At 36.0% G+C, this 57,671-nt stretch carries 63 protein-coding genes, 1 pseudogene and 1 riboswitch (1 of these 65 running past the window's edge); of the genes and pseudogenes, 39 read left to right on the top strand and 25 right to left on the bottom strand.

All coding sequences use genetic code 11. The features are described 5' to 3' along the window. Positions 1 to 771, top strand: partial view of a mechanosensitive ion channel family protein gene (locus JOC48_RS13275; protein ID WP_204500466.1) — the 3' portion only. 75 nt of this gene lie to the left of the window's left edge; only the last 771 of its 846 coding nucleotides appear in the window; its start codon lies beyond the left edge, outside the window; its stop codon occupies positions 769 to 771. A 68-nt stretch (positions 772 to 839) separates the two neighbouring features. On the opposite strand, the gene JOC48_RS13270 is transcribed toward JOC48_RS13275, so the two are convergent. From JOC48_RS13270 to cbpB, 4 genes are all read right to left on the bottom strand, one after another. Beyond that, on the bottom strand, positions 840 to 1,082 hold the full coding sequence (locus JOC48_RS13270; RefSeq protein ID WP_204500464.1) for a YkuS family protein: 243 nt from the start codon (positions 1,080 to 1,082) through the stop codon (positions 840 to 842). A 626-nt stretch (positions 1,083 to 1,708) separates the two neighbouring features. After that, on the bottom strand, positions 1,709 to 2,824 hold the full coding sequence (locus tag JOC48_RS13265; RefSeq protein ID WP_204500462.1) for an N-acetyldiaminopimelate deacetylase: 1,116 nt from the start codon (positions 2,822 to 2,824) through the stop codon (positions 1,709 to 1,711). Positions 2,825 to 2,956: 132 nt separating this feature from the next. After that, positions 2,957 to 3,679, bottom strand: coding sequence for a 2,3,4,5-tetrahydropyridine-2,6-dicarboxylate N-acetyltransferase (gene dapD / locus JOC48_RS13260; RefSeq protein WP_204500460.1), 723 nt, complete (start codon positions 3,677 to 3,679; stop codon positions 2,957 to 2,959). Between the two features lie 212 nt (positions 3,680 to 3,891). After that, on the bottom strand, positions 3,892 to 4,353 hold the full coding sequence (gene cbpB / locus JOC48_RS13255; protein WP_204500458.1) for a cyclic-di-AMP-binding protein CbpB: 462 nt from the start codon (positions 4,351 to 4,353) through the stop codon (positions 3,892 to 3,894). Between the two features lie 231 nt (positions 4,354 to 4,584). On the opposite strand from cbpB, the gene trhA reads away from it, so the two are divergent. From trhA to JOC48_RS13235, 4 genes are all read left to right on the top strand, one after another. After that, on the top strand, positions 4,585 to 5,220 hold the full coding sequence (gene trhA / locus JOC48_RS13250; RefSeq protein ID WP_204500457.1) for a PAQR family membrane homeostasis protein TrhA: 636 nt from the start codon (positions 4,585 to 4,587) through the stop codon (positions 5,218 to 5,220). Positions 5,221 to 5,280: 60 nt separating this feature from the next. Beyond that, entirely contained in the window at positions 5,281 to 6,132 is an 852-nt protein-coding gene (locus JOC48_RS13245; protein WP_204500455.1) for a metallophosphoesterase, read from the top strand. A 144-nt stretch (positions 6,133 to 6,276) separates the two neighbouring features. Next, positions 6,277 to 6,840 carry an SCO family protein gene (locus JOC48_RS13240; protein ID WP_204500453.1) on the top strand — a complete coding sequence of 188 codons (564 nt, stop codon included), beginning with the start codon at positions 6,277 to 6,279 and terminating at the stop codon, positions 6,838 to 6,840. Positions 6,841 to 7,065: 225 nt separating this feature from the next. After that, entirely contained in the window at positions 7,066 to 7,545 is a 480-nt protein-coding gene (locus JOC48_RS13235) for a YkyB family protein (protein ID WP_204500452.1), read from the top strand. A 165-nt stretch (positions 7,546 to 7,710) separates the two neighbouring features. Here JOC48_RS13235 and JOC48_RS13230 read toward each other — a convergent pair whose 3' ends face one another. The 3 genes from JOC48_RS13230 to JOC48_RS13220 form a co-directional block, all read right to left on the bottom strand. Next, the gene (locus JOC48_RS13230; RefSeq protein ID WP_204500450.1) at positions 7,711 to 7,914 is read right to left on the bottom strand and encodes a hypothetical protein; all 204 of its coding nucleotides are present in this window, start codon (positions 7,912 to 7,914) and stop codon (positions 7,711 to 7,713) included. Positions 7,915 to 7,989: 75 nt separating this feature from the next. Continuing rightward, entirely contained in the window at positions 7,990 to 8,376 is a 387-nt protein-coding gene (locus tag JOC48_RS13225) for a hypothetical protein (RefSeq protein ID WP_204500449.1), read from the bottom strand. Positions 8,377 to 8,640: 264 nt separating this feature from the next. Continuing rightward, positions 8,641 to 8,781, bottom strand: a complete 141-nt coding sequence (locus JOC48_RS13220) for an FbpB family small basic protein (protein ID WP_204500447.1) — start codon at positions 8,779 to 8,781, stop codon at positions 8,641 to 8,643. A gap of 130 nt (positions 8,782 to 8,911) precedes the next feature. Here JOC48_RS13220 and JOC48_RS13215 point away from each other — a divergent pair, with 130 nt between their 5' ends. Beyond that, positions 8,912 to 10,084, top strand: a complete 1,173-nt coding sequence (locus tag JOC48_RS13215; RefSeq protein ID WP_204500446.1) for an aminotransferase A — start codon at positions 8,912 to 8,914, stop codon at positions 10,082 to 10,084. An 18-nt stretch (positions 10,085 to 10,102) separates the two neighbouring features. Here JOC48_RS13215 and JOC48_RS13210 read toward each other — a convergent pair whose 3' ends face one another. Next, entirely contained in the window at positions 10,103 to 10,297 is a 195-nt protein-coding gene (locus tag JOC48_RS13210) for an aspartyl-phosphate phosphatase Spo0E family protein (protein WP_204500445.1), read from the bottom strand. Between the two features lie 311 nt (positions 10,298 to 10,608). Between JOC48_RS13210 and lepB the strand changes: the two genes are divergently transcribed. The 4 genes and pseudogenes from lepB to JOC48_RS21290 all read left to right on the top strand — a co-directional run. Next, a complete protein-coding gene (lepB, locus tag JOC48_RS13205) occupies positions 10,609 to 11,127 on the top strand; it encodes a signal peptidase I (protein ID WP_204500443.1) in 519 nt (172 codons plus the stop codon). 407 nt (positions 11,128 to 11,534) lie between these two features. Then, a complete protein-coding gene (locus tag JOC48_RS13200) occupies positions 11,535 to 12,695 on the top strand; it encodes a zinc ribbon domain-containing protein (RefSeq protein WP_204500442.1) in 1,161 nt (386 codons plus the stop codon). A 25-nt stretch (positions 12,696 to 12,720) separates the two neighbouring features. Further along, a complete protein-coding gene (locus JOC48_RS13195; protein ID WP_204500441.1) occupies positions 12,721 to 13,854 on the top strand; it encodes a S1C family serine protease in 1,134 nt (377 codons plus the stop codon). Between the two features lie 232 nt (positions 13,855 to 14,086). Beyond that, positions 14,087 to 14,164: pseudogene (locus JOC48_RS21290) on the top strand (YjcZ family sporulation protein); the annotation flags it as partial. Positions 14,165 to 14,216: 52 nt separating this feature from the next. Here the strand turns inward: JOC48_RS21290 and JOC48_RS13185 are convergent. Further along, the gene (locus JOC48_RS13185) at positions 14,217 to 14,636 is read right to left on the bottom strand and encodes a YwpF family protein (RefSeq protein ID WP_338024307.1); all 420 of its coding nucleotides are present in this window, start codon (positions 14,634 to 14,636) and stop codon (positions 14,217 to 14,219) included. Between the two features lie 86 nt (positions 14,637 to 14,722). Further along, positions 14,723 to 14,851, bottom strand: a complete 129-nt coding sequence (locus tag JOC48_RS21545) for a hypothetical protein (RefSeq protein WP_275580742.1) — start codon at positions 14,849 to 14,851, stop codon at positions 14,723 to 14,725. 126 nt (positions 14,852 to 14,977) lie between these two features. Between JOC48_RS21545 and JOC48_RS13180 the strand changes: the two genes are divergently transcribed. The 3 genes from JOC48_RS13180 to nfsA all read left to right on the top strand — a co-directional run bounded on the left by JOC48_RS13180 (position 14,978) and on the right by nfsA (position 16,870). Beyond that, positions 14,978 to 15,160, top strand: a complete 183-nt coding sequence (locus JOC48_RS13180) for a hypothetical protein (RefSeq protein ID WP_204500439.1) — start codon at positions 14,978 to 14,980, stop codon at positions 15,158 to 15,160. Positions 15,161 to 15,317: 157 nt separating this feature from the next. After that, the gene (locus JOC48_RS13175; protein ID WP_204500437.1) at positions 15,318 to 16,127 is read left to right on the top strand and encodes a hypothetical protein; all 810 of its coding nucleotides are present in this window, start codon (positions 15,318 to 15,320) and stop codon (positions 16,125 to 16,127) included. Further along, on the top strand, positions 16,124 to 16,870 hold the full coding sequence (nfsA, locus tag JOC48_RS13170) for an oxygen-insensitive NADPH nitroreductase (protein WP_204500435.1): 747 nt from the start codon (positions 16,124 to 16,126) through the stop codon (positions 16,868 to 16,870). The genes JOC48_RS13175 and nfsA overlap by 4 nt, the downstream gene beginning before the upstream one ends. 67 nt (positions 16,871 to 16,937) lie before the next feature. On the opposite strand, the gene JOC48_RS13165 is transcribed toward nfsA, so the two are convergent. Further along, positions 16,938 to 17,384: a hypothetical protein gene (locus tag JOC48_RS13165; protein WP_204500433.1), complete on the bottom strand. Its 447-nt coding sequence runs from the start codon at positions 17,382 to 17,384 to the stop codon at positions 16,938 to 16,940. Between the two features lie 192 nt (positions 17,385 to 17,576). Between JOC48_RS13165 and JOC48_RS13160 the strand changes: the two genes are divergently transcribed. The 7 genes from JOC48_RS13160 to JOC48_RS13130 all read left to right on the top strand — a co-directional run bounded on the left by JOC48_RS13160 (position 17,577) and on the right by JOC48_RS13130 (position 21,300). Then, positions 17,577 to 17,783, top strand: coding sequence for a DUF1657 domain-containing protein (locus tag JOC48_RS13160; protein WP_204500431.1), 207 nt, complete (start codon positions 17,577 to 17,579; stop codon positions 17,781 to 17,783). A gap of 81 nt (positions 17,784 to 17,864) precedes the next feature. Continuing rightward, positions 17,865 to 18,332, top strand: a complete 468-nt coding sequence (locus JOC48_RS13155) for a YhcN/YlaJ family sporulation lipoprotein (protein WP_204500429.1) — start codon at positions 17,865 to 17,867, stop codon at positions 18,330 to 18,332. Between the two features lie 19 nt (positions 18,333 to 18,351). Further along, entirely contained in the window at positions 18,352 to 18,831 is a 480-nt protein-coding gene (gene spoVAC, locus JOC48_RS13150; protein WP_204500426.1) for a stage V sporulation protein AC, read from the top strand. A gap of 1 nt (position 18,832) precedes the next feature. Next, entirely contained in the window at positions 18,833 to 19,843 is a 1,011-nt protein-coding gene (gene spoVAD / locus JOC48_RS13145; RefSeq protein ID WP_204500424.1) for a stage V sporulation protein AD, read from the top strand. Between the two features lies 1 nt (position 19,844). Next, complete coding sequence (gene spoVAE, locus JOC48_RS13140; protein ID WP_204500422.1) at positions 19,845 to 20,195, top strand: stage V sporulation protein AE; 351 nt, start codon at positions 19,845 to 19,847, stop codon at positions 20,193 to 20,195. Between the two features lie 14 nt (positions 20,196 to 20,209). Next, positions 20,210 to 20,416: a DUF1657 domain-containing protein gene (locus tag JOC48_RS13135; protein ID WP_204500420.1), complete on the top strand. Its 207-nt coding sequence runs from the start codon at positions 20,210 to 20,212 to the stop codon at positions 20,414 to 20,416. Positions 20,417 to 20,442: 26 nt separating this feature from the next. Beyond that, entirely contained in the window at positions 20,443 to 21,300 is an 858-nt protein-coding gene (locus JOC48_RS13130) for a DUF421 domain-containing protein (protein WP_204500418.1), read from the top strand. 1 nt (position 21,301) lies between these two features. Here JOC48_RS13130 and JOC48_RS13125 read toward each other — a convergent pair whose 3' ends face one another. From JOC48_RS13125 to JOC48_RS13095, 7 genes are all read right to left on the bottom strand, one after another. Then, positions 21,302 to 22,279, bottom strand: coding sequence for a zinc-binding dehydrogenase (locus JOC48_RS13125; RefSeq protein WP_204500416.1), 978 nt, complete (start codon positions 22,277 to 22,279; stop codon positions 21,302 to 21,304). Beyond that, complete coding sequence (locus JOC48_RS13120; RefSeq protein WP_204500414.1) at positions 22,279 to 23,214, bottom strand: ArsA family ATPase; 936 nt, start codon at positions 23,212 to 23,214, stop codon at positions 22,279 to 22,281. Before JOC48_RS13120 ends, JOC48_RS13125 begins: the two co-directional genes overlap by 1 nt. 32 nt (positions 23,215 to 23,246) lie before the next feature. Continuing rightward, a complete protein-coding gene (locus JOC48_RS13115) occupies positions 23,247 to 23,525 on the bottom strand; it encodes a cory-CC-star protein (protein WP_476693108.1) in 279 nt (92 codons plus the stop codon). 55 nt (positions 23,526 to 23,580) lie between these two features. Next, the gene (locus JOC48_RS13110; protein ID WP_204500409.1) at positions 23,581 to 25,302 is read right to left on the bottom strand and encodes a carbon starvation CstA family protein; all 1,722 of its coding nucleotides are present in this window, start codon (positions 25,300 to 25,302) and stop codon (positions 23,581 to 23,583) included. A 177-nt stretch (positions 25,303 to 25,479) separates the two neighbouring features. Beyond that, positions 25,480 to 26,907 (bottom strand): hypothetical protein, encoded by a 1,428-nt coding sequence (locus JOC48_RS13105; protein ID WP_204500407.1) that lies wholly within the window; start codon positions 26,905 to 26,907, stop codon positions 25,480 to 25,482. Positions 26,908 to 27,038: 131 nt separating this feature from the next. Beyond that, positions 27,039 to 27,908: a DUF1028 domain-containing protein gene (locus JOC48_RS13100; protein ID WP_204500404.1), complete on the bottom strand. Its 870-nt coding sequence runs from the start codon at positions 27,906 to 27,908 to the stop codon at positions 27,039 to 27,041. 220 nt (positions 27,909 to 28,128) lie between these two features. Then, the gene (locus JOC48_RS13095) at positions 28,129 to 28,554 is read right to left on the bottom strand and encodes a universal stress protein (RefSeq protein WP_204500402.1); all 426 of its coding nucleotides are present in this window, start codon (positions 28,552 to 28,554) and stop codon (positions 28,129 to 28,131) included. Positions 28,555 to 28,788: 234 nt separating this feature from the next. After that, positions 28,789 to 28,894, top strand: a riboswitch (TPP riboswitch). A 149-nt stretch (positions 28,895 to 29,043) separates the two neighbouring features. Between JOC48_RS13095 and JOC48_RS13090 the strand changes: the two genes are divergently transcribed. From JOC48_RS13090 to leuD, 10 genes are all read left to right on the top strand, one after another. Next, on the top strand, positions 29,044 to 29,625 hold the full coding sequence (locus tag JOC48_RS13090) for an ECF transporter S component (protein WP_204500399.1): 582 nt from the start codon (positions 29,044 to 29,046) through the stop codon (positions 29,623 to 29,625). Then, positions 29,622 to 31,295: an ABC transporter ATP-binding protein gene (locus JOC48_RS13085; protein ID WP_204500397.1), complete on the top strand. Its 1,674-nt coding sequence runs from the start codon at positions 29,622 to 29,624 to the stop codon at positions 31,293 to 31,295. The genes JOC48_RS13090 and JOC48_RS13085 overlap by 4 nt, the downstream gene beginning before the upstream one ends. Further along, positions 31,282 to 32,061, top strand: a complete 780-nt coding sequence (locus JOC48_RS13080; RefSeq protein WP_204500394.1) for an energy-coupling factor transporter transmembrane component T family protein — start codon at positions 31,282 to 31,284, stop codon at positions 32,059 to 32,061. The genes JOC48_RS13085 and JOC48_RS13080 overlap by 14 nt, the downstream gene beginning before the upstream one ends. A gap of 1,034 nt (positions 32,062 to 33,095) precedes the next feature. Further along, the gene (gene ilvB, locus JOC48_RS13075) at positions 33,096 to 34,817 is read left to right on the top strand and encodes an acetolactate synthase large subunit (protein ID WP_204500392.1); all 1,722 of its coding nucleotides are present in this window, start codon (positions 33,096 to 33,098) and stop codon (positions 34,815 to 34,817) included. After that, positions 34,814 to 35,335 (top strand): acetolactate synthase small subunit, encoded by a 522-nt coding sequence (ilvN, locus tag JOC48_RS13070; protein ID WP_204500389.1) that lies wholly within the window; start codon positions 34,814 to 34,816, stop codon positions 35,333 to 35,335. Before ilvB ends, ilvN begins: the two co-directional genes overlap by 4 nt. A 69-nt stretch (positions 35,336 to 35,404) precedes the next feature. Further along, a complete protein-coding gene (gene ilvC, locus JOC48_RS13065; RefSeq protein ID WP_204500387.1) occupies positions 35,405 to 36,436 on the top strand; it encodes a ketol-acid reductoisomerase in 1,032 nt (343 codons plus the stop codon). Next, entirely contained in the window at positions 36,423 to 37,976 is a 1,554-nt protein-coding gene (locus tag JOC48_RS13060) for a 2-isopropylmalate synthase (RefSeq protein ID WP_204500385.1), read from the top strand. Before ilvC ends, JOC48_RS13060 begins: the two co-directional genes overlap by 14 nt. An 11-nt stretch (positions 37,977 to 37,987) precedes the next feature. After that, the gene (leuB, locus tag JOC48_RS13055; protein ID WP_204500384.1) at positions 37,988 to 39,079 is read left to right on the top strand and encodes a 3-isopropylmalate dehydrogenase; all 1,092 of its coding nucleotides are present in this window, start codon (positions 37,988 to 37,990) and stop codon (positions 39,077 to 39,079) included. 26 nt (positions 39,080 to 39,105) lie between these two features. After that, positions 39,106 to 40,521, top strand: coding sequence for a 3-isopropylmalate dehydratase large subunit (leuC, locus tag JOC48_RS13050; RefSeq protein WP_204500383.1), 1,416 nt, complete (start codon positions 39,106 to 39,108; stop codon positions 40,519 to 40,521). A gap of 59 nt (positions 40,522 to 40,580) precedes the next feature. Then, the gene (leuD, locus tag JOC48_RS13045; protein ID WP_204500382.1) at positions 40,581 to 41,171 is read left to right on the top strand and encodes a 3-isopropylmalate dehydratase small subunit; all 591 of its coding nucleotides are present in this window, start codon (positions 40,581 to 40,583) and stop codon (positions 41,169 to 41,171) included. A gap of 110 nt (positions 41,172 to 41,281) precedes the next feature. On the opposite strand, the gene JOC48_RS13040 is transcribed toward leuD, so the two are convergent. Next, positions 41,282 to 41,611, bottom strand: coding sequence for a hypothetical protein (locus tag JOC48_RS13040; RefSeq protein ID WP_204500381.1), 330 nt, complete (start codon positions 41,609 to 41,611; stop codon positions 41,282 to 41,284). A gap of 417 nt (positions 41,612 to 42,028) precedes the next feature. On the opposite strand from JOC48_RS13040, the gene JOC48_RS13035 reads away from it, so the two are divergent. The 5 genes from JOC48_RS13035 to JOC48_RS13015 all read left to right on the top strand — a co-directional run bounded on the left by JOC48_RS13035 (position 42,029) and on the right by JOC48_RS13015 (position 47,072). Next, on the top strand, positions 42,029 to 43,168 hold the full coding sequence (locus tag JOC48_RS13035) for an amino acid ABC transporter substrate-binding protein (RefSeq protein WP_204500379.1): 1,140 nt from the start codon (positions 42,029 to 42,031) through the stop codon (positions 43,166 to 43,168). Positions 43,169 to 43,304: 136 nt separating this feature from the next. Next, positions 43,305 to 44,477 (top strand): amino acid ABC transporter permease, encoded by a 1,173-nt coding sequence (locus JOC48_RS13030; protein WP_338024305.1) that lies wholly within the window; start codon positions 43,305 to 43,307, stop codon positions 44,475 to 44,477. A gap of 7 nt (positions 44,478 to 44,484) precedes the next feature. Beyond that, positions 44,485 to 45,690 (top strand): amino acid ABC transporter permease, encoded by a 1,206-nt coding sequence (locus tag JOC48_RS13025; protein ID WP_204500376.1) that lies wholly within the window; start codon positions 44,485 to 44,487, stop codon positions 45,688 to 45,690. 30 nt (positions 45,691 to 45,720) lie between these two features. After that, positions 45,721 to 46,482 (top strand): amino acid ABC transporter ATP-binding protein, encoded by a 762-nt coding sequence (locus tag JOC48_RS13020; protein ID WP_204500375.1) that lies wholly within the window; start codon positions 45,721 to 45,723, stop codon positions 46,480 to 46,482. Between the two features lie 215 nt (positions 46,483 to 46,697). Further along, on the top strand, positions 46,698 to 47,072 hold the full coding sequence (locus JOC48_RS13015; RefSeq protein WP_204500374.1) for a DUF4183 domain-containing protein: 375 nt from the start codon (positions 46,698 to 46,700) through the stop codon (positions 47,070 to 47,072). Positions 47,073 to 47,191: 119 nt separating this feature from the next. On the opposite strand, the gene JOC48_RS13010 is transcribed toward JOC48_RS13015, so the two are convergent. The 5 genes from JOC48_RS13010 to pseG form a co-directional block, all read right to left on the bottom strand. After that, positions 47,192 to 47,575 carry a DUF4183 domain-containing protein gene (locus JOC48_RS13010; RefSeq protein WP_204500373.1) on the bottom strand — a complete coding sequence of 128 codons (384 nt, stop codon included), beginning with the start codon at positions 47,573 to 47,575 and terminating at the stop codon, positions 47,192 to 47,194. A 137-nt stretch (positions 47,576 to 47,712) separates the two neighbouring features. After that, entirely contained in the window at positions 47,713 to 48,915 is a 1,203-nt protein-coding gene (pseC, locus tag JOC48_RS13005) for a UDP-4-amino-4,6-dideoxy-N-acetyl-beta-L-altrosamine transaminase (protein WP_204500372.1), read from the bottom strand. Positions 48,916 to 48,931: 16 nt separating this feature from the next. Beyond that, a complete protein-coding gene (locus JOC48_RS13000) occupies positions 48,932 to 49,876 on the bottom strand; it encodes a dTDP-glucose 4,6-dehydratase (protein WP_420829220.1) in 945 nt (314 codons plus the stop codon). A gap of 70 nt (positions 49,877 to 49,946) precedes the next feature. Then, on the bottom strand, positions 49,947 to 50,996 hold the full coding sequence (pseI, locus tag JOC48_RS12995; RefSeq protein ID WP_204500369.1) for a pseudaminic acid synthase: 1,050 nt from the start codon (positions 50,994 to 50,996) through the stop codon (positions 49,947 to 49,949). A 41-nt stretch (positions 50,997 to 51,037) separates the two neighbouring features. Continuing rightward, a complete protein-coding gene (gene pseG, locus JOC48_RS12990; protein ID WP_204500367.1) occupies positions 51,038 to 52,111 on the bottom strand; it encodes a UDP-2,4-diacetamido-2,4,6-trideoxy-beta-L-altropyranose hydrolase in 1,074 nt (357 codons plus the stop codon). 762 nt (positions 52,112 to 52,873) lie between these two features. Between pseG and JOC48_RS12985 the strand changes: the two genes are divergently transcribed. Genes JOC48_RS12985 through JOC48_RS12970 form a run of 4 tightly spaced genes read left to right on the top strand, consistent with a single transcriptional unit; the run spans position 52,874 to position 56,118 of the window. Further along, positions 52,874 to 53,755: an aldo/keto reductase gene (locus JOC48_RS12985; protein WP_204500364.1), complete on the top strand. Its 882-nt coding sequence runs from the start codon at positions 52,874 to 52,876 to the stop codon at positions 53,753 to 53,755. Position 53,756: 1 nt separating this feature from the next. Then, positions 53,757 to 54,647, top strand: a complete 891-nt coding sequence (locus tag JOC48_RS12980; RefSeq protein ID WP_204500362.1) for a Gfo/Idh/MocA family oxidoreductase — start codon at positions 53,757 to 53,759, stop codon at positions 54,645 to 54,647. Continuing rightward, positions 54,644 to 55,405: an SDR family oxidoreductase gene (locus tag JOC48_RS12975; RefSeq protein WP_204500359.1), complete on the top strand. Its 762-nt coding sequence runs from the start codon at positions 54,644 to 54,646 to the stop codon at positions 55,403 to 55,405. Before JOC48_RS12980 ends, JOC48_RS12975 begins: the two co-directional genes overlap by 4 nt. Next, positions 55,399 to 56,118, top strand: a complete 720-nt coding sequence (locus JOC48_RS12970) for an acylneuraminate cytidylyltransferase family protein (RefSeq protein ID WP_204500357.1) — start codon at positions 55,399 to 55,401, stop codon at positions 56,116 to 56,118. Before JOC48_RS12975 ends, JOC48_RS12970 begins: the two co-directional genes overlap by 7 nt. Positions 56,119 to 56,303: 185 nt before the next feature. On the opposite strand, the gene JOC48_RS12965 is transcribed toward JOC48_RS12970, so the two are convergent. Continuing rightward, entirely contained in the window at positions 56,304 to 57,638 is a 1,335-nt protein-coding gene (locus tag JOC48_RS12965; RefSeq protein ID WP_204500355.1) for a capsular polysaccharide export protein, LipB/KpsS family, read from the bottom strand. Positions 57,639 to 57,671: the final 33 nt, after the last annotated feature.

Below are 57,671 nucleotides of genomic sequence, written 5' to 3'. Positions count from 1 at the left end.
ATTGCAATTTTAATTATCACTTTTATGATAGTATCACCAATTGGTAAAAAATTAATTACTACGTCTTTATCGAAAGCCAGTAATAGAGAAAATATTTCAGCTAACCGTATTAAAACGTTAGAAAAATTGTTACTAAACATCTATTCCTATGTCCTACTGTTTATTTTTATTGTCACATTGTTTGGAATTATTGGACTACCTCTTGGACCTCTCTTAGCTGGGGCAGGAGTACTCGGACTAGCAATTGGCTTTGGTGCTCAAGGATTGGTTAGTGATATTGTCACCGGGTTCTTTATTTTACTAGAGAAGCAAATTGAGGTGGATGAATATGTCACTGCTGGTGGATATAGTGGAATTGTAGAAGAAGTAGGATTACGAACGACAAAAATTAGAGGGTTTGATGGAACACTAAATTTTGTTCCAAATAGAGACATTGCTGGTGTTAGTAACCACTCGCGCGGAACAATGCGTGCTTTAGTTGATATAGGTATTAGTTATTCTGATAATATTGACGAGGCAATGGCTGTTTTACAAAAGGTTTGTGATGAATTTCAAGAAAATGATCATCGATTTGTTGATGGTCCAAATGTTATAGGTGTACAAGCTCTTGGCTCCTCTGACGTGATATTACGTGTATTAGGAAAAACAGAAAATATGGAGCAATGGGGAGTTGAACGTGATATGAGAAAACAAATAAAAGAAGCATTAGATGAAGCAGGAATTGAAATACCTTTTCCACATCAAGTAAATATTAACAAAGAAACAAAATAATAGAAAGGATCTCCAGTGTAATTATGGAGATCCTTTTGTCTTTTACATTTAAGTACGCTTTGATTTGACTATCTAATTTTGCTTTCTACTTGTTGAACAATTTCGTTAGCTGATAAACCGTCTGCATTTATTACAGAGCCACCGAAACTTGCTGTCTGCATTCCCATGACGTCTTTATCTTGGCCAGAAATGACACAGCAGTCACAGTTATTTGCATCGTCCTCTTGTCTAAGGTCAATGGTTTCATATCCTTTTTCTTGAAGTGCACTTTTTACATCCGAAAGCGTTTCTTCAATTCCAATACGAGCCATATCTCACATACCTCCTGAATATTGTTGCTTTATTGAAATCTTTCATAGACTTCCCAAAAATTTTCTATAGTATGCAAGAGTTTTGTCTAAATGATTGTTTCTTTTTTAGAATAAGCCTAATTGCAAAACAATCATGCGCATTATACGATTAATGCGCAATACTTTGAAGTTTATTGACGAACGATAAGAGTGGTTAACCACCGCTGTGGAAAAACACTCGCTTTCCACGGGCAACGCCTCAGCCTCCTCGGAAGCAAAAACCGCTTCCTGCGGGGTCTTCACCTGTTGCTTTTCCCGCAGGAGTCTCGCATTTTTCCACAGCTTGGCTTTGTTTTCTCAAGCAGGTGAGAAAATTGTGCAACTGCATGCGCAGAACGTTGTAAAGAACTTTAATACAAATTGTTTTATCAAGAAATTATAGTTGTGTTGAGAAACTTCCACTATACAGCGGAGGAAATACACGAAGACTCCTGCGGGAGGAATGGCATCGGTGAGACCCCGCAGAGCGAAAGCTCGAGGAGGCTCACCAGCCGCCCGCGGAAAGCGAAGTGTATATCCGGAGCGCGTATCTAAGCTCACCTTTTGTTGCGCATTTTGTGTCTACAGTGTAATAAAGCCTAAAAAAATTACATATTCCTGATTGTCGACTCAACTAGATTTACACCGGTTAATAATGCCTCTTCCTTTGGTTGAAGCTTACTATGATGAAGCCCATATGGTGAATCCACACCCAACCAAAACATAAAACCTGGAATCTCTTTTAACATATAACCAAAATCCTCACCAGTCATTGCTGCTCTAGCTTCCTTCCAAGTAACTCCTGTTTGTTGGACAGTCTCCTTAAATAAATCTACATAGGTTTCATCATTAAAAACTTGATAATAATTCGAACCATAATCAATGGAAATAATGCAGTCATTACTAATCTCATAACCCTTAGCCAAAGTTTCTATTTCTTGTTTTACTTCATCAATAATCATAGGGTTAAGTGTTCGTATCGTCCCCTCTAGCCTTGCCCTTTCAGCAATAACGTTTTGCACAAAACCACCCTCAATTTTACCTATCGTAATAACCGCACTTTCGAGGGGATCGACTCTCCGTGAAACGATTTGCTGAAGTTGCGACACAAAACTACTTGCTGCAACAACCATATCCTTTGTCAGATGCGGATATGCTGCATGCCCGCCTTTACCTCTAAAATCAATAAATAGTTCACTTGTGTTTGCGAACAATAGTCCGGCTTTCGATGATACCGTACCAACTGGAAGTTCTGGTGCAATATGTAAAGCAAAAATTAAATCTGGACGCCACTCCTGGAATAACTTAGATTCAATCAGCGGTAATGCACCACCCGGCCCCTCTTCTGCAGGTTGAAAAATAATGACGACATTATCATTGATAGGATATCTTGCCAACCGCTCAAGAACACCTAGTGCAATTGTCATATGAAAATCATGACCACATGCATGCATTTGACCTTCATGAATGGATTGAAAGGAATAATCCGTCTCTTCAGTAATTGGCAGTCCGTCAATATCTGCTCGATATCCGATTGTCTTTGACGGGTTTTTACCATTAACCTTTACTAAAATCCCTGTCTTCCAAGTTTTCACTGTTAAATTCTCTTGTGGAAGGTCAGCAATGCTTTTTAACAAGTATTGTTGTGTTTTTAATTCGTTAAATCCTAATTCAGGTATTTGATGAAGGTTTCTTCGTGTCTGTATTAGTGCTTCTGCATTCATAGTTTCTCCCCCTGTTTACTCCTTAAAATCATTTTACTACGTCGAATTACTTCTCTGCTAAAATTTTATCCTTTCTAAACGTGTAAAAAAGCAGGAGAAAAAATCCCCTGCTTTTTCTACGCCTATCAACTTTTACTCTTCATCTAACTTTCTTAGGGCATGCATAATTTCAGTTTTAGACTTCGTTTGATCGTCAATTTCCTTGATTACTTTGGCTGGAGTACCAGCAACTACAGTGTTTGGTGGTACATCCTTTGTTACGATAGCGCCTGCAGCAACTACAGCACCCTCTCCTACTCTGACACCTTCAAGAATAACCGCATTCGCCCCTACAACAACGCCATCTTCAATGACTACCGGCTGTGCTGAAGGCGGCTCAATTACCCCTGCAAGGACAGCACCTGCACCAATATGACAATTCTTACCAACTGTTGCACGTCCACCTAAAGTAGCATTCATATCAATCATTGTGCCCTCACCAATTGCAGAGCCAATATTAATCATAGCCCCCATCATGATGACACATCCATCACCAATTTCTACTTGATCACGGATTACTGCTCCAGGCTCGATACGAGCATTAATTTCCTTTAAATCTAGTAAAGGAATGGCAGAGTTTCTGCGATCATTTTCAATCACATAATCCTCTATTTGCGCTTCATATGTAGCTAAAGCATCCTTTATATCTTTCCACTCACCAAAAAGTATTCCAGTTTCTTCATCAACAAAATCCTGTATGCTATCACTAAAATCAATTTGATTTAATTGGTTACCTTTAATATAGACTTTTACTGGTGTTGATTTTGTACTATTTGAGATAAAAGAAATTATCTCGTTTGCATCCATCATTTTCACTTCTACTTCCTCCAATTTGACAATATTTATTTTCTATACTGTACCAAAAAAAATTCCTGTATGACAAGTGAGACAGATTTATTACAAAAAATCTGTCTCACTTACAAGAGGATGTTCAAAAAGTCCGAGAAAAATTGCTTTGCATTTCTTCGTTGTCTCGCTGCTCCGTTTCTCATGTATTTATAATCATACACTGGTAGTGTGCCCTTCTATTATTCAACTTGATATAACTGATTTTTATTTAAGTGAAAATAATTGTTCAGCTGTTTTAAAATTGTTCTTCTTGTAAGAATTCCATCAAAATACCCTTCTTCATCCACAACACAAACAAAAGGATAGTCAATAACAGTTTTTAGACAGGTTAATATGTCATCACTCTTTTTTAGACAAGGTGTTTGGGTGTTCATCACTTCATGAACCTTTGTATTAGAAAGTCTTTCCATTTCAAAGCGCTCTAATCCTAAAACACTATTGAGAATGATTGTTTTACCAATTGTACCTTTATATTTATAAGAGACATCTAATACTGGTACAGCAGAATAACCAGATTTTACAAGTACTAATAGTGCATGCTCTAAAGGATTACCTACTTGTACATGGGCTACCTTTTCGGATGGAATCATCATCGTCTCAGCAGTAATATCAATTAATTGCATAGATTCAGCATTTTTCATTTTATTCACTCCATTTACCTGTAGTTGAAGGAGTAATTCACTTATTCAAATCCCAACAATATTTTATCATACATATTAAAACGAAACCATGCTAGTTGAATGATCAAAAAAATAATACAATACTTACAAATCAAGCTACCGATGTACATCGATAACTGTTATGATGGAATAGTAGTACTTTTTCTTAGAAGATTAAATGAAAAGGAAAGGTAAATAGAAAAGAGGTTTTTCATGACAACCCATACGTTTACTCGAAAAGAAGAAATAGTTAATGCGATAACCCATGCTGTTGGAGCAATTTTAAGTATAGTTGCTCTAGTATTATTGGTTGTCTTTGCAAGTATAAATGGTAATGGATGGCGAATTGTTTCGGTAACAATATTCGGGATAACGATGCTAGTAATGTATCTCGCATCGACGATTTCCCATATACTTCCTGAAGGTAAATGGAAGAATATTTTTCAAATTTTTGATCATTCTTCTATTTTTCTATTTATTGCTGGAACTTACACTCCTATTTTATTAGTTCCATTGCGAAGTGGATTGGGCTGGACTCTATTTGGAATCGTGTGGGGGATTGCTCTGGCAGGGATTATTTTTAAAGTATTTTTTGTGGAAAAGTTTTTAGTATTATCAACGGTTTTTTATGTATTAATGGGATGGTTAATTGTTTTTGCATGGAACCCGTTAACCGACACACTGCCTACTGACGGGATTAATTTTTTAATAGTTGGGGGTTTATGTTACACAATTGGTGCTATCTTTTATGTATGGAGAAAGTTTTATTATCATCACGCCGTATGGCATCTATTTGTTATTGCCGGCTCTACTTTTCATTTTTTCTCCATTTTCCTTTACATTATTTAACAACTAAACACTAAAAACGATTTATTCATTTAGTAATTATATGCTGAAAGGTTATTAACTATGAATCGACGTACTTTCTTAAAAAAATTAGTTTCTAGTGTCATTGGATCACTTGGTCTTGGTGGAGGTATATATTACTATGCAAAACAGATAGAACCAAGCTTGTTAACCGTTCATAGAGAAACAATATCAAAAGCAAATATCCCGAAAGCATTCCATGATTTTAAAATTATTCAATTCAGTGATACTCACTTAGGATTTCATTATACACTCGATCAATTTAAAGACCTGATATCAACGATTAATGAAAATAATCCTGATATTGTTGTATTCACAGGTGATTTAGTAGATATGCCAAACATTTATGCTTGGAGCGATAAGCTTATCGAGTTAATGTCATCCATAAAAGCACCTTCCGGAAAGTTTTGGATTTATGGGAATCATGATCATGGTGGATACGGAACGGATATAATAAAAGAAGCAATGGATAAAGCTAATTTCACTTTACTTCAAAATAGCCATTATACTATAAAAAAGGAAAACCAGTCCTTTGTCATTGCAGGGTTAGATGACGTCATGTTAGGGAAACCTGATATAAAACAAACCATAAATGGCATCACAGAAGAACAATTTACGATTTTACTTGTCCATGAACCAGATTATGCAGATATCGTTAAAGATTATCCAATTGATATTCAGCTTTCTGGCCATAGTCATGGTGGTCAAATTCAAATCCCATTTGTAGGACATGTTTATACCCCTGCATTTGCAGAGAAATATGTGGAAGGAAATTACGAAATTGGCAGCTACCCACTACAATTGTTTGTAAGTAGAGGAATTGGAACAACTCGCTTACCCTACCGTTTTTTGTGTAAACCAGAAATAACTGTTTATCAATTAAGCAACGAATAGATGACCAGATGTTAAATAGTAGATTTTTCCATTATCGCTTGTTCGTAAAATTGTCACTTCTTTCCTCAGTCTTTCCTAGTATTTCATGATTAACAGTGCTAAAATAGTTGTCGAATTCTCGAATGAGGTTAATGGAGGGAAATAATGAGGATACTAGGAATAATAGGCTTACTTACCGTAATACTTTCGGCTTGTGGACCGAAGTATGAAGGTGAATTTTCTTTTGATGTACAACCTTTTGAATTTATAAATCAAGATGAGGAAATGGTGAATAGCGAAGAACTTGAGGGTAAGTTTTGGGTAGCTGATATGATTTTCACTAACTGTGAAACTGTTTGTCCGCCAATGACTGCGAATATGGCGCGGTTACAGGAGATGCTTAAAGAAGAAAACTTAGATGTTGAGCTTGTATCATTTTCTGTTGACCCTGACAACGATACACCTGAAATGCTAAAACAATATGCATTAGACCGAGGTGGAGAACTTGATAATTGGAACCTTTTTACGGGTTATGAGTTTGAAGAAATGAAAGAGTTTGCTGTTAAATCCTTCAAAGCACCAGTAGATAAAATAGCTGATTCAGATCAAATGATTCATACCGTTTACTTTTATCTTGTTTCACCTGAAGGAAATGCAATCAACCGTTATGATGGAAGGAAAATGGACGAAATTGAGAAAATTGTTGATGACATTAAGGATATGATGTAAATAACAAAAGCTCAGAGCGCCCTGGTAGCGACGTATGGACTGAACCGTAATGATTTCCTAGTACTCACCCCCAACAAGTTTAATTCGAGCCTCGAAGTAGTTGAGGATTAACTTAAGACCTCGAGGGGGGGAGGTGCTGGAGCTTGGGAAGCACTAAGTTTTTACAATTTTTAATTCGTTGACTTTGCGAACGAGTAATATAGTAGCTTAGAAAGGAGGATTCCGGTGAATCAAAAGCATAAAGATAATATAAATGAAATAGCACAAGCATTATTCGTTGTTAATCGTCATGCTAAAACTGCTCCAAACCCTCGCTTTTTATATAGCATGAAAAAGCAGACAATCCACAAATTGCTAAAAAACAATCAGGCACTAAAAGTCGGGCTTCACTTTTCGGATCACCCCAAGCTAAGTCACCAGCACTCTACAGTACTTGTGAAAGTTGGTGAATACTTTTTTCATATACCTCCGATGAAACAGGATTTTAAGGATTTAAAACATCTTGGGAATGTCGATAGTAATTATCGTAACCCAAAACCTCAAATGTCCTTGTCACAAGCAAAGAAAATATTAAGTAACTATCTTGATTGGAGTTTAGAAACCAAACAACATCATCAAAAAGAAAGATACCCTTCTTATTTTACTCCATCTTCACTAGGTCAACTAAATGGGTCACCCTTCAAAAAGAAAAAATGGCGGTATTAAAAACGTATAGATTTCTATACGTTTTTCCGTCACATTGGAGAAAATGTAAAGCTTACGTTGGAAATTACAACTGGTTAACTAACAATAAAAACGCATGGATAATCATGAAATCCATGCGTTTTGAATTTAGGTTGGTTAAAGTTAGATCTGTGTTATTTTTTTGACTTATGCACCTTCATCACTTCGGATGATTAAATATACAATTAATCCAAGTATAGGTAAAATAAGTGTACCAATTAAGACGATAATCGCGTACTCCTTACTTTTTCCTTTTTTAAGTGAATCTTTATAAGCCCATATACTCGTTATAACATTTAAAAGAAATAGGATTAGTCCAAAAAACAAAAACAAAAATATTATCGTAGCCATATAACTACCCCCTTCTATTCATATACGAGTATAGGAATCAATTGGTTTCAAAGGGGTAGTTTTTCCTACGATAAATTAAGATTTTATTTGTTTTACATAAGCAATCAGGTTTTGTGCTAAATGAGTAATTAATAATACTACACCAAACAAAGTTATTCCTAATGCTATGTTACCCATTAGTTCTAAGCCACTATCTCCAACAATAAACATTTCCCTAGAAATATAAATTGACCCTAATATAATTAAGAATAAAAAGCTACTCATTAAGTATGTTAGTAACTTACTCCACTGCAGCACTACAATCAGCCTAATAACTGGCTGAAGAAGAATATAGCTGAGAATAGCACCAATTAAACCAATGAAAAAGTAGAGATGCTGATCAGTTATTCCCAACGGTACCAGTTGCGCCTTTTTAATGAATGGGGAAATAGCTAATAGGAAATCATAGAGGACATCTTGCATATTAATTCCAACCTTTCCTTCGCTTTATAAAGGATGTTCAAAAAGTTACTACATGATAAGCGGATCGAATTTTGAACACGCACTTCTAGGAAAAGTATCGTCAAAATAGAAAACTATTATACTTTCAACAGACTCAACTCTGAAAATATGATGATAGTCCTCTTAAGAAAGCTTGGCAAATTCGCTTTTTGCAAGTTCCTATATTTAATGATTGTTAAATTTTTTGTTTCCACTCAATTCACTATGGTATTATCATGATATATGTTAAGGCTTTGAATAAGAGACTTTCCGAACGAGTTTGTTTTCTAGCTGTTCTTCAAGTTGTTTCATCGCTTGCTTATCGTTCATTAATTCTTGTTTATTTTTTGAAACTAGCTCTTCAAAAGAAGCTTTCCTTTGTCTCAATGTATTTCACTCCTTATATAGAGTATTCACGTACTTATCATTAATCGCTTTCATTATACCTTTATTTTAAATGAAAGTAATCAAAATTGTATGAACATTTTGTTAAATTTAGAAAATGGAGGACTAACCCTTGGAACATTTAGTTAATACAAACGTCAAGAATATTGAAATATCTGGTATTCGTAAATTTTTTAATATGGTTGCCAATAACAAGGATATGCTCTCATTAACGATTGGACAGCCCGACTTTCACACACCTGAGCATATAAAAAAAGCTGCACAACATGCAATTGATGCGAACCAAACTACTTACACCCACAATGCTGGTATATTAGCATTAAGAGAGTCCATTGCATCATTTGTTGAAAATAAATACCAACTTACATATGATCCGGTAAAAGAAATCATTGTCACCGTAGGAGCATCTCAAGCAATTGATATTACACTTCGTACAATTATTAATCCTGGGGATGAAGTAATTCTTCCAGGACCAGTCTATCCCGGGTATGAACCATTAATTCGATTGGCTGGAGGAGTTCCAGTTTTTGTAGATACGAGAAATAATAGCTTCAAATTAACGAGTCAACTGATTGAGGAGCATATATCCGACCGAACGAAATGTGTCATACTTCCATATCCATCAAACCCAACCGGCATCACATTGGATAAGGGTGAGTTGTCAGATATTGCAACTACACTGAAAGATAAAGACATGTTTATCCTTGCTGATGAAATTTACAGTGAATTGGTTTATGATCAACCACATGTGTCGATTGGGACATTTGAAGAAGTAAAGGACAAGACAATCATCATAAATGGTGTTTCTAAGTCACATGCCATGACTGGGTGGAGAATCGGATTCTTGCTGGCACCTGCATGGTTAACCAATCATATTTTAAAGGTTCATCAGTATAATGTTTCTTGTGCTTCTTCAATTAGCCAACACGCGGCATTAGAAGCATTAACCACACATGGTATGGAAGATCCACTCATGATGAGGGAAGCGTACAAACAAAGACGTGACTATGTTAATAAACGGCTAAAAGAAATGGGAGTTGAAGTTATATTACCAGATGGTGCCTTCTATTTCTTTCTGGACTTTTCAAAATCAAATTTTCCTTCCTTTGATTTAGCATTAAAAATGGTGGAAGAAGCCAATTTAGCATTGGTGCCTGGTGATGCATTTTCTAACTATGGTGAAGGTTTTTTACGCCTCTCCTATGCATACAGTCAAAAGACATTGGAAGATGGAATGGATCGTCTTGAGGAATTTCTTAGAACAAACGAAGGTCTATTAAAATAATTGGTAGGGGTGGCTATTTTAGCCTCTCCTCTTACCTATTACTTTTTTCTTCTCATTAACCTTTAATTGTTGGTAATGATTCAATAGCTTGTCCAATTCTTGGCTAAGCGCTATCGACTCTGTACTAGTGAAACCTTTTGCCAAGGCAACCTCGGTCATTTGTTTCCTTAAAAATTCTATTCGCTGCAGTAAGATAGATGAAGTATATTTCATTACCGGGTTACCTCCTAATGACATAAGTAAAGAATCTTTAACCGACCTGACAAAATAAATTCTGTCAAATTTTCTACCTTATAAACGCTAATGATTATGCCAAAGCTTTTAAAAGAAGTAAAGCGAATCGCAATATTAGACAAAACTTTCAAGAATTCAGAAAAACAAAAAACCTTTAACAAATTGTCCATCATTAATAGTAAAATAGATATAGTAATATAATTCTTAAAGATAATAATAATTAATATTAATTGCCTTTTTTGAATAAATACTCCTTTTTGTTACTACTAAAAGGAAAGGATGTTTCCCTCATGATAGTTAAAAAAAAGGAATCATTGGGATGGGTCAAAGTAATAGCTATCGCAATCATAGCTGCTTCTCTATTACGTTCTTTTGTTTTTGCAACATCCATCGTACAAGGAGAGAGTATGGATCCAACCATTCAAGATGGAGAAAGACTACTGTTTAACAAAGTTGTCTATTTAGTCGGTGAACCTAATCGTGGAGATATTGTTATTATTAAAAGACCGATAAAAAATTATGTAAAAAGAGTAATCGCATTACCTCACGAAACCATTACAGTAAAAGATAAAGTCCTATATATAAATGGAGAAAGATATACACAAACATTTCTAGACAGTCAAGACTTATCCCAAACAGGCGATTTCGGTCCGGTAGAAGTCCCTGGAAATAGTTATTTTGTTATGGGAGATAACAGGTTAATTAGCAAGGACAGTAGGAACGGATTAGGTTTTGTAACAAAAGAGGAAATAATAGGTCGTTCGGAGTTCGTCATATACCCCTTTTCTGAATGGACTTTCACTCGTTAAGGTCTATCGGTTCTATAAGCTTTCGTATGACAAAGGCTTTTCATTTCATGTAAAAAGACAGTGTTTGTCCACTGTCTTTTAACCTCGATCAAAAATACTAAACCCAATAAATACAACCAGGATTAGTAATGAAACGATGGAAAAAACTACATCAAACATTTTGTTCACTCCTATTATTCATGATACTCCTCAATATATCAGCAAAGAACTTTTAAAGATGAATCTAACTTAACCTTATCCTTCCCAATAGATGGAGAATCTTGCTCTATTTTACCAAAAACAAAATAATTTTTCACTTCTTTTCTTCGTACAGGGACTGTAAAATTGTGATAGACTTGTTTTTACGAATATACCTGTTCTTTAGAATAAGGCGATTTATAAGTGTTTAATGAAAGGTAGGTGTTCTTATGTTTCATTGCCCTTTTTGTGGCAGTAAGGTCAAAGAAAACGAATTTTTCTGTACACAATGTGGAGAAAAGCTCCCGGAAGACATGTATCATCGAATGATTAAGGGCAAAGAAAACACGTTTTGGTGGTATTTACCATTAATTGCATTCATTATTATTCTAATAAGTGTTGGTGCTTATTATTTATTTTTAGAAAAGCAAGTGGATAATGCAAAACAACAATACGATATTGGAGAAAAGAAAGCCCTTTTAGGTGAGTACGAAGATGCTTTACTCGCATTTAAAAGCGCAAATGATTTTAAAGAACAATTTCCTTCTGCAATAGAAAACGAAAAATTTATGAAGGTTGCTATCACCATTAAAGACGAGTTAAAACAAGCGGATAAATTGTTAGAAGATAATCAGTATCAACAGTCTTTACAGTTAATAAGTACGGCTGAGGGTCGATTAAAAGATTATGATGGAGAGTTAGTATCCATTCTCCAGCATGAGATTAATAGAAAACGCCATGATGCACAAATACAACAACTTAATGTTCGCTTGGCTAGTGATCCACCTATTGATGAGTTAAAAACACTATTATGGGAGGCAGAAGCAATTCAAAGTGAAGATGCAGAAGAAATTGCCTCCTCCATCCGAGAACAAATTGTTGCATACGTGTTTTCGACAGCAAGTGAACAATTATCGAATAAGCAATATACAGATGCCCGTAATACAGTGCAAGATGGATTAGAATATGTTCCTAATTCTGAAAAACTCAAAAGCTTTAAAACTACGATAGAAAAAGAGAAAACTGCATTTGAAACAGCTCAACAACAAAGGATTGAGCAAGCAATCATTGCAGCTGAGGAAGAAAGAGAAATAAACAAAAATGACGCTGTAGAACTGTTAGACATTAAAGTGTTACAGGATGAACAAAAAAACCTTGTTGTAACTGGTGATTTAAAAAGCGTTGCAACTGTTCCTATCCATACAGTTTCTGTTGATTATGTATTGTTAGATCCAGATGAAAATGAAATACTTTCAAATGAAGTTTATGTCTATCCAGAGACATTGTACCCTGAAGAAGAAGGTAAATTTGATTATACGCATTTTGATATTGGCAATGAAAATATGAATCTCAAAGTCAAAATAGAAAAGATAAGTTGGTTTCTTGATTAATGAAGAAAAACTACGGAGTGAGAAGATGAAATTTAAGCAAATATATTTACCTGTTCTGCTTTCCGCTTTAATTATAACAACTGGTGTTGGTGCCATGTTCCTGATCCACAATAATTGGGTCGGAAATTCAATAGAAGTAAAAAACACCCTTGCTGCCAAAATCACTAATCAACCGAACACAAAAGATTTAAAAACGATTATTCATGAATCACAAAAAAATGTAGTACAAATTGAAGCAGAAGGAAATTGGAGTGAAAAAACTGGTTCTGGTTTTTTATATAACAACAAAGGAGATATCATTACCAATGCACATGTGGTTAAAGATGCCGATTTTATAACAGTAAAAATGGCAAATGCCCAAACATATCCAGCAGCGATTGTTGGGGTGGGTGACTCGATTGATATTGCTGTTATACGTGTACCACAACTAGCCAGTCAAACTCCATTTGCTATTGATAAACAATACGAGGCAGAAATCGGTAATGAAATTGTTGCACTTGGTAGTCCTCTTGGTTTTCAAAATTCCGTAAGCTTAGGAATCATATCCGGAACAAACCGAACATTTACAATCGATGAGTTCGAGTACGAAAATGTTTATCAAATCTCTGCCCCTATCACACACGGGAACAGTGGTGGCCCGCTTATTGATCAAACGACTGGTAAAGTTGTAGCTATTAATTCTGCCGGTACGGATGACGGAGGAATTGGTTTCAGTATCCCAATTACCCATGTACTTGAATATGTTGAAGAATGGTCAAATGAAGCAGACAACGAGGAACTTGTTTATAAAAGTACAAACTCTCAGGAAATTGATACTGATCAGCTAGAAAAAGATGCAGAATACATTATTCACTACTTTTTTGATAATCTGGCTATACGTGACTATCTAAATGCCTATGCAATGCTTGGAAGTGATTGGCAAACGCGAACAACCTATCAAGCCTTTAGAGAAGATTACTTCTACATTGTTGAATCTGAAATTATTCAAATTACACAAACATTTCTTGAACAACGAAATCAAGTACAGCTAAATGTTGAAGTTGATACTACGATTCGTCAACCGAATCAAGAAACGGAAACAAAAACATATCAATACACTTTTTTTGTCGGGTATGAAAATGATCAATTAAAAATAATTGATGGTGTTCGAGAAGAATGATAAATGAATCCACGGGGCAAGCCCCGTGGATTTCTGGGTTATCTATTTAACTTTCCTGCGCCCAATTTATAAAGAATCTAGGTAAACGTCTATACACATTTTACTCATTCTCCATACAGTATAAGTGTAATCTTTCAGGAGGTGAGATTGTATTATGCCACACATGGACAATATGGGATACCCTCAAGGATATAGTCATCACTGCGGAGGATATGGCTATGGATATGGTACAGGATACGGAAATTCCTTTGCGCTGATCGTTGTACTATTTATATTACTCATCATAGTAGGTGCTGCTTTTTATTACTAATTAGCGAAATTATAAATAGCCAGACTTCCCTGCTTCGGGAGTCTGGTCTTATTTATACTCTATCCTTAAACTCATCCAATAACTCTTCCCCTTGAAATCCTTCATCAATTAGTAATTTTAATGTCCGTTCAATTTGGCCTTTCTTCCGATCAATCAAATTTCCAATAAAAAGAATATTTATGTGATCATCCATTTCATTTATTCCCATAATAGAACACATGAATGTTGCAGGCTGATTACTTTCTTTCGTAATTTTCGCTTGGAGCATTAATTGTTCATTTTTCTTTTTAAATTTTTCAAAATAACGTTGGTATGAACGATCAAGTACGCCTTCCAAAACCCATTGGCTTTTCTCATCCTCTCGATCGATAATTAGACCATCCAATAACGGAATATTCGTTACAACAATTTCTTCATTACCTTCTTCTAACAGATCTAATGAAATAAGCTTGAATGTTTTCAGATACTTCACGCCCTTTTCGACTTCTTAATATTCTAAGTGTATCATTTCCTTTTAAAAAAGTAACTATGAACATCCAAGCTCTTCTTCCCCATCGATTATTTAATTCTTCTGGACTCAACTTCTTTTTCAAGTTCATACACATTAATCGTCATGTCTTTCACCTCTAACCCTTTATTTGTTACTTTTAATTCTAAGAGGCAAAAGATAAAAACGATACGATACATAGATGTAACTTCTATCAGACTTTGGTCCGAAACTTCTTTCCGACTTTTTGAACACACACTTGTAATAAGAAATTCTTTAAAGGACAAACTTTTATTAACTGAATATCCCCTTAAAGGAGTGATTAAATGATATGGATAATTATATTAGGCATTCTGGCAATCATCGTTGTTATAGCTGTTTTTGTTGAAAAAAGAGGGAAAAATAAATTTAATAAAGGTGATCTTACCTTGGAAGAAAAAACAGAGTTAGATGAAGACTATATCAAAAAAGGAAATCACCATGAAACAGATGATCCAAAGAAACTCTAACATGCAGTCAATAAAAATGCATAAATATTAAAATGCCTAATTAACGTTTATTTATTAAATTAGCGTAATAAATCTTGTATAATAGACCTACATGCTAAGGTGTTATTCAAAACAAACATCGGTCATAAAGATTAAGCATAATCAGGGGATGTTAATGATGAGAATTATTGGAGTAATGATTAGTTTTACCATTTTTTTATTAGCCTCATGTTCTAACGATACACCAGCTATAACAAAAATTGACTCTTCGGAGGAAGAGATAGATCAAAATCCAGAATTAGTAGAAAAAGAAGTAGAATCTAAAAACGAAAGCAAAGTGAAAACGACAATTGAATTTTATCTACCAGAAGAAACGGTAGTCATTAATTTAGATGGTGTTAGTATTTTAAAACAATACTTATCAAATGTTGACAACAAAAGATATGTTATTAATAAAATGTTACTTACCCCATTAGAAATACCAGAATATGAATCACTCTATTTGCTTCAATTTTCTTGTGAAAACAATGCGTGCTCCTATTTACTGCTTGATCAAAAGGATGAAGGCCGATCTTACCTTGTAGCTGATTTGGCTAAATTCAGGTCAGCAATACCTTCACAAGATGGCAATAAACTTGTTTTAGTATTTACCAGAAGTGACGATGGGTTAACAACAAATAAAGTCGTTCCTTTAGATATTAATGACTGGGAAACGTTAAAATTGGAACCTTTTGTATCTGATGATCCAGATAAAGAGGCAAAACGAAGAATTGGTGATTCAGAAGATGTAGAAATAAAAGAAGAGCTAGTATTTACCGATTATAGATGGCCGATTAGCCTTGTGAAGTGGAAGGATAATGAAACCTTAGTAGTTACGGTTCCAGATATAGAAAAACCTAACAAAAAATCGTTAAAAGAATGGTCAGAATCTGAAAAATACACAAGAGAAATTGAATTAAAAATAGATAGTAAGGAGTTTTTACAATGAACGAAACGATCGATACCATCTTAAATCATCGATCCATTCGGAAATTTACCAAGCAACCATTGTCTGATGAACAGATTAACACGATTATTGAAGCAGCCCACTCTGCGTCAACCTCAAGTTACATGATGGCATATAGTATCATTGGCGTCACTGATTTAGAAAAAAAAAGCCAGCTGGCTGAAATTACCAATCAACCATATGTAAAAGAAAATGGACACTTGCTTTTATTTTGTGCAGATTTACGCAGAAATACTCTAAGTGCAGACAATCAAGCATACGAACAAATGAAAACAAACTTAGAAAATACTGAGCATTTACTTGTTGCCACTATTGACGCAGCTTTAGCTGCTCAAAACGCAGCGATTGCAGCTGAATCAATGGGGTTAGGAATTTGTTATATTGGAAGTATTAGAAACAATATTCATAAGGTTGACGAATTGTTTCATTTACCAAACCATGTCATTGCATTATTTGGATTAGCTATTGGATTCCCGGCACACGAACCAGACCAAAAACCAAGGCTACCACAAAAGGCGGTTTACTTTAATGATAACTATATGGAAGATGAAGAAATGAAATCCTCTATCCAACAATTTGATCGTACAATTGAAGCATATTATCAACAGCGATCTACGAATCAGCGCTTAGACTCATGGTCAAATCAAATGATTCGTAAATTTTCAACTCCAAAGCGTTTAGATGTGACTGATTACGTTAAGAAAAAAGGATTTAACAAGAAATAATAAATTCGATACTTAGGGTTAGCTCTAGTTTAAGGGCTACCCCCTTTTTTATACCCCTATCTTTTAGTTACTCCATTATGATTTCTTTTTCCGTTGTAATATTTATTGGTTTACCCTTCACAAAAAATTGTGAATGTATGTATAATCTATAAGTACCTTTTCCTAATGACGTGAACGTAACTGGTGGTTGCGGATGGTAAATATCCCCAGGGTCCATCTGTTTTGAAACTGGACTACCCGTAAAATCATTCCTTTCCACATGAAAGGATACTGCGGTTAGTGGCGTTCGGTGATTCAAAGTCACGCTGTCCTTACCACTATATTCAAGAGAACTTAATACCTCCACTCCATTTTCCATATTATCTACACGTACATGCAAAATAAAGTCGCCCTTTTCTTCCTTTACATTAATAGGACCAACTAATTGAGCGCTTGAATATTCCTTCATCCAAAACATGGCGCTAATGCCAATCACAAGTAACAAAAAAGCAATGACAACTATTTGCTTTAGCATGAACTCCCCCCTCTTCTATTTTAATATAGACGTAAATATGAAGACAAATGTTTCAAAAAAATGTAATAAAATGTATTCTCCTTTATAAGTTGCAACGATTTTGTTTGAGTATTATCGGGAATTTTTTCAAAGAATATTTTTCATTGCAAATGTCAAACTAATATCGTAAGTAACTCAAAAGGAGGAAGATTAATGACCGTAGTTACTCAAGTAAAACAAACATTAGCTGGATTAAAAAGTGCACAAGCAAGCTTTGAAACGTTTGCTTTACAAACTCAAAATAAACAAGCAAAAAAATTATACCAAAATGCTGCTCAACAAACCCAAACGATTGTAAACTCACTAGAACCAAGAGTTCAACAAATTCAACAAGAGGAACCTCAATATAAGCAACAATAAATTGTTGTTTATTTTTTAGGAATAAAAGGTTGGTATTTACCAGCCTTTTATTCCAATCCATTTATTATTGGAGTGAGTATCGTGAAAAATTTATTAAATATAATTCTTAGTGTCTTACTGTTACTTACCTTGGTCGCCTGCACTGGAAAAGAAGATGATCATCGAATTACCCAAACTGATCCAAAAAAAGATATTACCAAAATTATTATCCCTACCTCTATCGACCAATCGCTAACAAATAAATTGAAAGAAACTGTAAAAGATAAAGATGAAGTTACCCGTGTAAGAGGGATTAATTCAGGTAGTGATATTCTTCTTGCTATTGAAGTTAAACAAATCAATCAATTTAATGAACAAGAAATTGAAAAAAAAATCAAGAAAGAGCTTGAAAAAAAGTACCCAGAAGCAAATATAGAGGTTTCCTCTGACAAAAAGATATTTATCGAAATTGATGAATTAGAGAAGAAAATTCAAAACAATCGTATAGGCAAAAAAGATTTAGAAAAAAAATATAACGAAATAAAGAAACTAATTAAAGACCAAGCGTAAAGCGAAAGAGGGACTCGTTATGTCAAATAATAGAAAAAAAAATTTAACATCGATACAACAACAATACCAAACATTTGCAAAAGATAGAGAAAAAAAGCGACCAGTTTTCAAAAATTGCATAAAAGCCTTTTTCGTTGGTGGATTTATTTGTACTATTGGTCAAGCTATTACTACTTTTTATATGTATTTTTTTGACTTTACTGAACAAACAGCTGGAAACCCAACAGTAGCAACACTCATATTTATCACCATGTTGTTAACTGGCTTTGGAGTTTATGATCATTTTGCCCAATTTGCAGGAGCTGGCACTGCAGTACCCGTTACAGGATTTGGAAATGCTGTAATTTCGGCAGCAATAGAGCATCGAACAGAAGGATTCGTATTAGGTGTTGGAGGAAACATGTTTAAGCTTGCAGGCTCCGTTATCTTATTTGGTGTGTTTTCTGCTTTTGTGATTGCTTTAATTAAAACAATCCTAATTCAATGGGGTGGGTTGTAAAATGCTAACAGGACATCGTACATGGATATTTGAAAATAAACCAGTAATTGTTTCTACAGGAACCGTTGGAGGTCCCTTTGAAGCAAACGGAAATATTGCAGACGATTTTGATTTACTGCACTCGGATTTGTGGATGCAACAGGACTCTTTTGAAAAGGCGCATAAACTCCTGATGGAAGAAGCTTGTATAAAAGCTATTGAAAAAGCAGGCATTCAAAAGGACCAAGTTCAATTTTTCCTTGGAGGAGATTTAATCAACCAAATTACACCAACGAGCTTTACTGCAAGCACCTTAGGTACACCCTATTTTGGTTTATTTGGAGCATGCTCAACTTCAATGGAAGGGTTAGCATTAGGTGCATTTTTAATTAATGCCAAAGGTGCTAATTATATACTTACAGGAGCAGCAAGTCATAATGCAGCAGTCGAAAAACAATTTCGATACCCTACCGAATATGGCGGTCAAAAACCACCAACGGCTCAATGGACTGTTACTGGTGGAGGGGCTGCATTATTAAGTAACGAAGGCGACGGTCCACGAGTCACTTCAGCGACAATCGGAAAGGTTGTAGACATGGGCATGTCTGACCCATTCAACATGGGTGGGGCAATGGCTCCGGCTGCAGTTGATACAATTGAAGCACACTTAAAGGAGCGAGGTGTTGATTCTTCTTATTATGACCTGATTGTTACCGGAGACCTAGCAACTATAGGAAGAGATATTGCATTAGATCTCTTCAAAAAGCATAACACACCAATAGATGAACAACGCTTTTTAGATTGTGGATTAATAATTTACCGTGAGGGGCAGCCTGTTCAAGCCGGCGGAAGCGGGGCTGGTTGTTCAGCAGTTGTTACTTATGGGCATTTACTAAATCGCATGAAAAGCGGAGAACTTAATCGGATTTTAGTAGTTGCTACAGGAGCTTTATTATCACCGTTAACAACACAGCAAAATCAAAGTATTCCGTGCATTGCACACGCAGTATCGATAGAAAATGGAGGTGCTTGACATGGTATTCCTATGGGCATTCCTAATAGGAGGTCTTATTTGTGTTATTGGTCAGATTATGCTTGATGTTTTCAAGCTAACACCAGGACATACATTAAGTGCATTAGTCGTAGGTGGTGCAGTATTAGGTGGTTTTGGACTCTATGAGAAATTAATTGATTTTGCAGGTGCAGGTGCAACTGTACCAATTACAAGTTTCGGAAATTCGTTAGTTAACGGAGCTATGCAAGAAGCCGATCAACATGGGTTAATTGGCGTTATTACAGGAATGTTTGAAATTACCAGCTCTGGAATTTCCTCAGCAATCATCTTTGGAATGATCGGTGCTATATTATTTAAACCAAAAGGCTAAAAAGGAGAAGGATTATGACAGTTGCTTCACAAGTCAAACAAAGTTTAGCAAGTTTAAAAGGTGTTCAAACTAGTCTATCTAGCCTTTCAACAAGAACACAAAGCGAAGAAGCAAAAAAAACGTTTCAAGAAGGAATAGAATTGATAGATCAAGTAAAAAAAGACTTAATCAATCGCGTAGGAGAACTAGAACGAGAAGAAGAACAATACAAAGGGATTTAAAACTATTGAGATAAGGAGAAATTTATATGCCAGAATGGATAGAAGCTTTTTTAAGATCCATTAGCTTGCTAATCATTATATTCGTTATTGCGAAATTCATCGGAAAAAGACAACTTTCCCAACTGACAGCTTTTGAATTCATGATAGGAATTATCATTGCAGTAATTGCAGCTGAACTTACCCTAGGTGGAGTTAGTTTTGTAAGCGGATTTGTAGGGTTAAGTGTTTGGTTTTTAATCCCTTTCCTCATCACTTGGCTAGCTCTCAAAAGTAAAGCAATTCACGATTTTGTCCGAGGAAAAGGAACTGTTTTTATTAAAGATGGCAAAATAATGGAAGATAATTTAAAAAAAGAAAGCTTCACATCGGATGATTTATTACAAAGATTAAGAAGTAAAAATATCTTTCAAGCTGCTGATGTAGAATTTGCGGTATTAGAACCAGATGGTGAAATAAATGTTTTGCCTAAGCGCGAAAACCAACCAATCACTCCAAAAGATGTTGCCGCAACAGTTGCACCCATTAAAGAGCCACAAACCGTAATCATGGATGGCGACATCATGAAAGAACCGTTAGCAACAGCAGGGTTGAGTGTAAACTGGCTTCATACAGAATTAGAAAAACAAGGAGTCACCATCGAAAATGTCTACCTTGGTCAAGTCGATAATTTTGGACAATTAACGCTTGATTTATTTGACGATAAACTTCAAGTACCGAGTCCTCAAGAAAAACCAGCGCTGCTAGCAACACTCAAAAAATGTCAAGCAGATATGGAAATGTTTGCCTTATCGACAGAAAACCAAGAGGCAAAGCAAATGTACACGAAAAATAGCCAAAAGCTCCAAACAGCTATTGATAAAATGGAGCCTTTGCTAAAATCATGATTTAAACAATAATGGCGACCTTTCCAAATTGCTTCCCGTGTCGTAAATAATCAAATGCTTCTTCCGTATGGCTGAGCGGAAATACATGATCAACCACTGGCTTTATCTTATATTGATTAACGAATTGAAGCATTGCTTGTAGTTCCTCCCTACTTCCCATTGTTGAACCTAATAATTGATATTGACCATAGAAAAACTGTCTGATATTAATCGTTACGTTATCGTCAGTAGTTGCGCCAAATGTTACAATTTTTCCCCCTCGCTTCAATACCGAAAGTGAGCGATTAAACGTAGCATTTCCAACGCTTTCAATAACAAGGTCAATTTGTTCGTCGTTTAATTCTTCTTCCCAATTACTATTGGTTGCAATTGCTTTGTCTGCACCAATATCTAATGCTTTACGGCACTTTTCTTCATCTCTTGATGTAACAATTACTCTAGCACCTGCGGCTTTTGCAAATTGAATGATAAATGTAGCAACACCACTACCTGCACCTGGAATTAAAATGGTCTCCCCCGCTTTTAATTTTGCTTTTGTAAACAAGGCCCGGTAACCTGTTAGTGCAGATAACGCTAAAACCCCTGCTTCCTCCCAATTCATGAAAGCAGGTTTTCTCTCCACATGTTCTGCGTCTATGACAATTTTTTCTGCAAATGTACCGTGGTCAGGCATTCCTAATATTTCAAAACCTTCAGGTGGCGCATCACTGGTATGCTTCCAACCTAGACCTGGATTCACAATTACCTCGTCACCAATGGATAGGTTCGTTACTTCAGGTCCAATTTCTTCAATGACACCTGCCCCATCAGATCCTAAGACAAGAGGTTTCTCATTATCCCCCCTCCGACTAGGTATATTTAAATCACGATGATTTAAACCAGCAGCCTTTAACTTAATTTTTACTTTACCTTTGGTTACTTCAGGTTCAGGAATTTCTTTATAAATAACGTGTTCTCTTTCGTGTACAAATGCGTTCATCATACTTCTTCCTTTCCAATTGATTGACTAAACAATTCAAGTTGATCATTACTAACGATATCTTCAGCTAATAATGGAACATGCACTATTTCTTTATTGTTAAACGTTTCATCAATTAACTGCAAGTACTTTGTTTCCAATTTCTTTCTCTCTTTAAAAAAACCCTCACCAATCTCTTCTGGTAAAACCTTATTAACGATGAGTGTACCCACATTTAAATGATTATTCTCTAATCTATGTACTGCTTTTTTTGTCTCCAATATCGGTAGACGTTCTGGTGTTAAAACGAAAATAAGTCCTGTCACTTCTGGATTTAACAATAAATCCCTGGCTTTAGAAAATCTCTCTTTTCGCCCCATTAAAACTTGATAAATCGGATCGTCCACCGGCTTTCCGTCATTTAACAATTCGGAATAGTTCTTATTCGTCTTCTCTCTTTTTTTAATCATTCCCTCTATCCAAACACCCATCAATTCAGGCAGTGATAATAAACGAATCGTGTGACCAGTAGGTGCTGTATCAAATATAATCGTATCATATACCTCCCGTTCCTCTAAAACAATTGATATGATTCGATCAAATAGTGCAGCTTCTTCAGCACCAGGGGAAACCTTGGCTGCATCAATTTGACGGTGTACCTCTTCAACCAAACTAGACTTAACAAACCCATTTAAATTCTGCTTAACTTGTGATATATACCTGTCCGTTTCTATTTCAGAATCAATCTCTAATATTGATAAATGATTAGCCACCCTAGTAATACTCCCTCTTAGTTCCATGTCAAAAATATCCCCAAGGTTATGTGCTGGATCCGTCGAAACTAACAATGTTTCTCTTCCTTTAGAAGCAGTTTGGTGTGCTATAGCGGCCGATGTAGTTGATTTCCCTACTCCCCCTTTACCCCCAACAAATATAATTGGTTTATTTGTATCCATATCTTAAAGCACTCTCCTTTTAATCTCGTTATTTAACAGCAACGGATACCGTCTAGTGGCGATTTTTCCATTCCCATGCGTAAGTGCCAATCATGAAACTTTTCAATCATATATGGATAAAGCTCTAATGAGTAATAATAAACGGGATTAGGTATGCCAATTAATTCTGAATAGAGTAATAGTAAAAATAAATCATCCTCATCTCTTAATTCTCTTGCAATTTCAGACCGATGAGACAAGCTTAATACTTGATCATACCAATTTATTGCTTGTTTTATTTTTTCTAGCAAATCATTCACCTTCCTAACAATGGAAAGAAAGGAGTAATTTCCTATGACCCCTTTCCCATTCTTTTATCATTTCTGACTATTTATCGAACTGATTATTCGATAAAGCAGAGATTGCTGTTAAAATAATCCATACGGCAAAACCAAAGATTATTGCACCTAAGAAAAACAATAGTGAATTAGAATTTGTTCCAAACCAAGACCATTGAAAGAGAACTTGATTAAACATAGCTATTAATGTCATAAATAATAGAAAAACCATTGGAATTAATGTAAAAATATAGTTTCTTCCTTGTCTTTTAAGCCATATAGAAATTAACAATAAGCTTATCCCTGCCAACAACTGATTGGATGTACCAAACAATGGCCAGAGCAGGTAACCACCAGAACCAAACCCTCTTGATCCCTCAGGTAACAACACAAGTACTGCACTTAATACTACCGCAATAGTTGTTGCAACATGCATTTTTGTTAAACTAGGCATTTTGTATTCCACACCTAGCTCTGAGATAATATATCGCATTAATCTCACGGATGTATCTAATGTCGTTGCAGCGAAGCTAACAACAATAATAGACACAATTGTTGTAGCGATTTCAGGTGGTATTGCTAAACCAGACGCCAATTGACTAGCTCCCTCAATAAATATGCCTAATCCAGCCCCGCCTGCTTCAGTAAAACTACTGTATGTTGCTACGAATTGATCTGTATTTGAAAAGAAGGTGACGACTGCTATAATAGCAATTAACGCTAAAACACCTTCACCTACAGCTCCAAAATAACCAACAAAACGAGCATCTGTTTCTTTGTTCAACTGCTTAGAGGTTGTTCCGGATGAAACCAATCCATGAAAACCTGAAATAGCACCACAAGCGATTGTAATGAACAAAAGCGGAAACCATGACACGTCAGTAACGGTATTTGTTACTGGTGCTGTTACTTCAGGATTGGTAAAAAACAGACCTAAATACAGAATCAGTAAACCTACTACTAATTGATGAGAATTGATATAATCTCTTGGCTGCAACAATTTCCATACAGGTAAAGTGGAAGCAATGTACACATACACCATTAGAATGATGATCCAAATAAGAAATGCACTCGATGTTGCTCCTAAACCAAATAAGCCTGATGCTCCTTCGCCTCCGAAGTAACGAACTACATCAATTTGCAAAATTGGAACTCTACTAGTGATAATCGCAACTCCATACATTACTACTAAAGCAAGTAATGACGGAATAAGCATTCGTGTCTTCCGGCGATACACAGCATAACCAATCCATATCGCCAATGGAATTTGAATAAAGATTGGTAAAACACTCGAAGGATAAGAAACAAATAAACTAGATATGACCCAAGCAAAAACAGCATTAACCATTAACACTAAAATTAGAATAATAAATAAAAATAACAGTTTTGCCCTTTGTCCAATTAAACGATGTGCGAGTGTTCCAATGGATTGTCCCTTATTTCGAACCGAAAGTACTAACGTACCAAAATCATGTACTCCTGCAGCAAACACTGTACCTAACACTACCCATAAAAATGCCGGTAACCAACCCCAGTAAACAGCAATTGCTGGTCCTACTATTGGAGCTGCCCCTGCAACTGAAGTGAAATGATGTCCCCAAAGCACATATTTATTGGTTGGGACATAATCTACGCCATCTTTATATCGATGTGCTGGTGTTACATAATTCGGATCTAACTTATAAATTCGTTCAGCAATAAACTTGGAATAATAACGGTAACCTAAAATAAAAACGATAATGCCGATTATGGCGACCAAACTACCACTCATACTATTACCTCCTTTTAAAAAATACCTCCAATGATGGAAGCGGTTTCCATATACAATTCCAGTATATTGCTTTATTTTCATAATATGACATGTACATAAACGCAATTATATTTATGTAAAAAAGGAAGTGAATAATTGTTATTACAATCACCCACTTCCTTTGCAATTTCATTTTCCTTAAAAGATAAATAAAGCTAACGCTGTCGAAACGATTAATCCTAACATAACAGGAATAAAGTTTTTTCGGACTAAGTCCATTACTGGAACGCCGCAGAAGCCTGCAATAGCCACTAAAGATGACCATGCAATAATCGTTCCTCCACCCGTCCAGATGGAACCCATTTGTCCAATAGCTGCTAATGTCGCAGGATCTAAACCGCCAGAGGCTAATGCTCCAGACAAAGAACCCGTTAACGGTAAACCAGAAAAACCTGACCCATCTAACCCAGTAATGATTCCAATAAGAAGAATACTAAACGCAATTAGGATTGGACTATGTGGCAATACGTCCTGTGTAGACTTAACTAAATCAAACAGTAATTCTGGAGATTCACCATCCCCAATCGATAGGATACTTCCAGAGAAATCAGAGCTTCCTAAAAAGAAGAATCCTGCAATCGGAATGACTGGTCCCATTGCTTTAAAAGCAAAGACAAACCCCTCTGTAATGTGCTCACTAATATAATCTAATGCTTTGTGTTTTCCAAAAGCTAATGTCGATAGAAGGAGCAATACAACTGCTACACCACCAATAAATGCAGCACCATCTCCACCTTCAAAACCACCCATTCGACCTGAATTCAATTTGGTTGATATCATATAAATCATAACGACTAACATCGATACTGGAACTAATACGGCAAAAATTTTACTCCAAAATGGCAAGCTTACATTTTGGGGTTTTTTACCTTCTTCCCCTTCTATCCCCTGCATAACTGCAAGCTCTTGTTCAATTTTTGGGTCATTTTTTGAACGAATGCTCTTTCTGTTTCTTAAATATGCATAGGCAATAGCCACAACACCTGTAATCAAGGATAATATTAATGCTTGATCTACAACAGTTGCAGTATCAACCCCAGCAGCTTTTGCAGATAAGTCAGGGGCAACCTGAATGATATAATCAGATGAAAGTGCCATACCTTGACCTGCCAATGCTACTGCTACAGCTCCCATCATTACTGGTAACCCAGCACGAATAGCAGCAGGAACAAGTAATGCGCAGATTAGCGGGACAGCAGGAGTAGGCCAGAAAAACAAGGAAATAACATAGGTGACAACAACTAAAACGAAAAATGCTATGTGACCATTCACCATCATCTTTTGGATTGGTTGAATCATTCGTTTATCTGCACCTAAATCCTTTAAAGAATGCAATAAAGCCACCATAAAAGTAATGATTAGAAAGATGTTAAACAGTTCTTTGGCAGCGACTAGATTTGCATTAAATACAGCAGTAAAACCATCAATGATACTACCTTGATAAACCCATGCAACTAGAAATGTTCCTAATAATGTAGGAAGTACAACACCTCTTCGGAATACCATCGTTACAATAATCGCTATAGTAAAAAATCCATATATCCAGTGAGAAAATGTCAATTCCACGCTACATCGCCTCCATTCATCCAGTTTTCGTAACTGAACTGTGCTATAGCCTATGCAACGTGGGTTCTTTCGGTGACGGCATCCTTAGAAAAAACGGGTACCCCCGCCCCAATCGCGTAAAAAAACAGCCATTATCGGCTGTTTTTCATGAAATCCAACACTTCCTTATCTATTTTACCTTTTTCCAATTCTCTTTCCTCAAAGTTTTCAGTATGTAAAAACTTCGTAAATTGCTCCAACAACTGATTGTCCTCTACTTCTTTCGTAGAGAGATAACCAAATTTATTTAATCCTTCAACCACTTCATCTCTCGTTTTTCCTTGAATGGATAATATGTTTTCAGGCTTTGTCTCCCCGAAATATAATTGTTGTAAAGCAAATAATCGATGCAGCTCTTTAATTGGTTCAGGATGATCATCCACCCTTAAATCAACAAGGACATCATTAAATCCACCATATCCTCCTTTTTCCTTTACGACATATAGTGCCGCTGATTGTTTCCCCCTACTATCTCCGCCCGCTTCTTGTGCAGCTGATAAGGAAGCTAACAATCGCTCTGCTAAAGTCCCCTCTGTATTCTCAAAGGTTTCCCCCATTGCCGTAACCGTTTCTTTATTTACTAAAATGTTCCCTTGTGCAGCAAAGTTTTTACCAGTTATGCCACCTGCCCAATCGTAGCAATTGCTACCAGTAAAGCTAGCTGTGTTCCCTTTAAAATCTACAATACCAACTTGTCTTTCTTCTCTTTCCGGATCTTTTTCCGTTAGAATCTGAATCGCCTCTTCTGCTGTTTTACCTTCCTCTAATAAAGCTAACCCCTCTGGACCATAAGAAGGATTGGCAAATGCCTGAGTTGCTACAGCACCTACTCCCGCTTTCGCCCAAGGTACCACAGAGCCGACCGCAATAAACTTGGATTGAACAGCTATTCCTAACTCACCCGTAGCTGGATCGAACCCGACAATAGAAAATGTTGCTACAATATCTTTCATTTTTTTCATGATGCTTCCTCCATTTTGTGTTTATTTTAGTACGTTGAATTAATAATATGTACCAGCCAACCTTAGTATATTATATCAAAAAAACCTTTGCCATCACTAAGGACAACAAAGGTTTCCATAACAACTTAACTCACTTTTATTAATAAACAAGCTCTATTCCAATGTTTCTGCCCGTCGTAATATAACCAAATATGATAGAAATGGCAATTGTGCAATCTTATTAAGATACGATCGTTACAGGACAAGGAGCATGTCGAACAACACGATAACAGGTGCTCCCTATTAATCTACCTGTTACTTTTTTCATATTTTTTGTCCCCATTACGATTAAAAATGCTTTTTTATTTTTCGCCTCTTTACAAATTTCGTCAGCTGGTATCCCCTTTTTCCAAATCGTTATGACATTAATGTCTTCACTTATGCTTTCCTTCCCCTTATTCAACAGTTTAGTGGCACATTCCTCTTTATATAATTCCAATTGTTTTTTCCCAATCATTTTGGTTGCGTAATGAGTATTTATTTTAGGTTGAACATGAAATAATTCAATTGTGAATCCTGTTACACGAGCAATTTGCACAGCATAGTCAATAACTTGCTGAGACTGTTCCGAGTCATCATTAATCGGCACCAGTAAGATTTTTTCCATCGGAATCACCTCTTCTACATTCTATTCATTTAAAGAGGAAATGCGCCTATCTATTAATAAATTTGACAAAATAACAATGGAACACGTAATTCATACATAGTCATTTATTATTAACATTCAATGATCGATCGAATAGTGAAACAAAAAGTCTAGTTATGTAACTTCCACCCATTCAACCTTTACTTTAGAATAAGAATCAATTATGATGTAATGGAAACACAAACTTTATAATGAAAAGTGCACTAGGGGTGCTGCATTCATAGCGGCTGAGAGGAAAATATTCCGACCCTTTGAACCCGAACTGGATAATACTAGCGTGGGGAAGTGCGGTCGAACTGGTATATACGTTTATACTTATACATAAGTTGGCTGCATTCCCATGGGAGTGCAGCTTTTTTATTATTGACAAGGAGGATGGCGGTTCTTCTCACAACGTTATGACTGTAACGATGTCAACAAATAGTTTTTCAAAGAAAGGTGGAAATAGTAATGAGTAAATGGAGATTAAAAGAAGTTATTGTAATGGCAGCTTTATCTGTAGTATTTGGTGTTGTTTATTTAGCGTTTTTACCTGTAGGAGGCATATTAGTTGGATTTATGGGACCAATTGGTTATGAACCTATTTTCGGTATTTGGTTTATTGTATCGATTATTGCTGCTTATATTATCCGGAAGCCTGGTGCGGCATTCATATCAGAAACAATCGCAGCTACGATTGAAGTGATGATTGGAAATGCGCTCGGACCAATTTTAATTCTGATTGGAATGATTCAAGGTATTGGTGCAGAAGCCGTCTTTGCAGCAACAAGATGGAAAATCTATTCACTTTGGGTACTCATGTTAGCTGGTATGGGCTCAGCTGTCACTAGCTTTATCTGGGGTATGTTCCAAAATGGTTACCTCGCCTTTGCACCAGGTTATATTTTAACGATGTTTTCAATCCGATTAATAAGTGGTGCACTTATTGCTGGAGTTCTTGGTAAAATACTAAGCGACGCACTAGCTAAAACCGGTGTTCTATCAAGCTTTGCACTTGGTAAAGAGTATAAGAAAAGGAAAAAAGCAGCATGATGGAAGCATCAGCCGTTAAGGTCGACCATTTAACATTATTTTTTGATGATATACCAGAAAAGCCTGTATTAAATGATATCAGCTTTGAAGTAAATGAGATGGAAAACCTGTTGATCCTTGGTCCAAGCGGATGTGGAAAAAGTACTTTAACACATTGTTTAAATGGACTTTTTCCCCGTGAATTAGACGGAAATATGAATGGTGACATTTTTATTAACCAAAAAAATGCGACTGACTATAGGAACGGTGAAATTTCACAGCATCTTGGGGTTGTTTTTCAAGATCCAGAAACACAATTTTGTATGTTCACCGTAGAAGATGAAATTGCTTTTGGACTTGAAAACAAAGGTGTTTCCCCTAATGAGATGGAAGATAAAATCGATGAAGTACTAGGGTTAGTAAAAATGAAGGAATGTAAACACCGAAACATCACTACCCTATCCGGAGGACAAAAACAGAAATTGGCGTTAGCCTGTATTCTAGCAATGGAACCAGAAATACTTGTATTAGATGAGCCAACGGCAAATTTAGACCCAGTTGCAGCAAAAGAATTTATTCATACACTACAACAGTTACAACAACATAAAAAGTTTTCACTTTTAGTCATCGAACATCAATTAGATGGCTGGGTGTCATTAATCGATCGAAGTATCATGATCAATGCAAAAGGAGAAATTTTTTATGATGGCGAACTAAGACACGGTATAAATAAGCACCGAGATACATTGGAACAACTCGGTATTTGGATTCCTAAAGCTACGAAACTAGCATTAGAATTAGAAAAAAAAGAAAACCATACGTTTGAAAACTTGCCATTAACGATTCATGAATTAGCCGCACAGTCAATAGATTTTAAACCTTCACTGAATAAAGGAAATGGGAAGCCTAACCAGCACGATTTAGCTATAAAAGCTAATGAACTGCTGTGGTCAAAAAAAGATACAGATATCATTAATGCAAAGGATATTCACTTGTACAGTGGACAATTTGTCATGATTTTAGGGGCTAATGGAAGTGGAAAATCCTCTCTTTCTAAGCTCCTTGCCGGCATTGAAAAGCCATCTAAAGGTTCCGTTCAACTTTATGACAAACCTTTGCAAGGATGGAGAGAAAGAGAATTAAGAACAAAAATCGGTTACGTTTTCCAAAACCCAGAGCATCAATTTATTTCTGATACTGTATTTGATGAAGTTGCCTTTAGCTTACGATTGCAAGGCTTAACTGAACGGGAAGTTATTAATCGTGTCAAAGCAATTCTCGAACAATGTCAATTAACAAGCTTTACCGATCTTCATCCCTACACACTCAGCCAAGGACAAAAAAGAAGGTTAAGCGTAGCAACGATGATTGTCGATAACCAGTCCCTGCTCTTTCTCGATGAGCCTACTTTTGGCCAAGATGCTAGTTCTACTAATCAGCTATTAAATCTTTTAATGGAACGTCATGCTCAAGGTACTGGAATAGTAATGATTACACACGATATGGAATTAGTTTATCAATATGCAGAGCGAGTATTGGTCATGGAAAATGGACAAATAGCACTTGATACAACTCCTGAACAACTGTGGAGCCTTACTCGTGAACAGTTGAAACAGTGGCAGCTCGAGTTACCTGTCCAAGTAAAATTACAACGATTACTACAGAAGGATGTCGGCTATGTTCATTCATAACGTAAATCCAAGCATAAAAGCTATTACGATTATTGTTAGTGTATTCTTGTTGGCCCTTGTTTTTGATCCAATTACACCGCTATGCTTTGTGATTTGGATCTGGATTCTGACAATTGGTGTGGCCAAAATTCATTGGAAAAAATATTTGGTTTATTTTTCCCCTTTTTTCATTTTTGCATTAGGGATGTTTTGGACGAATGTTATGTTTGCCAATGAACCGAACAATCCAGCAGATGTGATCACCCTGTTTGGTCGTGAGTTTCCAACGGAGGATGTGAACACCGCATTAGCTCTTTCGTTAAGAATATTAAGCTTTACATCCTTGTCCTTATTGTTCCTATTAACAACAAACATTGTTCATTTTATATTAAGTTTAATGCAGCAATGTAAACTTCCGCCAAAGCTCGCCTATGGTATTTTAGCTGGTTACCGGTTTTTACCAATGATGAAAGACGAACTAGTATTAATTCACGCTGCGCATCGCGTACGCGGTGTAAATAGAGCAAAAACAATGAAAGAAGCCTTTCAGCAATATAAACGATTTGCGATACCTCTACTCGCTAGCGCAATTAGAAAAGCAGAACGAACTGCGATAGCCATGGAATCAAAAGGATTTACCGGTAGTCGAGACCGTACCTTTTACAGACAATTTACGATTGGACCAAAAGACTGGTTGTTTTTGGTCATGATGTTGGGTATGCTTCTAATCTTTATTACCGTCTCGTGGCAGCTCGGTTATCTCAAATGGTATAGTGGTGAATTCTAAAGGTTAAATTGTCAATATCCAGCTCAAACGATTGAAGTATTTGGGGCGGACGCCTGTTCCATCATTCGTGACAAAAGCGGCTGTTTTAAGGTGTACACGGACATTTGTTCCGCTATTCATCCCAAAAGCAGCCGTTTCCCCCCACGCATTTCTTTCGTAATTTTTCTCTATCCTAACATCTTAGTGGAAATTAGCTTTTAAAAAAATACCATGCCACCTTCGTTACCATACATCACATTATATGTCATATTTACTGACAATCATTCCAAGAAATGGGCGCGTTTCCTAACAGTTTTGAAAACGCTTCGAAAATGTTCACAATTAACCTAGGTTCTTTGCGCCTCATAACTGTAAACGCTTACCGTCGCTAGGATTTATTTTAAATATCAGAAAATTTTCACTAAACCTGTTGACCTTCTTTTAAAATGGTTGTATTATTGTCGTCAACCAAAGAAATATAAGGGTTTCAGTACTGTTTCTATTTAATAAAAGAAGTTTGCAAAATAGATGGACTTTACTATCAGAAACGTATTACAATAACACATATGAAGTAAAATTAATAAGATGATAAATAAAAAACGCAATTAGTACAAAAGATAACCAAAATAGCCAATTAGGATAGCGTATCCTTTTAAAGAGTTTCACTACGACAGGTTTCAAAGGTTAAAACAGTTAAATCGATGAAGGGAACAAAGGAATAAGATCATGTATTCACAGAGAGCCGGGGTTGCTGGAAGCCCGGAAATACACCTTATTCTGACATCGTCTCTGAGTGTTAAGTTGAACGGTAAATCCAAGTAGGCTTGACCAGGTGCCCAACTTCAGCACCTGTTATCAAAAGGAGCTAAAACTAGTTTTAGCTTCACGAGGCAGTATTCGAGAGGATACTGTAAATCAGGGTGGTACCGTGAAAAGACAAAAGCCTTTTCTCCCCTTTATTCTGCAGATTTGCAGATTATGGGAAGAATTGGCTTTTTTTGTTACTAATTGAGCTGAAAACCTGAAATAAATGTTCATTTAGGAGGGATTACAAAATGAAGGTAGAAGCAAAACCGGGATATCAAACCGGTACAAAACCAAAAACAGGTGCAGATCTTCTTGTTAAAACTCTAATTGAGGAGGGAGTTGAAACGATATTTGGATATCCGGGTGGAGCCGTTTTACCAATATACGACGCACTTTATCGTGCAAAAGACTCCTTTGATCATATTCTTACTCGCCATGAACAAGGTGCCATTCACGCAGCCGAGGGATATGCACGTGTTTCAAGCAAACCTGGTGTAGTAATTGGAACTTCTGGACCAGGAGCAACTAATTTAGTTACAGGTATAGCTGATGCAATGATGGATTCTCTTCCATTAGTTGTTTTCACTGGTCAGGTAGCAAGAAGTGTAATTGGAACAGACGCGTTCCAGGAAGCAGATGTAATTGGAATAACTACCCCAATTACAAAACACAATTACCAAGTTCAATCAATCAGTGATTTACCGCGGATTGTTAAAGAGGCGTTTCATATTGCTACAACTGGACGCCCAGGACCGGTTGTTGTTGATATTCCAAAAGATATATCTGCAAATCCATGTGATGATTCCTATGACGCGAATTTTCACTTACCTGGATATCAACCAACGACAAAACCGAATCCTTTACAAATTAAAAAATTAGCCGATTCACTAGCGAAAGCTGAAAAGCCAGTAATTCTAGCGGGTGCTGGTGTTATTATCAGTAAAGCTTCTAACGAATTAAAGGAGTTTGCTGAAAAGCACGCTTTACCAGTAACAACTACTTTGCTTGGCCTTGGTGGTTTTCCTGGAGATCATGAACTTTCTTTAGGAATGGCCGGAATGCATGGAACGTACACGGCAAACACAGCATTGTACGAATGTGATTTGTTAATTAACATTGGGGCTCGCTTTGATGACAGATTAACTGGTAATTTAGCACATTTTGCCCCTTCAGCAACGGTGGCACATATTGATATTGACCCTGCTGAAATCGGTAAAAACGTTGCAACTCATATTCCGATTGTTTCCGATGCTAAAGAAGCGCTTATCAGTTTACAGCATCATACAAAAAAATCACCACAGCATAGAGACTGGATGGATAAACTATTCCAAAATAAAGTTGATTTTCCATTATGGCATGATGAGAGCACGAACGATATTTTACCGCAATGGTTAACAAAAGAGATTCACAAGTATACAAATGGTAATGCTATTGTTACGACAGATGTAGGACAGCATCAAATGTGGGCTGCTCAATATTATACGTTTAATAAACCTAATCGTTGGGTTACGTCTGGTGGTTTGGGAACTATGGGCTTCGGCTTCCCTGCAGCTATCGGTGCACAACTAGCCAGCCCAGACGAAACAGTAGTTGCAGTTGTTGGTGATGGTGGTTTTCAGATGACATTACAAGAGTTATCCGTTCTACAAGAACGCGGATTACCAGTAAAAGTCATTATTGTAAACAACTCAGCGCTTGGTATGGTTCGTCAATGGCAAGAAGCTTTTTACGAGGAACGCTATTCGGAGTCACTTCTAGATGTGCAACCAGATTTCGTAAAATTGGCTGAAGCATATCAAATTAAGGGATTAAAGATTAATACACAAGAAGAGCTTATAAAAAATCTTCCAGAAATATTTGACTATAATGGCCCAGTAGTTGTTGATTGCCGAGTATTACAACAGGAAAATGTCTATCCAATGATTGCTCCAGGCAAAGGTCTTAATGAAATGATTGGGGTGAAACCATGAAACGAATTATAACAGCGACTGTTCAAAATCGTAGCGGTGTTTTAAATCGTGTAACTGGATTACTGCAAAAACGTCAATTCAACATTGAAAGCATAACGGTTGGACGCACAGAGGCTGAAGGAATTTCAAAAATGACCTTTGTCGTAGATGTAGAAGATAACCAAAAGCTTGAGCAAGTTACCAAGCAATTGAATAAACAAATTGACGTATTAAAGGTTTCTGATATTACAGATAAAGCAATTGTAGCTAGAGAGTTAGCATTAATTAAAGTAGTGAGCAGCGGACAGCTTCGAAGTGAAATACAAGGAATTATCGAGCCATTCCGTGCTTCTATTATTGATGTTAGTAAAGATAGTCTATCTATTCAGGTAACTGGTAAACCAGATAAAATCGAAGCATTAATTGACTTGCTTCGACCTTATGGCATAAAAGAGTTAGCACGAACAGGTTTAACAGCTTTCCTAAGAGGGCAGCAGCCGCAAGTAACAGAGCTAACTTCCTATTCCCTATTAAAATAAGAAAAGCGAACTCAGGTTTAATTACCAAATTAACATATAATAAAACAAAGTTGAGAGGATGTATTAATTATGACAAAAGTACTTTACCACAATGATATTAATGAAGAGGTTTTACAATCAAAAAAAATCGCTATTATTGGTTATGGTTCTCAAGGCCATGCGCATGCCCTTAATTTAAAAGAAAGTGGATTTGATGTTGTCGTTGGTCTTAGAAAAGGAAAATCATGGGATAAAGCTGTTGAAGATGGTGTGGAAGTATTATCTGTTGCAGATGCAACTGCACAAGCAGACGTAGTTATGATCCTACTTCCTGACGAATATCAGCCGAAAATTTATGAAGAAAGCATCAAACCAAACTTACAAGCTGGTAATGCACTTGTATTTGCACACGGCTTTAATATCCATTTTAACCAAGTTGTACCACCAGAAGATGTAGATGTTTTCCTTATTGCACCAAAAGGACCTGGACACCTTGTACGTAGAACATTTGAAGAAGGTGCTGGTGTACCTGCTCTTTACGGTATTTATCAAGATTACACTGGAACAGCTAAAGATGTTGCACTTGCTTATGCAAAAGGAATTGGTGCAGGGCGCGCAGGTATTTTAGAAACTTCTTTCCAAGAAGAAACAGAAACGGACTTATTCGGTGAGCAAGCTGTTTTATGTGGTGGCTTAACCAGCCTTGTAAAAGCAGGATTTGAAACGCTAACAGAAGCAGGTTATCAACCTGAAGTTGCTTATTTTGAGTGTCTCCATGAACTAAAGCTTATCGTTGACTTAATGTATGAGGGTGGCCTAGAAGGAATGCGTTACTCTATTTCTGATACAGCTCAATGGGGAGATTTCGTATCTGGCCCTCGCGTCGTTAACGAAGAAACAAAAGCTCGCATGAAAGAAGTATTAACAGATATCCAAACTGGTGTATTTGCTAAAGGATGGATTCTAGAAAACCAAGCAAATCGTGCTCAGTTTAATGCAACGAACGCGAAAGAAAATAGTCACCAAATTGAAAAAGTAGGAAGAGAACTTCGTGAGTTAATGCCATTTGTAAAGCAAAAGGCAAACGCTAAGAAGGAAGTGGTCTCGAATGGTTCAAATTAAGATTTTTGATACAACGCTAAGGGACGGTGAACAGTCCCCTGGCGTGAATCTAAATCAATTAGAAAAATTGGAAATTGCAAAGCAATTAGAACGCTTTGGTGTTGACATTATGGAAGCAGGATTCCCTGCTTCCTCCCAAGGGGATTTTGAAGCGGTAAAGAAAATTGCTGATACGATTAAAGATGTATCTGTAACTGGATTAGCTAGAGCAAAAAAATCTGACATTGATATTTCTTGGGAGGCATTAAAAGGTGCAGCAGAACCTCGCTTACATTTATTCATCGCTACCTCCCCTATTCACATGGAATATAAATTAAAGAAAACACCAGAAGAAGTTATTGATATTGCTGTAGAGATGGTATCCTATGCAAGACAAAAATTCCCTCAGGTAGAATGGTCAGCTGAAGATGCCTCTCGAACAGATTTGCCTTTCTTGGCTAAAATTATTGAAAAAGTTATTGATGCAGGTGCTACTGTTGTTAACCTACCTGATACGGTTGGATATACAACTCCAAAAGAATATGGAGAAATGTTCCGTTATATTCGTGAAAATGTCCCGAACATTGACAAGGTTTCTCTTTCCGCACACTGTCATGATGACCTAGGTATGGCAGTAGCAAATTCGCTCGCTGCAATTGAGAATGGTGCTACACAAGTAGAGGGCACTATTAATGGAATTGGTGAACGTGCAGGAAATGCTGCATTAGAAGAGTTTGCAGTAGCTCTTAATATTCGCAATGATTTTTATCCTTATCATACAAATCTTGTTTTAAAAGAAACGAAACGTACAAGTGATCTTGTCAGCAAGTTTACTGGAATGGTTGTTCCAGCAAACAAAGCCGTTGTTGGTAGAAACGCATTTGCCCACGAATCAGGGATTCACCAGGACGGTGTCTTAAAAAATGCTTCAACGTATGAAATTATTACTCCGGAGCTTGTTGGCATTCATTCAAACAACCTTGTACTCGGAAAACATTCAGGGCGACATGCCTTTAAAGATAAAATAAAACAGCTTGGGTATGAATTGAGTGAGGAAAAATTATCCGAGGCATTTAAAGCATTCAAGCTGTTAACTGACCGCAAAAAAGAAGTAACGGATGATGACTTATTTGCTATCTTAACCGATGTGCAAACAGACGTTTCCAATGTAAAAAGATATGAATTAAAATCATTCCAGGTACAGTATGGCTCGCACAATTTACCAACTGCCACTGTTCTGTTACAAACTCCAGATGGCAACCAGGTGGAAACCGCACGTACTGGCCAAGGAAGTGTCGAAGCACTTTATAATACAATCGAAGAACTAATTAAAGAAGAAATTCATCTGACGGACTTTAACTTAAGTTCGATCGGTAAAGGGCGTGACGCATTAGCTGAAGTACATGTTAGCATGACTGTTAATGACATTCCTGTAAGTGGACGTGGTTCTTCCCAAGACGTACTTGAAGCTGCTGCTCACGCATTTTTAAATGCTGTTAACCGTGTTTTTTTAAGTAATAAAGCAGACTTAAAACAAAAAGCAAAATTTGATGCAATATAGGAGGACCAACCATGGAAAAGAAAATTGTGCTACTTCCTGGTGATGGCATTGGTGCAGAAGTAATCAATTCATCCAAAGAAGTATTAAATGCGATAGCTAATAAGTTCGGTCATTCCTTTCAATTCGAATCCCATGATATCGGTGGAGTTGCTGTTGATACTCACGGCACTCCCCTACCTGATGAAACGGTCGAAGCATGTAAGGGTGCTGATGCTGTTTTGCTCGGAGCAGTTGGTGGGCCAAAATGGGATCAGCTCCCTTCTCACCTACGACCAGAACGAGGACTGTTGGGAATTCGTAAAGCATTGGACTTATTCGCCAACCTAAGACCTGTAAAAGGATTCGAAAAACTATTACACGCTTCCCCATTAAAAGAAACTGTCATCAATGGCAGTGATTTATTAATCGTACGGGAGTTAACCGGTGGTTTATACTTTGGTGAACCAAGTGAGCGAAGAGACAATGGCAATGCAGTCGTAGACACCCTCTCCTACACTCGGAAAGAAATTGAGCGAATTGTTGACAAAGGGTTTCAAAGTGCTCAACTAAGGAAAAAGAAACTTACTTCTGTTGATAAAGCCAATGTATTAGAATCTAGCAAGCTATGGAGAGAAATTGTTGAAGAGAAAAAAGCTGACTACCCAGATGTGGAAGTTGATCATGTACTCGTTGACGCCGCTGCTATGAAGCTTATTACAAACCCGGATCAATTCGATGTTATCGTCACTGAAAATATGTTTGGTGATATTTTGAGTGACGAAGCTTCTGTATTAACTGGTTCGCTTGGAATGTTACCTTCCGCTAGTTTAGCTGAAAATGGTGTAGGATTGTACGAACCAGCACATGGATCTGCACCTGATATTGCCGGGAAAGGCATTGCAAATCCAATTGCAATGATTCTATCAGCAGCTCTTATGCTTCGCTATTCTTTTGGTTTAGATAAGGAAGCATTACAAATAGAAGCCGCTGTTGAGCACGTTGTCAATGATGGCTATTACACTGCCGACCTACAGGTTGAAAATGGTACGTTACTAAATACGGTAGAAATGACCGAACAAATTGCTAAGTATATAGATAATGGCTACTTTTACGGTAAAGATTAAATTCTCACACGTAAGGAGTGATATAGATGGGTAAACCTAAAACAATTATTGAAAAAATTTGGGACCGCCATGTGGTTCATCAAGAAGAAGCAAAACCAGACCTCCTTTATATCGATTTACACCTGGTTCACGAGGTTACTTCTCCACAAGCGTTTGAAGGTTTAAGAATGAAAGATAGAAAAGTACGACGTCCTGACTTAACGTATGCCACGATGGACCACAATGTGCCTACCATCCATCGTAACGTCATTAAAGACCAGGTTTCCAAAACACAGATGGACACATTAAAGAAAAACTGTGAAGAGTTTAATGTTCCATTAGCTGATATTGACCATCCAGACCAAGGGATTGTCCATGTAATCGGACCAGAGCTTGGGCTTACACAACCTGGAAAAACAATTGTTTGTGGAGATAGCCACACTTCTACTCACGGTGCTTTTGGTGCACTTGCTTTCGGAATCGGTACAAGTGAAGTAGAACATGTCCTTGCAACACAAACGATTTGGCAAGCAAAGCCAAAAACATTAAATGTAAAAGTAAATGGAAAGCTTGGAAAAGGTGTAACAGCGAAAGACTTAATACTAGCGATTATTGGTAAATATGGCGTTAAATTCGGAACTGGACATGTCGTTGAATATACCGGAGAAGCTATTCGCTCTCTTTCTATGGAAGGTAGAATGACCGTTTGTAATATGTCGATTGAAGGTGGTGCTCGTGCAGGGTTAATTAGCCCAGACGACACGACAATCGAATTCCTTCGCGGTAGACGTCATGCTCCTAAAGGAGAAGAATTCGAGAAAGCTGCTGAACAATGGAAATCCTTAGCAACCGATGAAGGAGCCAGCTATGACGCAACACTAGAAATTAATGCAGATGAAGTTGAACCTCAAGTAACTTGGGGAACAAACCCGAGCATGTGTATTCCAGTGAGTGCATCCATCCCTACTCCAGATGATGCAACATCTGCGAATGAAAAAGATGAAATAACTCGTGCACTTAATTATATGGGACTTGAGGCTGGAAAACCAATCTCATCTGTCAACATTGAGCATGTCTTTATTGGATCCTGTACGAACTCAAGATTGAGTGATTTACGTCGAGCTGCTGACATTGTTAAAGGGCAAAAAGTAAATCCATCTGTTCGTGCACTTGTTGTTCCCGGCTCACATAGTGTTAAAATTGCTGCTGAGCAAGAAGGCATTGACGTGATTTTTAAAGAAGCAGGCTTTGAATGGCGAGAAGCTGGATGTAGTATGTGTTTGGCTATGAATGATGATATTGTACCACCAGGTGAACGATGTGCATCTACTTCCAACAGAAACTTTGAAGGCCGACAAGGTACAGATGCCAGAACACACTTAGTTAGTCCAGAGATGGCTGCTGCAGCTGCTATTGAAGGGCATTTCGTAGATGTTCGTAAATTTACTGTTCCAACAGCTTAATTAGAAAAACTTAATACACAACATTTCCTTGAACCTTTTATTGAAGGAGGGTATAAATAATGGAACCTATACGCGTACACGAGGGGCTTGTTTACCCACTAAATAGATCAAATATCGACACAGACCAAATTATCCCTAAACAGTTTCTAAAAAGAATTTCAAGACAGGGATTCGGTCAGTTCTTGTTTTTTAATTGGCGTTTTAATAACGATGGTGAACCACGTGAGGATTTCTCTTTAAACAAACCACAATACAAAGATGCTTCTATTTTGGTTGCCGGCGAGAATTTCGGTTGTGGTTCCTCTCGAGAGCATGCACCATGGGCACTTCAAGACTTCGGTTTTAAAGTAGTGATCGCTCCTAGCTTTGCGGACATCTTTTATAACAACTGTACTAAAAATGGGATATTACCTGTTGTCCTTCCAGAGGAAAAAGTACAGGTTTTAATGGAAAATGCAGAAACATCTGGCTATCGTATTCACGTTGATTTAGAAAACAAACGCGTTTACGATTCCAATGACTTTGAAGCATCCTTTGATCTGCCAGAATATCAAAGAGAAATGCTTCTGAATGGTTGGGATGAAATCGCAGTAACATTAACACATGAAAGTAAAATTGATCAATTTGAAGACCAAAGACAAGTTTTCTAATAAAGAAAAAAACGCACGTGAATTCATCAGTTGAATTCACGTGTTTTGTATTGAGATTTGAGATCAACAATTTATGCGCAAAAAATTCTCCTTCTCCATTCCTTTAACCTTTAAGAATGCTCATGGCTATGAATAGTCTCTTCTAATGAAACCTCGGTTTTTGTATGGTGATGAATTTCACAATACCACACCTCTGTCATAACCTTATACGTAATATCACACTTTCGCTTCTTTTTAATAAAATTGTGCCAAACGGTGTATTCATGCGTATCAGCTGGAATCATCTCGAATTCAGAGCCTGTTTTCTTCCAATTGTGCTGTTTCTCCCCCTCTTCATCTTTCACTTCGTTATTAATACGATCAGATGCACTCACTTCACTATATGTAACATTGCACAAAGCAAACCCGATCACCAAAACCAGTACAAGTAATTTTTTCAACCCTTTCACCTCTATTTTTAACTAGTTTTTCTTATCATTACCAAGACAGTGCTCCTTTATGTAATTTTTCGTTTTTTCTACATGAAAACTTCCACTATATCTAGGAACACTCTTCCTTTGATTTCTACTTCCCTCCACCCTAGTCAGCATTAGAAAAACAATCATCTTCTTGTTAACTAATTTAACAAAATGATAAGTAAAAAAATACGCGAACGTTGGCGAAAATTACACATTTTCCCAAAATAATTTCTAAAATTTGTATAAATGTCTTGAAATATTGCCATGAGTGCGATTATAATAAGTACTATCAAAATTCAAACAATTTTGATTATTCTTTATGTTAGGTTTAGTTACATAATTTCGTTAAGTTCTATTTCATTTACATAGAGCTAAAAAACAAAAGGGGGAGTTACTTTCATGCAAAAGAAAAATTCATTATCTATTTTTCTGGCAAGTCTTTTTCTACTATTCGGTTTACTATTAGCCGGATGTACTTCTGAGGAAGCTGGGTCAGACGATTCAGGTGAAACAGAAGAAGAAAGTTCCACTGATGATGGTGGTAGTGAAGAAACATCATCAGGAGATGAAGGAAGTTCATCAGACTCAGATTCAACCTTAGCTACAGTTCAAGATAGAGGAAATCTTGTTCTTGGCGGTAACAGCCAGTTGCCAGGATTCGGATATGTAAACTCTGATGGGGAATATGAAGGATTTGATATTGATTTTGGTAAAGCTATTGCTGCTGCAATCTTTGACGATCCTGAAGCAATTGAAGTTCGTCCTTTATCTGCGCAAGAGCGTTTTACAGCTCTACAAACAGGTGAAGTTGATGTATTAATTCGTAACACGACATGGACAACCACGCGTGACACTGAATTAGGTACAAACTTCGCTCCTACTACTTTCTACGATGGCCAAGGGATTATGGTACGTAGAGATAGTGGAATTGAAGCGTTAGAAGACTTAGCTGGTGCTCGTATCGGTGTAGAAACTGGTACAACTACAGAGCTTAACCTAGCTGACCAATTCCGTAAACTAGGAATTGAGTACGAACAAGTTGTTTTTGATGACAGTGACGCGCTAGTTGCTGCATATGAAGCTGGTACTGTCGATGCTTGGACAACAGATAAATCAGGTCTAGTATCAAGACAAGCAACTTTGTCTGAACCAGATCAACATAAAATTCTAAACGAAGCTTTATCAAAAGAACCACTTGGACCAACTGTTAGACAAGGGGATGACCAATGGTTCAATATTGTTAAGTGGGTAACTTTCGCAACAATTGAAGCAGAGGAGCTAGGGATTACTTCTGAAAACATTGATGATTTCATGGACAGTGAAGATCCAGTAGTTCGTCGTTTCCTAGGTGTTGAAGGTGAATTAGGATCAATGATGGGATTACCAAACGATTTTGCTTACAGAGTAATTAAGCATGTTGGTAACTATGAAGAGATTTACAACCGTCATTTAGGTCCTAATACAGTATTTGATCTTGAAAGAGGTCTAAATGAAAACTGGACTAACGGAGGACTTTTATATTCTCCACCGTTCCGTTAATGTATAATTCATTGTAATAATATTGAAGGACCTGCTCGTCCTGCTGGTATTGGGCAGGTCCTTTACCTATTTAAAATTCAATCGATTAAAAGTTATGTAGAATTAAGTAGTCGTTTTTAGATGAGAGGTGAGAATAGTGGCTAAGCAAAACAAGGTTTCCACACCATTTTGGAGAGATAATCGCATCATTCCAATTATGTTACAAATAATCTTTGTCCTAATCGTTCTCATTGTAGGTGGATATTTAATCAATAATGCCATTGCTGGATTAGAGAGAATTGGAATTGAGTTAGGATTAGGCTTTTTAGGAAGTACTGCTTCGTTTAATATTTCAGAATCATTAATTGATTATCAACCTACTGATACGTATGGTCGAGCAGTTATGGTTGGTGTACTAAACACAATTAAAGTATCTGTCATAGGTATTATTCTTGCAACGATTATTGGTATCTTTGTTGGTATTGCACGTCTATCCAACAACTGGTTAGTCCAAAAGATTGCAGGACTATATATTGAAATCTTTCGTAATACCCCTTTACTAGTACAAATTTTCATCTGGTACTTTGCTGTATTTTTAAAATTCCCTCAAGTAAAAGAAGCCTTTGAGATTGGACCGATGTACCTAAGCAACCGTGGCGCAGCTATTCCCTGGTTTGAATTACATTCCGGATCTCTTATATGGTCGCTACTTTTTATCATAGGCATTATTGCAGCAATAATCTTTTGGAAGACAAGACTAAATACTCAAGTAAAAACTGGTGAAAGAAAATATCCGTTTGTATGGGCCATTGGATCATTTATTACCGCCTTAATTTTAGCATTTGTTTTCACCCAACAAGGACCAGTTGATATGACTTATCCAGTCCTTGGAAACTTTAACTTTGAGGGCGGTCATACCGTAACACCTGAATTTTTAGCGATTCTTATTGGTTTGACGGCTTACACAGCTACATATATAGCTGAAATTGTCCGTGCTGGTATTTTATCTGTATCTAAAGGACAAAAAGAAGCTGCAAAAGCGCTAGGCCTTAAAAATTCGACAACAATGCGGTTAGTTGTTTTCCCGCAAGCAATTCGTATCATCATCCCTCCTGTAACTAGTCAATATCTTAACTTAACGAAAAACTCTAGTTTGGCAGTTGCGGTAGGATATGCAGATTTAGTCAGTGTAGGTAATACAACATTAAATCAAACTGGACATGCCGTTGAGATGATTTTAATTATGATACTCGTATATCTTACTTTAAGTCTATTAACTTCATTATTTATGAACATATTCAACAAAAAATCCCAAATAGTAGAGAGGTGATCATAGCATGAACACAAATCTAAACACAGATCAAAGCTTAGAAAAAACAATAGAGCCTCCTAAGTCTAGCCTCGGGGTCTTTGGCTGGTTGAAAAAGAACCTTTTTAGCAATTGGTATAACTCTATTTTGACAATTATTTCGGTAATTGCGTTGTTCTATATTGTTAAAGGGGTATTTTCCTTTGTATTTATCAGTGCACAGTGGTCCGTTATTAGTGAAAACTATCGCCTATTTATGGTAGGACAATATACGAAGGCAGAAATTTGGAGAGTTTGGAGTTGTCTCGGAGTTGTATCTTTATTATTTGGTTTATCCGCGGGAATATGGAAAGGTACAGCCCGCCATATGTCCGTTTTACTTTCTGTTATCCTGTTGATTCACATGCTAGTTCCCTTCACTTCTGGTACAGCGAAAATGTGGTTGGGTATAAATATCGGGATTGTGGTATTCGGATATTTTCTTGCACCATTCATTCCTAAAAACAAAATCATTACGATTGCCGGTTGGTTTTTATCCTTTCCCTTCACCATTTTCTTACTTAATGGTTTTGGTGTGTTTTCAACAGTAAAAACAAATGTGTGGGGAGGATTATTGCTTACCCTACTTATTTCGGTCGTAGCAATTGTCGTATCCTTTCCAATCGGTATTCTTTTAGCATTAGGCCGAACGAGTAACTTACCTATCGTAAAGTATTTCTGTATTGCTTATATCGAAATCATTCGTGGTGTGCCGCTTATTACCGTTTTCTTTATGGCACAGTTAATGATTCCTTTATTCTTACCGGAGGGGCTTGAAATAAACAACGTACTCCGAGTCATGATCGGTGCAACATTATTTACAGCAGCATATATGGCCGAAAACGTTCGTGGTGGACTACAATCCATTCCTAGTGGTCAATTCGAAGCTGCAAAAGCAATCGGTCTAAATGGCCCTCAAGCGATGACGTTTATCATCATGCCACAAGCTTTAAGAGCAATCATACCAGCTATTGTTGGTCAAAGTATTTCAATGTTCAAGGATACTTCCCTAGTTGCTATCGTTGGATTAATTGATTTATTAGGTATTGCTCAGACCGTTATATCAAACCCTGATTTCCTCGGTAGACAAATGGAAGTTTATATGTATATTGCTCTCCTCTACTGGGTCATCGCTTATTCTATGTCTTACGCTAGTCGTCGTATGGAAAAATCACTCGGTGTCGGTGAAAGATAAAAATTGGTTATTTTCGAGGAGGTATCTTAAATGGCAGAAGCAAATATTGCAAAAGAAGAAGGAAAAGAAATAATTGTTTGTAACGGAGTAAATAAATGGTTTGGTGACCTTCACGTGCTTAAGGATGTTTCCTTAACCGTTAAAAAAGGTGAAGTTCTTGTAATTTTAGGTCCATCGGGATCTGGTAAATCGACCTTTATTCGAACAATTAACGGACTAGAAGAAGTTCAAAAAGGTGATATTGTTATTGATGGAATTAATTTATCCCATGATATTAAGGACATTGAAGCTATTCGAAAGGAAACAGGAATGGTGTTCCAGCAATTTAACCTATTTCCGCATATGACTATTTTGAAAAACATCACACTTGCCCCTATTTGGGTAAGAAAAAAACCGAAAGCAGAAGCAGAAAAGATTGCTTTAGAGCTATTAGAACGTGTAGGCATTCCTGAACAGGCTGACAAGTATCCTGGACAATTATCCGGGGGACAACAACAACGTGTAGCGATAGCCCGAGCACTTGCTATGCAACCAGAAATTATGTTGTTTGATGAGCCAACCTCCGCCCTAGACCCGGAAATGATTAAAGAAGTATTAGATGTTATGAAAGAACTTGCGCGTTCAGGGATGACAATGCTTTGTGTCACACACGAAATGGGGTTTGCGCGTGAAGTTGCTGATCGCATTGTATTGTTTGACGAAGGAGAAATCATCGAAACTGGAACACCAGAAGAATTATTCGACAATCCAAAACATGATCGAACAAAGCTATTCTTATCGCAAATTTTATAAAATGGATAAAAATCACCGAAGTTTTTTCGGTGATTTTTTGTTTTAACCTCAACCTATGTAAAGCTCCAGAATTGTTCTTTAATTATGGGAGATTGCGGAATCTATAAAAAAACACGGATTAAATGAACCCCTTTAGTAATACAAAAATATCCTATTAATATAAGACGATAATTGCAATATTGCTATTACTATAGAATAAAACGAAGGTGATTTTTATGGGAAATAAAAACAATAAACATAAAATTTCTACTAAAAGAGTGTATGATTGGGTAAACTCAACACAAACCTATAACATCACAATCCCTCTTCGCAGTAAAAAGGAAGCTTTAAAAGCATATACTTATCAATATTGGGCTTTATCTGATGGTATAAAAAAGGTTTATACAAATGAAGATGAAATCAAGGAATTAGGAAGCGATGGTATTTTAAACCCAGAAACTGTTTCGTATATTAATCTTTTTATAAATGGGTTATTACAGCCTCCAAATACCTACTACGTAGAAGAAGGTTCTTTAACTTTAAAAACAAGTGATGTTCCTAACAAAGGGGTACCAATTGTACTTCAGTTTGTTTCCATTTATCAATCCTAATGGAAAAACTCGATTGAAATTGAAGATAAGAAAAAATTTAACCAGATTTTAAAAACAGAGAGCTTAGAAAAAACATAAGAAAAGGGAGATACTCCATCTCCCTCTTTGCATGTTCTTTATTAGGTTTCAACATCCGTTGTTGAAGCGGGAGAATAGTTAACAACTTCTAATACAACTGGTGTATCAGCTAGGATAGGATCTCCACCTGCTGGAACATCAAAAGCTAGTGAACCAGTTCCTGTAGCTCCGTCTGTATAAGTTGCATTTCCTTCCATTTGTAAAACACCATTAATATACACATTAAAATAACTGTTATCTGTTGCTAACGCTGGTAATTCCGTGGTGGCAGCACCATCATCACCAAAAAATTCAGCTGCATCAATTGTCAACGTACTTCCAGCATCGGTTTGGGCAGTTGTTACATAGAAAAACTTCTCAGGTGTAGGAACAACATCGGTAGTTGTCGTAGCTGTTACGTGAAGTTTCATAAGTTGGAGTGCCAAAGTTACAACCTCCTTTCTTTCTTCAGGACTCCTTATATTCTATGTTTTTTATATAGAATCGAATGGGTAAAGATAGTAGAATGAAGCATTAGTAATGAAAATGTGCTCGTTGCTGAGGGTGTTTGAAGTTACTACCCTCAATAAATGGAATAATAGGATATTACTTTTTGCACTCCAGCTATTACATCATTGAGGTCCTCAACTGACATTTTAGGAAACAATGGAAGGGTAATGATTTCTTGATAAACACTTTCTGCACGCGGACATAAACCTTTTTTATAACCCATTTGTTGATAAAAAGGATGTAAATAAACGGGGATGTAATGAACATTCACCCCAATATTTTCCTTTTGTAGCGCTTTGAATATTTCGTTACGATTTGTTTTCAATTTATGAACATTCAATCGTAAGATATATAAATGCCAACTAGAGTTACTGCCTTGTTTTTGAAAAGGTGTGATGATCTCATTCATGTTTTTAAAAGCATTATTATACTTGGTTGCATACTCTCTCCGTTTTGTAAGGAATGTCTTTAATTTTTTCAGTTGACTTAACCCTAGTGATGCCTGGATATCTGTCATCCGATAATTAAATCCTAACTCCTGCATTTCGTAATACCAGGGCTCATGAAAATTCTGAAGTTTATGAGGATCACGAGTTATTCCATGACTCCTGAATTCTAGCAATTTTTCATAATATAACTCATTGTCTGTCGTAATCATCCCACCTTCTCCAGTAGTGATGTGTTTGACTGGATGAAAGCTGAACATGGTCATATCCGCAATAGAGCCTATATATTTTTCTTTGTAAGTAGCGCCTAATGCATGTGCTGCATCATCAATAACAATAAGCCCCTGTTTTTGTGCTAGAGACATAATTTCATCATACTCAGCTGGCTGACCTGTAAAATCAACCGTGATAATTGCTTTTGTCTTTTCATTTATAAGAGGCTTGATGGCTTCAGGAGATATATTGTAAGTTTGAGGATTTATATCAGCAAATACCGGGGATCCACCCGTATACAAAATACAATTCGAGCTTGCTGCAAAAGTCATAGGTGTAGTGATCACTTCATCGTTATCTTTGATTCCAGCTGCAAAGCAAGCAGCATGTAAAGCAGCAGTTCCACTAGAGAATGCTACAGCATATTTAGATCCAACAAATTCAGCCACTTCTTTTTCAAACTGCGAAATTGTAGGACCAGTTGTAATAAAATCACTTTTTAATACATTGGTAACTGCTTTTATATCTTCTTCATCAATCCATTGCCTTCCATATGGCAAATAGGAATCCCTTACCGGTTTACCACCATGAAGCGCTAGATTGTCATTTTTTTTCATTTTTTATTCCTTTCTTTTATATTAGATTAGTAGATTTAATCCATTCTTCCGTTTTAGCAATCCCCTCTTCTAAACTATATTTGGGTTCCCAACCCAATAACCTTTTAGCTTTACTATAATCACATAGCAGTTTTGGTATTTCACTCTGTGGGTGAATATGTTCCACATGTTTAATCTTTGTTTCATCTTTAACAATAAGTATAGCTAATTGATTAATACTAACGTCTTTACCCAATCCTGCATTAACAATTTCACCTTCTACCTTATCAGAATAACCGGAATCTACGATAAAACGTGCACAATCTTCTACATAAAGCAGGTCACGGGTTTGAGTGCCATCTCCATATATATGCAGAGGCTTACCAGCTAGTTTGTTTTTTAGGAAAATAGCAACAACCCCTCCTTCTCCTCCCGTTTTTTGGTATGGACCATACGTATTGAATGGTCGAATAACAGTCACAGGAAGACCGTAGGCATAATAATAAGACAAAACCATATTCTCTGCAGCCAATTTGGAACCTGCATAAGGGGAAGCGGGCTTCACTCGATTATTTTCATTAATTCCATCTTCACTTAGAGCTCGATCATACACCATACAAGTACTCATAAATACAACCTTGACATGATGTCTTTTGCATTGTTCCAATATATTAAAGGTACCAATCGCATCATTATTAAAAGTAGTCTGTGGATCATCAATACTATCCTGTACATTTATGCTTGCAGCCAGGTGATAACAAATATCAAATTTTTTCATAAACAAATGATTCAGTATTCGAATATCTTTTATATCACCTTTAATAAAACCTTTAAAATTTTTATTGGTTTTCATATCTACTATGTTTTCTTTTCTTCCGTTTGAAAGGTCATCCAACACCCATACTTGATGACCATCCCTTAAAAGTAGATCGACTACCCACCTTCCAATGAAACCTGCACCTCCTGTTACAAGAGCTTTCACAACATTCATCCTTTCGTTATGCTTCTCCAAACATCTTATTTCCAATTATCAAAATATATTCATGCTAAATCTATATATTATCCCAAGTGAGGGGAGTACCAGCTTTCATATCGTTTTTAGCCTGTTTCCCTAGTATTTGTTCATAATATTTTGGAGATAAACCATATCCAGGCCTCACTATCCTAAGGTTCTCTTTTGTGAAGATATCCCCAGACTTTATATCTTTTGAAACATAAATAGATCTTCTGAATTTTAATGAAGATTTTTCTTTATCTGTAGGACCATATGAAACCTTCCCTAGTGCTTGCCAAGCACGCTTTGTTTCTGCTACTAATGATGTCATTTCAGATGGTTCCATAGAGAAGGCAGAATCTACACCACCGTCTTTCCTCGACAACGTAAAGTGCTTTTCAATTACAGTAGCTCCCATGGCCACACTTGCTACGGCCACTCCAGTTCCCAATGTATGGTCCGATAACCCCACCTGTACATTAAACAGCTCTCTCATATGTGGAATAGTCATAATGTTTGTGTTATCAGGCGTTGCTGGATATGTGCTTGTGCATTTCAACAAGATCAAGTCCTTACACCCCGACTCCATTGCTGCTTTTACCGTTTCATCCAATTCAGCAACAGTGGACATACCTGTAGATATAATCATTGGTTTTCCGGTAGATGCTACTTTTTTTATTAATGGAATATCAGTATTTTCAAATGATGCAATTTTATAAAATGGAACATCTAATTTCTCAAGAAAATCCACTGCGGTTTCATCAAACGGTGTACTAAATGGAATGATTCCTAATTCACGTGCACGATCAAAAATTGGTTTATGCCAATCCCAAGGTGTATATGCTTGTTGATACAATTTATATAACGAATTTCCTTTCCATAGACTAGCTTCATCGTTAATCACAAAGTCTGGATTTTCAATATTTAACGTCATTGTATCTGCTGTATATGTTTGTAGCTTAAGAGCATGTGCACCTGATTTAGCAGCTTCTTCAACGATTTCAAGTGCTCGTTCTAAAGAATGATTATGATTTCCAGACATTTCTGCAATAATAAAAGGAGAATGTCCTTCCCCTACTTTTCTATTAGCTAGGTTAATCTCTTTCATTCATACCACCCCATATTGAATTCTTGTTTTTAAGTATAAAGTTACTTTATAAGAATGCATTGTTCCACAACCTTTCTAACTCCAAGAATATCTACCAATTGCAATGAATTCCTTGACATTTTTGACAATTCAATTGGATTTCCCAAAAAATGTTTTATAATATTAGCAACTTTATTACTTGTAACTTGGTCAGCCTTTCCCACGTTAATGATTGATCCTGTTAAAGCAGTATGCTTCGTTAACAATTCTTGATTATGGGCAATGGTCATAACAGCAGTTGGAAGCCCAAGACTACACCTCTCCCAAGTAGTACTTCCCCCTGCGCCAAATGCTAAATCAGCCTTTAACATTAATTCAGATATATAACTCACATTAGAATAATAACGAATATTTGAATTTGACTCGCATATTTTTCTAATATTCCTCGCGTTACGGTTTATTTTTCCAACAACAACATCTAGTTCAATAGAATTATTATTAAGTTTTAGAAATCCTTCAATAACTTTTGAAGTTTCATTAGTTGGGTCACTACCTCCCATGAAAACAAGAATTCGATTTAATTCACGTCGAATCCTAGGAGTTTTCTGCCTGAATTCATCTCTTAATAAAGCATATTGAGGACCCAAAAGTGTTTTACATCTGCTTGGAACCAAACCGATGTACCTTCTTTCTTTGTTAATATAATAATTTTGGTCTAATAATAGGTCACAATTATGTTTTCTATCAGCTAAGTCATCAATTACCATTATATTATCTACAAATGGCCTAATTTCATCTTCCCAACGATGGTCTATAGCATAATGGTCAATAATTAGCCAAGTAACGTTCTTATTCTGTAAAATTGCTTTTGTTTGTTCAACATCTTTCTCCCAGGAAACAGACAACCATTGTGAGTGTTTTGTCACTAAAGTATATGACTGAGAATAGGAACCATTAAGCGTATATACCTGGTATCCCTTCTCTTTAATTAAATCAATTAAGTCACCATCAAGATCACGACAAATAAAATTAACTTCGTGATTCTCTTTTTTAAATTCCTCAGCTAGAGTAAGACATCTGATTACATGACCTGATCCGATTTCTCTAGATGCGTCAACTCTTATAAAAATATTCATTTTATTTATCACAGCTTCTATAGCATAGATATAATAATAAAGGACCAATATAGATTACATCTATATACTTTTTTAAACGGCCAGAGTATAAATGAACTTGAACAATACTATCCATCGTTTTCTCCTCACTTTTTCTAAATTCTAAATAAGATATCCTTTCTAAGATTAACTAAATCGTATAATAAACGGTGTTTTTTCTTACACTTATTAGAATTATTACAATTGTCCAATGCCTAAAATAAACTCAAATTTGTAATATGCCCATTTATCAATCCCTTCTAAGCAGAAAAAACTTACTTTAATATGTTTATTAAGAAAAATACTAACAGTTAAAGACTATGGCCTATTAATCTAATCTTTTTTTATTAATCATAAAAAATAAGTGTTCAAACATATAATAAAATGAAATCGCGTTAATAATTTTTGAGATAAAATTTATCAAGCCTGATCAAACTTGGGTCAATGACCGTTCATTTAGATTTTTTGCTTACATAAATCCAATACGTCCTAGAAATTACTACTAAATTACAGAACATCTTTAACTTCAAAAAATGCACATTGTCACAATTTGATGTTTTACCAATAACATACTAATAAGTTGTAACAAGTGTGAAAAGAAATATAAAGAACCTAATGAAATCAATAACTTCTAATTAATTCCTTTAATATCTTTAAATCCGGTAAAGTGAATTATTGTAAACGATTAAATAGGGATACCATTTAATTTTTATTTCGTTATCTCTGTAAAAAAGGAGAGAAAGTATGGTTCAGTTAGCACTAGGTACAGTACAGTTTGGTTTAAACTATGGAATTTCTAATACAGATGGGAAAACACCTTTTGAAGAAGTAACTAAAATAATGGCTTTTGCAGAATTAATTGGGGTGAATATTTTAGACACTGCTGTAGATTATGGTGACAGTGAAAAAGTTATAGGAAAGTTAACACAATATGGTTTTGGTCATTTTAAGGTAATAACAAAAATCCCGCCTTTTAAAAGTAAAATAATAACGGATAACGATGTAAAAGAAATTGAATTGGTTGTGAAAAACTCCTTAACCAAATTAAAAAGAAATAAAATTTATGGGGTGATGTTCCACAATATTAGTGATTTATTTAAAGTTAATGGAGGAAAGCTATATTCTAAATTACTAGAATTAAAAAAAAAAAATTATATTGAAAAAATAGGATTCTCGGTTTATGACAGTGAAGAAATAGATTTTTTACTGAATAAATACACATTTGACATCATACAGTTACCGATAAATGTTTTAGATCAACGTTTGATAAATAGTGGGCACCTTTCGAAATTAAAAAGTAAAGATATAGAAGTTTATTCTAGATCATTGTTTTTACAAGGTCTATTATTAATGAACCCTAAATATTTTCCAAATTATTTGACACCACTAATTCCTATAGTTTCCAATTTCCATAATGCTTTACAGGAATATGGAATGTCACCACTTGAAGGATCAATGGAATTTATCAAAAGCATAAAAGATGTAGATTATGCTGTCGTTGGCGTTAATAACAAAGAACAACTTATTGAAATTAGTTCGGCATTTAAACATAACGCTCAATGTCCCATTGATTTTTCGGAATTTGCATGTGACAAGTTAAATTTAATAGATCCAAGGAGATGGTAATTTGAAAAAAATTGGAATCATTGGATTAAGCGAAGGGAATGGTCATCCATATTCTTGGTCAGCAGCTTTTAATGGATATAATGTAGATGTTATGAAAGATTGTCCATACCCTGTTATTCCTCAATATTTATCTCAACAAAATTTCCCACATGATGCTATTAGAGATGCGAAAGTTAGTCATATTTGGACTCAAGATAAATATTTATCTAAGCATATTGCAAAAGCCTCTTATATAAATAACATTGTAGAAGATTATAAAGAAATGATTGGAAAGGTAGATGCTATTTTACTAGCAAGAGATGATTATAAAAATCATGTTAAAATGAGCCTACCTTTTATTCAAGCTGGCTTACCAATCTTTATTGATAAGCCAATATCGATATCCAAAAAGGATATAGATCAGATCTTTGAACACGAACAATACAACGGACAAATATTTACTGCCTCAATTACTTCTGGTGCTAAAGAATTTAAACTATCAAGTAACGAGACAAATAAAATAGGGAAATTAGAATATATAGATGCAACAGTTATGAAAAGATGGGATAAATACGCAATTCATATTATAGAACCTGTATTAAACCTAATCGGTGAACAAGGAAAGATAGTTAGCCATGACACACTTAAAACTAAAGAAAAAACAATTCTCTCTCTACATTGGGAAAGTGGATTAGTCACTACTTTTTCTTCATTAGGAGAAATACCTACTCCTATTAGTATTCGTTTGTTTGGAGAGAAGAATCATAAAGAATTAGTTTTCCTAGACACTTTTTATGCTTTAAAAGCAACATTACAAAGATTTATAGATATTATACAAAAAAAGGAAGATCCTTTGAATAAAAACAAAGTGTATCAAATAGTCGATATAATTGAAAGGGGGTTACATAAATGAACCAAAAATGCATATTTATCACAGGTGGCACAGGAAAAGTAGGGAAAAAATTAGTTACTCATTTTGTAACTAAAGATCACATTGTAATTTTTACTTCGCGGTCTTCTGAAAAAGAAAAACAACTTATTCATGAAGTCAAGAAACTTTATCCTTCCGGTAAAATATATGGTATTAATGTAGATTTTGAGAAAGACAACTATATTCAACGAATTTTAAATTTCCTTGATAATCAGTATCTTAAACCTCATGTTTTAATTAATAATGCTAGAAATTTAAACTATACTTCTATCGAAAGCGGCATAACTACTAATAAAAATTGGCTAGGGGAATTTTCACTTGGTGTTATTGTACCTTATGAGCTGTCGATGGCGTTCTATCAACAGTCAGATTCTAACTTAGAAAATATTATAAATGTTTCCTCAATGTATGGTGTCGTACCCCCTAACCCTCATTTGTATGAGGACTTTCATCATCAATCCCCAATCAATTATGGTGTTACTAAAGCTGCTTTAATACATCTTACAAAAGAATTAGCAATAAGACTTGCTCCTGATATAAGAGTAAATACTATCTCGTATGGTGGAATAGAAGGTAGGAGCAATGAATTATTTAAACAACGATATGCTAATCTTTGCCCACTGGGGACTATGCTACAAGAAGAAGATGTAATAGGTGGAGCCGATTTTCTCATGTCTAATGGCTCCAAAATGATTACAGGACAAAATATTGTAGTGGATGGAGGATGGACTGTATGGTAATAAAAGGGAACTGTGTTGCGATTATACCGGCAAGAGGTGGATCAAAGCGTATACCGAAAAAAAACATCATTAACTTTTATGGAAAACCTTTGATTGCTTGGACTATTAAGGCAGCTAAAGAATCAGGTATATTTGATCATATTATTATCAGTACAGATGATCAAGATATCGCAGAGGTCTCTAAAGAGTATGGAGCAGAAGTTCCTTTTCTCCGGGATCAATACGCAGATGATCATTCCCCAGTTAGTTTGGCTACCATTCATACTCTTTTACATGCAGAAACCTTTTTAGAGAAAGAGTTTCTAAATGTTGTCCAATTGATGCCCAATTGTCCTTTAAGAAGTAGTAATGATATTTTAGAGGCATATAATTACTTTACGGAAAACAATCATTCTTTTCAAATTAGTTGTTTTAAGTTTGGATGGATGAATCCCTGGTGGGCAGTAAAGCTAGATAGTAACCTTATTCCAAAACCTCTTTTTAAAGAAGTATATGCAATGAGATCTCAAGATTTAGAAACACTCTATTGCCCTACAGGAGCAATATGGATTGCAAATAAAAAGAACCTAGTCAAAGAAAATACCTTTTATGGTAAAGACTACATTTACTACCCTCTTGACTGGAAAGCTGCCATCGACATTGATAATCAAGAGGATTTAGAGATGGCTCAATCTGTTTGGATTATGGAAAATAACATAAATGGAAATAATTAGAAAAATTAACTTTTAGACTTAATAAACCCAGGGCAAAACAAAGACAACAAAGATACCCAACTAAGTATCTCTGTTCTTAAAATATAAAAACTTTTTCTTATTAAATGTATATAGATGATTATTTACTGCAATAAATAACGTTTTATTTTGTCAAACTGTTTAGGACAAAATAAAAAATGGAAAGGCTAGTTTATCAGCTTATTAATTAACTTTTTTAATCGTTCTCCGGACATAGTCCTATCAGGATATGCATAGGACAAAAACTTTTCTCTTATATTGGTAGTATAACTTTTCCAATTAGGATCGGTAAAATACTTTATGACTAATTTAGCTAACTTTCGTGGATCTGATTGAGCCATTTGATCCAAACGATTATAATAGCCAGTATAGCTATCAAATTTTTTATTTAAAATAAATACGCTTTTTTCTGCAAGCATAGCTTCTAATCCGACTGTAGATGTGTAAGCAACGACAGCATCTACGTGGGGAAATATATCATAAAGATTATATTTTCGCACAAAGCGAACAAGTGGAAACTCTTTAGATAGTACATGGGATTTTCCTGTAAAATTAGGAAAATCTTTAATCAAAATATTTAAATCAAGCTTTTTCGAAATGGTGTCGATTAAAACTTTCCAACTGTCTAGTTCTTTCATTCCTCTTATAGCAATCAATAATGTTTTCTTTCTGGGATCTAGGTCAAAATATTTATTAAAATTAGCACGAGAAACTCTACTACGTGAGAATGCTTGATCAAATCTAGGATGACCTATTATCTCTAGAGTTTCTGGCTGTGCTCCTTTTTTTTGGTACCAATCTACCTCAAATTTACCATATACGGCATCCACAGTTGCAATTTTCGGTAAATACCCCAATTCATTTGAAATAATTCCATGTTGCATACAGATGGTAGGTATGCCCTTTTCTGCAGCAACTAACGCTAATATACGACTTGTATGCCTATTAGTAGTCGAGACTATGATACAAGAAGTAGAAACATCATGTAGAAAGTTGTTATACATTTCAATATAGTTAATGACTACAGCTATTTTATTTAAAAACCAACGTTGAAATTCTTTTTTCTGATATAGATGGTGTCCTTTATATATTTGAAACATAGCTCTCGCCTGTTTTTGTATTTCAGTTACCGTTTTTTCTACATTAGGTGCATAATTATTTAAAAAATAGATAGGTAGCTTATAATTTAATTTGTTGTTGGTTTCAACTTTCTTTTGTTTCGCTTTGTTACCCTTAACAGGTATGACATTTTTGAAAGATACATTCACATTACTATTTACCATTTTATTTTTTGCTAATGCTTTATTTTTCACTGATGATCCAATTTTTTGTTTATTGCTTTGACCAATGGTTGAACGCTTCGTGTTCCTTTGTTTTTGACTACCGGGAACAAGTCGAACTGTTTTGGATGGATTAAAATTATCAATAAATGTTTTTAATGGAAAACGGAGCAAATTATCCGTGAATACAACAACTTTTCCGTTTTTATTTTTTACTAACATTTTTTTTTGATGTGATTGAACAAAGCTATTATA

The sequence above is a fragment of the Aquibacillus albus genome, assembly GCF_016908325.1.
Classification (GTDB): domain Bacteria; phylum Bacillota; class Bacilli; order Bacillales; family Amphibacillaceae; genus Aquibacillus_A; species Aquibacillus_A albus.
Note: the sequence above shows the minus strand (reverse complement) of the source record. Positions and strands in the feature narration are given on the sequence as shown.

Excerpts from the sequence above, each read along its gene's own strand:
- JOC48_RS13270 (WP_204500464.1), bottom strand. The coding sequence starts at position 1,082 with ATGGCTCGTATTGGAATTGAAGAAACGCTTTCGGATGTAAAAAGTGCA.
- JOC48_RS13265 (WP_204500462.1), bottom strand. The coding sequence starts at position 2,824 with ATGAATGCAGAAGCACTAATACAGACACGAAGAAACCTTCATCAAATA.
- cbpB (WP_204500458.1), bottom strand. The coding sequence starts at position 4,353 with ATGAAAAATGCTGAATCTATGCAATTAATTGATATTACTGCTGAGACG.
- trhA (WP_204500457.1), top strand. The coding sequence starts at position 4,585 with ATGACAACCCATACGTTTACTCGAAAAGAAGAAATAGTTAATGCGATA.
- JOC48_RS13245 (WP_204500455.1), top strand. The coding sequence starts at position 5,281 with ATGAATCGACGTACTTTCTTAAAAAAATTAGTTTCTAGTGTCATTGGA.
- JOC48_RS13240 (WP_204500453.1), top strand. The coding sequence starts at position 6,277 with ATGAGGATACTAGGAATAATAGGCTTACTTACCGTAATACTTTCGGCT.
- JOC48_RS13230 (WP_204500450.1), bottom strand. The coding sequence starts at position 7,914 with ATGGCTACGATAATATTTTTGTTTTTGTTTTTTGGACTAATCCTATTT.
- JOC48_RS13225 (WP_204500449.1), bottom strand. The coding sequence starts at position 8,376 with ATGCAAGATGTCCTCTATGATTTCCTATTAGCTATTTCCCCATTCATT.
- JOC48_RS13210 (WP_204500445.1), bottom strand. The coding sequence starts at position 10,297 with ATGAAATATACTTCATCTATCTTACTGCAGCGAATAGAATTTTTAAGG.
- lepB (WP_204500443.1), top strand. The coding sequence starts at position 10,609 with ATGATAGTTAAAAAAAAGGAATCATTGGGATGGGTCAAAGTAATAGCT.
- JOC48_RS13200 (WP_204500442.1), top strand. The coding sequence starts at position 11,535 with ATGTTTCATTGCCCTTTTTGTGGCAGTAAGGTCAAAGAAAACGAATTT.
- JOC48_RS13195 (WP_204500441.1), top strand. The coding sequence starts at position 12,721 with ATGAAATTTAAGCAAATATATTTACCTGTTCTGCTTTCCGCTTTAATT.
- JOC48_RS21545 (WP_275580742.1), bottom strand. The coding sequence starts at position 14,851 with ATGTATCGTATCGTTTTTATCTTTTGCCTCTTAGAATTAAAAGTAACA.
- JOC48_RS13180 (WP_204500439.1), top strand. The coding sequence starts at position 14,978 with ATGATATGGATAATTATATTAGGCATTCTGGCAATCATCGTTGTTATA.
- JOC48_RS13175 (WP_204500437.1), top strand. The coding sequence starts at position 15,318 with ATGAGAATTATTGGAGTAATGATTAGTTTTACCATTTTTTTATTAGCC.
- nfsA (WP_204500435.1), top strand. The coding sequence starts at position 16,124 with ATGAACGAAACGATCGATACCATCTTAAATCATCGATCCATTCGGAAA.
- JOC48_RS13165 (WP_204500433.1), bottom strand. The coding sequence starts at position 17,384 with ATGCTAAAGCAAATAGTTGTCATTGCTTTTTTGTTACTTGTGATTGGC.
- JOC48_RS13160 (WP_204500431.1), top strand. The coding sequence starts at position 17,577 with ATGACCGTAGTTACTCAAGTAAAACAAACATTAGCTGGATTAAAAAGT.
- spoVAC (WP_204500426.1), top strand. The coding sequence starts at position 18,352 with ATGTCAAATAATAGAAAAAAAAATTTAACATCGATACAACAACAATAC.
- spoVAD (WP_204500424.1), top strand. The coding sequence starts at position 18,833 with ATGCTAACAGGACATCGTACATGGATATTTGAAAATAAACCAGTAATT.
- spoVAE (WP_204500422.1), top strand. The coding sequence starts at position 19,845 with ATGGTATTCCTATGGGCATTCCTAATAGGAGGTCTTATTTGTGTTATT.
- JOC48_RS13135 (WP_204500420.1), top strand. The coding sequence starts at position 20,210 with ATGACAGTTGCTTCACAAGTCAAACAAAGTTTAGCAAGTTTAAAAGGT.
- JOC48_RS13130 (WP_204500418.1), top strand. The coding sequence starts at position 20,443 with ATGCCAGAATGGATAGAAGCTTTTTTAAGATCCATTAGCTTGCTAATC.
- JOC48_RS13125 (WP_204500416.1), bottom strand. The coding sequence starts at position 22,279 with ATGAACGCATTTGTACACGAAAGAGAACACGTTATTTATAAAGAAATT.
- JOC48_RS13120 (WP_204500414.1), bottom strand. The coding sequence starts at position 23,214 with ATGGATACAAATAAACCAATTATATTTGTTGGGGGTAAAGGGGGAGTA.
- JOC48_RS13110 (WP_204500409.1), bottom strand. The coding sequence starts at position 25,302 with ATGAGTGGTAGTTTGGTCGCCATAATCGGCATTATCGTTTTTATTTTA.
- JOC48_RS13100 (WP_204500404.1), bottom strand. The coding sequence starts at position 27,908 with ATGAAAAAAATGAAAGATATTGTAGCAACATTTTCTATTGTCGGGTTC.
- JOC48_RS13095 (WP_204500402.1), bottom strand. The coding sequence starts at position 28,554 with ATGGAAAAAATCTTACTGGTGCCGATTAATGATGACTCGGAACAGTCT.
- JOC48_RS13090 (WP_204500399.1), top strand. The coding sequence starts at position 29,044 with ATGAGTAAATGGAGATTAAAAGAAGTTATTGTAATGGCAGCTTTATCT.
- JOC48_RS13085 (WP_204500397.1), top strand. The coding sequence starts at position 29,622 with ATGATGGAAGCATCAGCCGTTAAGGTCGACCATTTAACATTATTTTTT.
- JOC48_RS13080 (WP_204500394.1), top strand. The coding sequence starts at position 31,282 with ATGTTCATTCATAACGTAAATCCAAGCATAAAAGCTATTACGATTATT.
- ilvB (WP_204500392.1), top strand. The coding sequence starts at position 33,096 with ATGAAGGTAGAAGCAAAACCGGGATATCAAACCGGTACAAAACCAAAA.
- ilvN (WP_204500389.1), top strand. The coding sequence starts at position 34,814 with ATGAAACGAATTATAACAGCGACTGTTCAAAATCGTAGCGGTGTTTTA.
- ilvC (WP_204500387.1), top strand. The coding sequence starts at position 35,405 with ATGACAAAAGTACTTTACCACAATGATATTAATGAAGAGGTTTTACAA.
- JOC48_RS13060 (WP_204500385.1), top strand. The coding sequence starts at position 36,423 with ATGGTTCAAATTAAGATTTTTGATACAACGCTAAGGGACGGTGAACAG.
- leuB (WP_204500384.1), top strand. The coding sequence starts at position 37,988 with ATGGAAAAGAAAATTGTGCTACTTCCTGGTGATGGCATTGGTGCAGAA.
- leuC (WP_204500383.1), top strand. The coding sequence starts at position 39,106 with ATGGGTAAACCTAAAACAATTATTGAAAAAATTTGGGACCGCCATGTG.
- leuD (WP_204500382.1), top strand. The coding sequence starts at position 40,581 with ATGGAACCTATACGCGTACACGAGGGGCTTGTTTACCCACTAAATAGA.
- JOC48_RS13035 (WP_204500379.1), top strand. The coding sequence starts at position 42,029 with ATGCAAAAGAAAAATTCATTATCTATTTTTCTGGCAAGTCTTTTTCTA.
- JOC48_RS13025 (WP_204500376.1), top strand. The coding sequence starts at position 44,485 with ATGAACACAAATCTAAACACAGATCAAAGCTTAGAAAAAACAATAGAG.
- JOC48_RS13020 (WP_204500375.1), top strand. The coding sequence starts at position 45,721 with ATGGCAGAAGCAAATATTGCAAAAGAAGAAGGAAAAGAAATAATTGTT.
- JOC48_RS13015 (WP_204500374.1), top strand. The coding sequence starts at position 46,698 with ATGGGAAATAAAAACAATAAACATAAAATTTCTACTAAAAGAGTGTAT.
- pseC (WP_204500372.1), bottom strand. The coding sequence starts at position 48,915 with ATGAAAAAAAATGACAATCTAGCGCTTCATGGTGGTAAACCGGTAAGG.
- pseI (WP_204500369.1), bottom strand. The coding sequence starts at position 50,996 with ATGAAAGAGATTAACCTAGCTAATAGAAAAGTAGGGGAAGGACATTCT.
- pseG (WP_204500367.1), bottom strand. The coding sequence starts at position 52,111 with ATGAATATTTTTATAAGAGTTGACGCATCTAGAGAAATCGGATCAGGT.
- JOC48_RS12985 (WP_204500364.1), top strand. The coding sequence starts at position 52,874 with ATGGTTCAGTTAGCACTAGGTACAGTACAGTTTGGTTTAAACTATGGA.
- JOC48_RS12975 (WP_204500359.1), top strand. The coding sequence starts at position 54,644 with ATGAACCAAAAATGCATATTTATCACAGGTGGCACAGGAAAAGTAGGG.
- JOC48_RS12970 (WP_204500357.1), top strand. The coding sequence starts at position 55,399 with ATGGTAATAAAAGGGAACTGTGTTGCGATTATACCGGCAAGAGGTGGA.
- JOC48_RS12965 (WP_204500355.1), bottom strand. The coding sequence starts at position 57,638 with ATGTTAGTAAAAAATAAAAACGGAAAAGTTGTTGTATTCACGGATAAT.